Source organism: Hymenobacter duratus (assembly GCF_014698995.1).
Lineage (GTDB): Bacteria > Bacteroidota > Bacteroidia > Cytophagales > Hymenobacteraceae > Hymenobacter > Hymenobacter duratus.
The window spans coordinates 1,740,589-1,798,259 of the sequence record NZ_JACWZZ010000001.1 but is presented as its reverse complement, the minus strand read 5'-3'; the positions used below and the strand labels follow the sequence as shown (position 1 = coordinate 1,798,259).

At 59.7% G+C, this 57,671-nt stretch carries 48 protein-coding genes and 1 tRNA gene (2 of these 49 only partly in view); 28 read left to right on the top strand and 21 right to left on the bottom strand.

What is annotated here, in order from left to right:
* The 3 genes from IC231_RS07490 to lepB all read left to right on the top strand — a co-directional run.
* Window positions 1-164 carry the end of a DUF5683 domain-containing protein gene (locus tag IC231_RS07490; protein WP_190783858.1) on the top strand. It extends 496 nt beyond the left edge of the window, so the window shows 164 of its 660 coding nt (coding positions 497-660); the start codon falls outside the window, past its left edge; it ends in the stop codon at window positions 162-164.
* Between the two features lie 81 nt (window positions 165-245).
* A complete protein-coding gene (gene dapB, locus IC231_RS07485; protein WP_190783857.1) occupies window positions 246-965 on the top strand; it encodes a 4-hydroxy-tetrahydrodipicolinate reductase in 720 nt (239 codons plus the stop codon).
* Between the two features lie 136 nt (window positions 966-1,101).
* Window positions 1,102-2,283 (top strand): signal peptidase I, encoded by a 1,182-nt coding sequence (gene lepB, locus IC231_RS07480; RefSeq protein WP_190783856.1) that lies wholly within the window; start codon window positions 1,102-1,104, stop codon window positions 2,281-2,283.
* Between the two features lie 193 nt (window positions 2,284-2,476).
* Here lepB and IC231_RS07475 read toward each other — a convergent pair whose 3' ends face one another.
* Window positions 2,477-3,142 carry a uracil-DNA glycosylase gene (locus IC231_RS07475; protein ID WP_190783855.1) on the bottom strand — a complete coding sequence of 222 codons (666 nt, stop codon included), beginning with the start codon at window positions 3,140-3,142 and terminating at the stop codon, window positions 2,477-2,479.
* 110 nt (window positions 3,143-3,252) lie between these two features.
* On the opposite strand from IC231_RS07475, the gene apaG reads away from it, so the two are divergent.
* Both apaG and IC231_RS07465 read left to right on the top strand, forming a co-directional pair.
* Entirely contained in the window at window positions 3,253-3,639 is a 387-nt protein-coding gene (apaG, locus tag IC231_RS07470; protein WP_190783854.1) for a Co2+/Mg2+ efflux protein ApaG, read from the top strand.
* Window positions 3,640-3,770: 131 nt separating this feature from the next.
* Entirely contained in the window at window positions 3,771-4,568 is a 798-nt protein-coding gene (locus IC231_RS07465; RefSeq protein WP_211538929.1) for an O-methyltransferase, read from the top strand.
* Between the two features lie 50 nt (window positions 4,569-4,618).
* On the opposite strand, the gene kdsA is transcribed toward IC231_RS07465, so the two are convergent.
* Both kdsA and IC231_RS07455 read right to left on the bottom strand, forming a co-directional pair.
* The gene (gene kdsA / locus IC231_RS07460; RefSeq protein ID WP_190783852.1) at window positions 4,619-5,443 is read right to left on the bottom strand and encodes a 3-deoxy-8-phosphooctulonate synthase; all 825 of its coding nucleotides are present in this window, start codon (window positions 5,441-5,443) and stop codon (window positions 4,619-4,621) included.
* Between the two features lie 110 nt (window positions 5,444-5,553).
* Window positions 5,554-6,162: a methyltransferase domain-containing protein gene (locus IC231_RS07455; RefSeq protein WP_190783851.1), complete on the bottom strand. Its 609-nt coding sequence runs from the start codon at window positions 6,160-6,162 to the stop codon at window positions 5,554-5,556.
* 129 nt (window positions 6,163-6,291) lie between these two features.
* Between IC231_RS07455 and IC231_RS07450 the strand changes: the two genes are divergently transcribed.
* Window positions 6,292-7,239: a hypothetical protein gene (locus tag IC231_RS07450; protein WP_190783850.1), complete on the top strand. Its 948-nt coding sequence runs from the start codon at window positions 6,292-6,294 to the stop codon at window positions 7,237-7,239.
* Window positions 7,240-7,352: 113 nt separating this feature from the next.
* Here IC231_RS07450 and cphA read toward each other — a convergent pair whose 3' ends face one another.
* The 6 genes from cphA to rpsA all read right to left on the bottom strand — a co-directional run bounded on the left by cphA (window position 7,353) and on the right by rpsA (window position 14,741).
* Complete coding sequence (gene cphA / locus IC231_RS07445) at window positions 7,353-9,983, bottom strand: cyanophycin synthetase (RefSeq protein ID WP_190783849.1); 2,631 nt, start codon at window positions 9,981-9,983, stop codon at window positions 7,353-7,355.
* A 280-nt stretch (window positions 9,984-10,263) separates the two neighbouring features.
* Window positions 10,264-10,680: an EamA family transporter gene (locus IC231_RS07440; protein ID WP_190783848.1), complete on the bottom strand. Its 417-nt coding sequence runs from the start codon at window positions 10,678-10,680 to the stop codon at window positions 10,264-10,266.
* 45 nt (window positions 10,681-10,725) lie between these two features.
* The gene (locus IC231_RS07435; protein WP_190783847.1) at window positions 10,726-11,541 is read right to left on the bottom strand and encodes a phosphatase PAP2 family protein; all 816 of its coding nucleotides are present in this window, start codon (window positions 11,539-11,541) and stop codon (window positions 10,726-10,728) included.
* A gap of 173 nt (window positions 11,542-11,714) precedes the next feature.
* Window positions 11,715-12,176: a hypothetical protein gene (locus tag IC231_RS07430; protein ID WP_190783846.1), complete on the bottom strand. Its 462-nt coding sequence runs from the start codon at window positions 12,174-12,176 to the stop codon at window positions 11,715-11,717.
* A gap of 192 nt (window positions 12,177-12,368) precedes the next feature.
* A tRNA-Cys gene (locus IC231_RS07425) sits at window positions 12,369-12,439 on the bottom strand.
* 211 nt (window positions 12,440-12,650) lie between these two features.
* Window positions 12,651-14,741 carry a 30S ribosomal protein S1 gene (gene rpsA / locus IC231_RS07420; RefSeq protein WP_211538928.1) on the bottom strand — a complete coding sequence of 697 codons (2,091 nt, stop codon included), beginning with the start codon at window positions 14,739-14,741 and terminating at the stop codon, window positions 12,651-12,653.
* Window positions 14,742-14,922: 181 nt separating this feature from the next.
* Between rpsA and IC231_RS07415 the strand changes: the two genes are divergently transcribed.
* A complete protein-coding gene (locus tag IC231_RS07415; protein ID WP_190783845.1) occupies window positions 14,923-15,597 on the top strand; it encodes a hypothetical protein in 675 nt (224 codons plus the stop codon).
* Between the two features lie 55 nt (window positions 15,598-15,652).
* On the opposite strand, the gene IC231_RS07410 is transcribed toward IC231_RS07415, so the two are convergent.
* Both IC231_RS07410 and IC231_RS07405 read right to left on the bottom strand, forming a co-directional pair.
* The gene (locus IC231_RS07410) at window positions 15,653-16,717 is read right to left on the bottom strand and encodes a fatty acid desaturase family protein (protein ID WP_190783844.1); all 1,065 of its coding nucleotides are present in this window, start codon (window positions 16,715-16,717) and stop codon (window positions 15,653-15,655) included.
* Window positions 16,718-16,850: 133 nt separating this feature from the next.
* Window positions 16,851-18,122, bottom strand: a complete 1,272-nt coding sequence (locus IC231_RS07405; protein WP_190783843.1) for a DUF3298 and DUF4163 domain-containing protein — start codon at window positions 18,120-18,122, stop codon at window positions 16,851-16,853.
* Window positions 18,123-18,242: 120 nt separating this feature from the next.
* Between IC231_RS07405 and IC231_RS07400 the strand changes: the two genes are divergently transcribed.
* Window positions 18,243-19,106 (top strand): alpha/beta fold hydrolase, encoded by an 864-nt coding sequence (locus tag IC231_RS07400; protein ID WP_190783842.1) that lies wholly within the window; start codon window positions 18,243-18,245, stop codon window positions 19,104-19,106.
* 142 nt (window positions 19,107-19,248) lie between these two features.
* Here the strand turns inward: IC231_RS07400 and IC231_RS07395 are convergent, their stop codons facing one another.
* From IC231_RS07395 to tsaD, 5 genes are all read right to left on the bottom strand, one after another.
* Window positions 19,249-19,638 carry a hypothetical protein gene (locus tag IC231_RS07395; RefSeq protein ID WP_190783841.1) on the bottom strand — a complete coding sequence of 130 codons (390 nt, stop codon included), beginning with the start codon at window positions 19,636-19,638 and terminating at the stop codon, window positions 19,249-19,251.
* 127 nt (window positions 19,639-19,765) lie between these two features.
* Window positions 19,766-20,263 (bottom strand): HNH endonuclease, encoded by a 498-nt coding sequence (locus IC231_RS07390; RefSeq protein WP_073283537.1) that lies wholly within the window; start codon window positions 20,261-20,263, stop codon window positions 19,766-19,768.
* Window positions 20,264-20,386: 123 nt separating this feature from the next.
* Window positions 20,387-21,193 carry a C40 family peptidase gene (locus IC231_RS07385; RefSeq protein ID WP_211538927.1) on the bottom strand — a complete coding sequence of 269 codons (807 nt, stop codon included), beginning with the start codon at window positions 21,191-21,193 and terminating at the stop codon, window positions 20,387-20,389.
* A gap of 99 nt (window positions 21,194-21,292) precedes the next feature.
* Complete coding sequence (gene smpB, locus IC231_RS07380; protein WP_185889181.1) at window positions 21,293-21,766, bottom strand: SsrA-binding protein SmpB; 474 nt, start codon at window positions 21,764-21,766, stop codon at window positions 21,293-21,295.
* A gap of 109 nt (window positions 21,767-21,875) precedes the next feature.
* Window positions 21,876-22,886: a tRNA (adenosine(37)-N6)-threonylcarbamoyltransferase complex transferase subunit TsaD gene (gene tsaD, locus IC231_RS07375; protein WP_190783840.1), complete on the bottom strand. Its 1,011-nt coding sequence runs from the start codon at window positions 22,884-22,886 to the stop codon at window positions 21,876-21,878.
* A 211-nt stretch (window positions 22,887-23,097) separates the two neighbouring features.
* On the opposite strand from tsaD, the gene IC231_RS20325 reads away from it, so the two are divergent.
* The 10 genes from IC231_RS20325 to IC231_RS07325 all read left to right on the top strand — a co-directional run bounded on the left by IC231_RS20325 (window position 23,098) and on the right by IC231_RS07325 (window position 34,039).
* Complete coding sequence (locus IC231_RS20325) at window positions 23,098-27,675, top strand: translocation/assembly module TamB domain-containing protein (RefSeq protein WP_190783839.1); 4,578 nt, start codon at window positions 23,098-23,100, stop codon at window positions 27,673-27,675.
* A gap of 91 nt (window positions 27,676-27,766) precedes the next feature.
* Window positions 27,767-28,660: a cell division protein FtsX gene (locus tag IC231_RS07365; protein ID WP_190783838.1), complete on the top strand. Its 894-nt coding sequence runs from the start codon at window positions 27,767-27,769 to the stop codon at window positions 28,658-28,660.
* A 137-nt stretch (window positions 28,661-28,797) separates the two neighbouring features.
* Window positions 28,798-29,118, top strand: a complete 321-nt coding sequence (locus IC231_RS07360) for a DUF3098 domain-containing protein (RefSeq protein ID WP_190783837.1) — start codon at window positions 28,798-28,800, stop codon at window positions 29,116-29,118.
* 108 nt (window positions 29,119-29,226) lie between these two features.
* The gene (locus IC231_RS07355; protein ID WP_190783836.1) at window positions 29,227-30,015 is read left to right on the top strand and encodes an undecaprenyl-diphosphate phosphatase; all 789 of its coding nucleotides are present in this window, start codon (window positions 29,227-29,229) and stop codon (window positions 30,013-30,015) included.
* A 4-nt stretch (window positions 30,016-30,019) separates the two neighbouring features.
* A complete protein-coding gene (gene truB / locus IC231_RS07350) occupies window positions 30,020-30,826 on the top strand; it encodes a tRNA pseudouridine(55) synthase TruB (RefSeq protein ID WP_190783835.1) in 807 nt (268 codons plus the stop codon).
* A 51-nt stretch (window positions 30,827-30,877) separates the two neighbouring features.
* Window positions 30,878-31,831: a bifunctional riboflavin kinase/FAD synthetase gene (locus IC231_RS07345; protein WP_190783834.1), complete on the top strand. Its 954-nt coding sequence runs from the start codon at window positions 30,878-30,880 to the stop codon at window positions 31,829-31,831.
* Between the two features lie 174 nt (window positions 31,832-32,005).
* Window positions 32,006-32,704 carry a CoA transferase subunit A gene (locus IC231_RS07340; protein WP_190783833.1) on the top strand — a complete coding sequence of 233 codons (699 nt, stop codon included), beginning with the start codon at window positions 32,006-32,008 and terminating at the stop codon, window positions 32,702-32,704.
* A gap of 58 nt (window positions 32,705-32,762) precedes the next feature.
* Window positions 32,763-33,143 carry a hypothetical protein gene (locus IC231_RS07335; protein ID WP_190783832.1) on the top strand — a complete coding sequence of 127 codons (381 nt, stop codon included), beginning with the start codon at window positions 32,763-32,765 and terminating at the stop codon, window positions 33,141-33,143.
* On the top strand, window positions 33,136-33,366 hold the full coding sequence (locus IC231_RS07330) for a hypothetical protein (RefSeq protein ID WP_190783831.1): 231 nt from the start codon (window positions 33,136-33,138) through the stop codon (window positions 33,364-33,366). Before IC231_RS07335 ends, IC231_RS07330 begins: the two co-directional genes overlap by 8 nt.
* Before the next feature lie 16 nt (window positions 33,367-33,382).
* Window positions 33,383-34,039 (top strand): CoA transferase subunit B, encoded by a 657-nt coding sequence (locus IC231_RS07325; RefSeq protein ID WP_190783830.1) that lies wholly within the window; start codon window positions 33,383-33,385, stop codon window positions 34,037-34,039.
* A gap of 119 nt (window positions 34,040-34,158) precedes the next feature.
* Here IC231_RS07325 and IC231_RS07320 read toward each other — a convergent pair whose 3' ends face one another.
* Window positions 34,159-34,635, bottom strand: coding sequence for a hypothetical protein (locus IC231_RS07320; protein WP_190783829.1), 477 nt, complete (start codon window positions 34,633-34,635; stop codon window positions 34,159-34,161).
* A 95-nt stretch (window positions 34,636-34,730) separates the two neighbouring features.
* Between IC231_RS07320 and IC231_RS07315 the strand changes: the two genes are divergently transcribed.
* From IC231_RS07315 to IC231_RS07305, 3 genes are all read left to right on the top strand, one after another.
* Complete coding sequence (locus IC231_RS07315) at window positions 34,731-35,852, top strand: hypothetical protein (RefSeq protein WP_190783828.1); 1,122 nt, start codon at window positions 34,731-34,733, stop codon at window positions 35,850-35,852.
* A gap of 245 nt (window positions 35,853-36,097) precedes the next feature.
* The gene (locus tag IC231_RS07310) at window positions 36,098-37,741 is read left to right on the top strand and encodes a bifunctional GNAT family N-acetyltransferase/carbon-nitrogen hydrolase family protein (RefSeq protein WP_223831388.1); all 1,644 of its coding nucleotides are present in this window, start codon (window positions 36,098-36,100) and stop codon (window positions 37,739-37,741) included.
* A 299-nt stretch (window positions 37,742-38,040) separates the two neighbouring features.
* Complete coding sequence (locus IC231_RS07305; protein WP_190783826.1) at window positions 38,041-38,760, top strand: SDR family oxidoreductase; 720 nt, start codon at window positions 38,041-38,043, stop codon at window positions 38,758-38,760.
* Window positions 38,761-38,888: 128 nt separating this feature from the next.
* On the opposite strand, the gene IC231_RS07300 is transcribed toward IC231_RS07305, so the two are convergent.
* On the bottom strand, window positions 38,889-39,617 hold the full coding sequence (locus IC231_RS07300; RefSeq protein ID WP_190783825.1) for an RDD family protein: 729 nt from the start codon (window positions 39,615-39,617) through the stop codon (window positions 38,889-38,891).
* Window positions 39,618-39,807: 190 nt separating this feature from the next.
* Between IC231_RS07300 and IC231_RS07295 the strand changes: the two genes are divergently transcribed.
* From IC231_RS07295 to IC231_RS07265, 7 genes are all read left to right on the top strand, one after another.
* Window positions 39,808-40,785 carry a stage II sporulation protein M gene (locus IC231_RS07295; RefSeq protein WP_190783824.1) on the top strand — a complete coding sequence of 326 codons (978 nt, stop codon included), beginning with the start codon at window positions 39,808-39,810 and terminating at the stop codon, window positions 40,783-40,785.
* A gap of 41 nt (window positions 40,786-40,826) precedes the next feature.
* A complete protein-coding gene (locus tag IC231_RS07290; RefSeq protein ID WP_190783823.1) occupies window positions 40,827-41,759 on the top strand; it encodes a hypothetical protein in 933 nt (310 codons plus the stop codon).
* 61 nt (window positions 41,760-41,820) lie between these two features.
* The gene (locus IC231_RS20320) at window positions 41,821-42,585 is read left to right on the top strand and encodes a DUF4129 domain-containing protein (RefSeq protein WP_190783822.1); all 765 of its coding nucleotides are present in this window, start codon (window positions 41,821-41,823) and stop codon (window positions 42,583-42,585) included.
* Window positions 42,586-42,599: 14 nt separating this feature from the next.
* A complete protein-coding gene (locus IC231_RS07280; protein WP_190783821.1) occupies window positions 42,600-43,985 on the top strand; it encodes a DUF4350 domain-containing protein in 1,386 nt (461 codons plus the stop codon).
* 168 nt (window positions 43,986-44,153) lie between these two features.
* A complete protein-coding gene (locus IC231_RS07275; protein ID WP_223831328.1) occupies window positions 44,154-45,212 on the top strand; it encodes an AAA family ATPase in 1,059 nt (352 codons plus the stop codon).
* Between the two features lie 137 nt (window positions 45,213-45,349).
* A complete protein-coding gene (locus tag IC231_RS07270; protein WP_190784012.1) occupies window positions 45,350-46,711 on the top strand; it encodes a DUF58 domain-containing protein in 1,362 nt (453 codons plus the stop codon).
* Between the two features lie 325 nt (window positions 46,712-47,036).
* Window positions 47,037-49,097 (top strand): beta-N-acetylhexosaminidase, encoded by a 2,061-nt coding sequence (locus IC231_RS07265; RefSeq protein ID WP_190783820.1) that lies wholly within the window; start codon window positions 47,037-47,039, stop codon window positions 49,095-49,097.
* 49 nt (window positions 49,098-49,146) lie between these two features.
* Here IC231_RS07265 and IC231_RS07260 read toward each other — a convergent pair whose 3' ends face one another.
* The 3 genes from IC231_RS07260 to IC231_RS07250 form a co-directional block, all read right to left on the bottom strand.
* Window positions 49,147-49,959, bottom strand: coding sequence for an alpha/beta fold hydrolase (locus tag IC231_RS07260; protein WP_190783819.1), 813 nt, complete (start codon window positions 49,957-49,959; stop codon window positions 49,147-49,149).
* Between the two features lie 267 nt (window positions 49,960-50,226).
* Entirely contained in the window at window positions 50,227-54,015 is a 3,789-nt protein-coding gene (locus IC231_RS07255; RefSeq protein WP_190783818.1) for a hypothetical protein, read from the bottom strand.
* A 102-nt stretch (window positions 54,016-54,117) separates the two neighbouring features.
* Window positions 54,118-57,671, bottom strand: the 3' portion of a protein-coding gene (locus tag IC231_RS07250; RefSeq protein WP_190783817.1) for a sensor histidine kinase. Its footprint extends 139 nt past the window's final position; only the last 3,554 of its 3,693 coding nucleotides appear in the window; its start codon lies off the right edge, out of view; it ends in the stop codon at window positions 54,118-54,120.

The window sequence follows — 57,671 nt, the reverse complement described above, 5'->3', positions numbered from 1 at the left end:
CGGCGCTGGCCTACACCATGCAGATCCTCGATGCCGTGGTGGACGCTCATCTGCGCGACTTCGACATCAGCGACGACCTGAGCCTGCACTGGGACCCGACCCTGCTTCGCATGCCCACTGCCGCCGCTACCCCAGGCGTGGGCCTGACTCTCACTCTGAAATGAGTTGTGGGCTGTTAACTGCCGGACTACACGCTGTGTACGCCGGGCAGCCGACAGCTGACGACCCTTACTAAACAACCTAACATGAAGCTTTTGCTGATTGGATACGGCAAAATGGGCCGTGCTATTGAGGCCCGTGCCATAGCACGTGGCCACCAGATTGCCGGCATCATCGACCCTGCGCACCCCGAACTCACTATTGCGGACTTTAGCCCGACCACGGTAGACTGCGCCATCGAGTTTACACATCCTGATGCGGCTTTCGCCAACGTACAGGCCTGCCTGCGCCAGCGGCTGCCGGTGATATGTGGCTCTACGGGCTGGCTGCACCACTTCCCGGAAGCCGTGGAGCTGTGCCAGCAAACCGACGGGTCGTTGTTCTACGCCTCCAACTATAGTGTAGGCGTGAACCTGTTTTTCCACTTCAACGAGTACATAGCCGCTAAAATGCATCAGTTTGGCGGCTACGATGTGCAGGTGCGCGAAATCCACCACACCCAGAAGGTGGACCAGCCCAGCGGCACAGCCCTGACAGCGGCCGAGGCTATTCTGCGTCATTTCCCCGCCAAGACTATTTGGCGCAACGAAGCGGCCCAGCAACCCAACGAACTGGCCGTACTAAGTGAGCGAACTGGTCAGGTTATCGGCACTCATATCGTGACGTACTCCTCGGATGCCGATTCGCTGGAGCTGAAGCACGAAGCGCACACCCGCGACGGATTTGTGGACGGGGCCCTACTGGCGGCGGAGTGGCTGCCCGGCCACCAGGGTGTGTTCGGGATGAAAGACCTGCTGGGTATCTAGCGCCGGGGTTCCAGCCCTGCTTTACTCAGATTCTTCTGCTCAGGAAATACGTGCTGACTGCGCAGCAGCGTTAAGCCGCTATATTTACACTCCGGCACGAGCAGACGCTTCTGCTACATTTTTTGCCTCCATCGTTATGGCCGTACAACAGTCCTGGGAAGAACGCATGAAAGCGGCTTCCGCCTCTAATAAGCCCCTTGAAAAGAAGAAAGGCTTCTTCCGGGAGTGGGGCGATGCTATTCTGTTTGCGGTGGTAGCGGCCACGCTGATCCGCTGGGCCACTTTCGAGGCCTACACCATCCCAACGCCCAGCATGGAGGACTCCCTGCTGGTAGGCGACTATCTGTTTGTGAGCAAGCTGCACTACGGGCCGCGCACGCCCCAGACGCCGCTGCAGGTACCGCTCACGCACCAGACGATGTGGGGCACCGGCCTCAAGAGCTATTCCGACCTGATTCAGCTGCCCAGCTACCGCCTGCCGGGCTTTTCGGAAGTAAAGCGTGGCGACGTAGTGGTGTTCAATGTGCCCTTCGAGAGCCAGCACCCCGCCGACCTGCGCACCAACTACATCAAGCGGTGCGTGGCTATAGCCGGCGACGTGCTGGAAATCAAGGACACGCAGGTGTTTATCAATGGCAAGCCCATGACGAACCCGCCGCAGAGCCAGAACCGCTACTTCCTGCAGGTACCCCAGCCGAACGACGACTTGTACAAGGCTTTCCAGGAACAGCATGTCACCAACTTCAACCGGCCCGATGGCAAGCCGGAGCCGCTCTTTGGCACCCAGGAGCCTACGTTTATGATTGATGCCACGGAGGCCACCGCCGACTTCTTCCGCAAGCAGCCTTACGTGAAGGCCGTGCTGCAGGACAAGGCAGTACCCGGCCAGGCAGAGCCCGACGTTTTCCCGAACAACGCCGACTACCCGCAGAGCACCCCGGCCCCCGTCAACAACTGGAACAAGGACAACTTCGGGCCGCTGCAGCTGCCCAGGAAGGGCCAGACCGTGCAGCTTACGCCCCAGAACACGCCCATCTACCAGAAAATCATCATGCGCTACGAGCATAATGAGGGCGTAACGATGCAGAACGGCGTACTGCTGCAGAACGGCCAGCCGCTGAAGAGCTATACGTTCAAGCAGGACTACTACTTCATGATGGGCGACAACCGCCACGACTCGCTCGACTCCCGCTACTGGGGTTTTGTACCCGAAGACCACATCGTGGGCAAAGCCGTGATGATCTGGATGTCGGTGGACCCGTATGCCGATGCCTTCCACAAAATCCGCTGGAACCGCATCTTCAACACCATCGACTAGGACCACGGATTGGACGGATTCATCGGATTCTGTAGGCGATTCTGTCCAAGGGCTTTCGATTAACTCTGTAAGCAAAAAGGTCTGCTACTACAGCAGGCCTTTTTGTTTAGCAAAGGTGAAGATCAATCATCTACGGTGAACGTCAATCGTCTGCAAAATCCGATGAATCCGTCCAATCCGACAAATCCGTGGTCTACCATTGGACGGGCTGCAGCCCTTTCTGCTGAAGATATGCGTTGGTTTTGCTGAAAGGTCTGGAGCCGAAGAAGCCCCGGTCGGCGGCGTAGGGGGACGGATGGGCCGCTTTTAGAATGAGGTGCTTTTTGGCATCTATCAACTCCGACTTTTTCTGGGCATATGCTCCCCACAGGATAAAGACAACGTGGTCCTTCTCTTCCGAAATCTTCTGAATAACGGCATCCGTGAACTGCTCCCAGCCTTTTTTCTGATGGCTGGCCGGCTCAGCGGCGCGCACCGTAAGGGTAGCATTCAGCAGCAGAACGCCCTGCTGGGCCCATCGGTCGAGGTTGCCGTTGGGAGCGGGCGGCATTTCAGGAATATCGGCCTGTAGCTCCTTGAAAATATTCTGGAGCGAAGGCGGCGTACGGATACCTTCCGCTACCGAAAAGCTCAGGCCATGTGCCTGCCCCTTGCCGTGGTAGGGGTCCTGGCCCAGTATCACCACTTTTACCTGATCAAACGGGCAGGCCTCGAAAGCATGGAAGATATTCGGGCCGGGCGGATAAACGGTGGTGGTAGCGTATTCACCTTTTACAAAAGCAATAAGGTGCTGAAAGTATGATTTCTCAAATTCGGGCTGCAAAACCTTGCGCCAGCTTTCTTCTATCTTTACATTCATCCTGCGGGAAAATTATTTTGCGGATTTGGCAGGCCACAAGTGGTGCCGGCTGCGTAAATAAACCAATTTCTGCCCTCGTCTGTTAGTCCCACCCACACCGCACAGCAGCCATGAATACGACCACTACGCAGGGCGTCACCGTGAGTGTCACCACGAACTATCTGCCCGACTATTCCAGCCCCGGCCAGGAGCATTACGTTTTCGCGTACAAAATTGATATCCGCAACAACGGCGAATACACCGTGAAACTGCTGCGCCGCCACTGGTACATCTACGATGCCAACGGCGTGGTGCGCGAAGTAGAGGGCGAAGGGGTAGTAGGCCAGCAGCCCGTGCTGGAGCCCGGCGAGTCGCACCAGTACGTATCGGGCTGTAACTTGAAGTCGGGCATGGGCAAAATGCGCGGCACCTATGAGATGGAGCGTGTTGTTGATGGCACTATCTTCACGGTCGAAATTCCTGAGTTTACGCTGGTGGTTCCCTACCGCCTCAACTAGATTCCCGCCTTTCCTGTCCAGAACGTCATCCTGTGGGTCCTGCACTGCGTGTAGAATCGGCAGGATGACGTTCTTTGTGGCTACCTAATTCTGTCCCCTTGCTTTTTCAGGCTCTCAGCTACGTTCGGTTTTTGCTTCGCTCAGGAAATGCCCATGGCCTACACTCCCCGTTTGTTTTTGGGCTGTATGCGCACGTCATCAACCACGATGGCCCGTTTGCGGCCTTTACCGGCATTGAGCAGCGGCGGCGGCAACTGCAGCGCAGCACCCAAACCATTCAGGTGCGCGACTTTGGGGCCGGCTCCCACACCGGCGCAGGCCGGCAGCGCCGCATCCAGGATATAGCCCGCACGGCGGCCAAGCCGCCAAAGCTGGCGCAGCTGCTGTTCCGGCTTGTCAATCATTTCCGCCCGCGCACCATACTGGAGCTGGGCACCTCGCTGGGCCTTACCACCTCCTATCTGGCCGCCGCCGACTCACGCACCCGCGTGCTCACCTTTGAGGGCTGCCCGGCCACGGCGGCCGTAGCCCGCGAAACGTTTGCGCAGCTGGATCTGCACAATGTGGAGCTGGTTGAGGGCAACCTCGATACTACCCTCGCCCCTACCCTGGCTGCTCTCAGCGCGCCACTCGACTTTGCCTTCTTCGACGGCAACCACCGCTATGAGCCCACGCTGCGCTATTTCGAGCTCTGCCTCGCCCACCGCACCGAACGCAGCGTGTTTGTGCTCGACGACATTCACTGGTCGCAGGATATGGAGCGCGCCTGGAACGTTATCCGGCAGCACCCGGAAGTGCGCCTGACGGTGGACTTGTTTTTTGTGGGCCTCGTCTTTTTCCGCCGCAACCAGCCGAAGCAGCACTTCCGCCTGCGTTTCAACAACGTCGTTGACAGGATGCTGGAGCGCACCCGCCGCTTATCGGCGTAGTGCCGCCGGTAGTAGTAGGTAGGGAAGCCCGTTCGGCCCTGTCGAAGTGCTTAGCGCACCGCTTCCCGCACCCGCGTAAGTTTCACGAGAAGGTCCTCCAGCTTGTCGAGGGAGAGCATATTGGCGCCGTCCGACTTGGCTGTGGCGGGCGTCGGGTGCGTTTCGATGAACAGGCCATCGGCGCCCACAGCAATGGCTGCTTTGGCAATGGTTTCGATGAGGGCCGGCTGACCACCCGTAACGCCGCTGCTCTGGTTGGGGCGCTGCAGCGAGTGAGTCACGTCCATTACCACAGGCACGCCGAAGTCGCGCATGGCGGGCAGGTTGCGGAAGTCGACCACCAGATCAGAATAGCCGAAGGAGTTGCCGCGGTCCGTCAGAATCACGTTGTTGTTGCCGGACTGGCGCACTTTATCCACGGCAAACTGCATGGCTTCGCCGTTGAGGAACTGGCCTTTCTTCACGTTCACCACCTTACCGGTTTGGGCCGCTGCAATCAGCAAATCAGTCTGGCGGCATAGGAAAGCCGGAATCTGCAGCACATCCACGTATTCCGCTGCCAGGGCCGCCTCACCCGATTCGTGAATGTCGGTTACGGTGGGCACCCCTATTTCGCGGCCTACTTTCTGCAGGATGCGCAGCGCCTTCTCGTCGCCGATGCCGGTGAACGAATCGAGGCGGCTGCGGTTGGCTTTGCGGTAAGAGCCCTTGAAGATGTAGGGAATCTGGAGCTTATCGGTCATGTGGCGCACCTTTTCGGCGATGCGCAGCGCCATGTCTTCGCCCTCAATCACGCAGGGCCCCGCCATCAGGAAAAACTGGCCGGAGTTGGTGTTGCGGAAGTGAGGCAGGGTGTTGGCGAGGAGTTCGAGCATGGAAGTAGTGCTGAAAGGAGTAGCGGACGCCGGAAAAGCACGCCCTAACGAATGCTGCAAAGGTAACGGATACCGCCGCTTAGCCTGGTTGCGCTGCCAGCGGCAGAGAATCAGGCTTTCCGCTTCAGGCAGATAAACAACTCTCGGTCCTGACGAGGCCGGAGCGAGTTATAAGCCGTATCAAAATGCTTGAAATCAAAATACGGCTCGAAATAGGCGCGGTATTCCTCGCGCGTTCCACCAAATGGCGGCTCCGTCACGGGCCCGAAATCCGTTTCAAATAGGAGCCCCATTAAGGTTCCGCCGGGCCGCAACAGAGTAGCACACTGCCGGGCGTAAGCAGCACGAAGCTGGGGGTCGAGGGCGCAGAAAAATGTCTGTTCCACCAGCAGGTCGTAAGGTGGCAGGGCGGGCAGCGTAAAGAAATCCTGGTGGAGCAGGTGGGCTGCCGGAAACCCGGGCACCCGCTGCTGCAGCGCAGCCAGCGCCTCAGGAGCCAAATCGGCCACGTATACCTGAGAAAAACCCAATTCGTGCAGGTACTCAGCTTCGTAGGCCCGCCCGGCTCCGGGAATCAGAATGCGCCGCAGATCGGCTGGCCCCAGCTGATCGAAATAATCGCGCAGAGGAGGCGTTATACTGCCAGTATCCCAACCGGTCCGGCCAGTGCTGTAGCGGCTGCGCCAGTAGTTTTCGTCAAACAAAACATCGGGTTTCATACGCTTCTCGTACATTTCTTTCAGTTAGCTGGCAGCCGCCAAAACCAGTTTTGTTTTAAATTTTCGTTTGTTTGTGCGCAAAGGTAACGCACGCACCGGCCCGCCGGTCTTCATTTAACCCCGCTCGTAATGGAACAAAATCCTAGCCCAGAACCCCGGAACAACAGCCGTATCCTTCTCATTGTCGCACTTTTTCTGGTGCTGCTCGGTATCAATGGCGTACTGTACTGGATGAACCGGCAGAAGAACGCGGAAAATCAACAGCTCACGACGCAGGTACAGGAAAAGGACGACCAGCTGAAAACCCAAATCACCGAATTCGAAAAATTGAAAGCCGATTTTGAGCGGCAGAGCCAGGAAGTGCAGGCTATGGGCCTGTCCAATGACTCGCTGGAGGCCAAAATTGCTTCTATCAATGCCGATTTGCTGAAACTCCGCTCGTTTAAGGCGGGTAGCTTCTCTATTAAAGAGCAGCAGCGGTTCAAGCAGCGGGCACAGAACTTCGAAGCCCAATTGCGCAAGAAAGACGATGAAATTGCGCAGCTCAAAGCCGATAATGAGGCCCTGTACACCGAAACGACTACGCTGAAAGAGCGTCAGAATAAGTTATCGGACACCATCACAACCATTGCCCGCACCAACCAGGAACTGAGCGAAAAAGTGGCGGTAGCTTCGCGCCTGCAGGCCGAAAATATCCGGGTGGGCGTAGTGAATTCGCGTAACAAGGAGAAGGACGACGACGACAACGAGTTTAAGGCCAAGCGGGTTGAAAAGATAAAAATCACCTTCAACCTGGCCCGTAACGATGTGTCGCCGAAGGAAACCAAGCAGATTATGCTGCGCCTGATTGAGCCCGATGGGTCCGCGCTGTACAACCTGAGCACCGGCGGCGGCACGTTCATGATTGACGGCTCGGAGGCCTTCTACACCGCCAAGCAGGACATCGTGTATGACAACAGCCGCCAGCCGGTGCAGTTTCTCTACGCCAAAGGGGCCCCCTATAAAACCGGCCTGCACACCGTGGAGCTCTACGAAGGTGGCGTGATGATCGGCAAAACGACGTTTACGCTGAAATAAAAAGCTTTCTGCACCGTAGCAGTGCTGCTGCAGCTACTGCCAAACAACAAGGCCCGGCTCTATAGCCGGGCCTTGTTGTTTTTATAAGAATTACGGGCCGGAAGCCCGCCTCACTAGGCGCCCAGCGAGGCTTCAAACTCATCGAGCTTCCGGATGGTGTTTTTGATGTCTTCCGTGAACAGCACTATCACGGAACCGGGCTTGGCCGTAGTCAGTACATGGTCGATGGCCTCCATCTCGTTTTCGATGTACGTGATGGGAAGATCCGGCACATCAAGCCGCAGGCCTTTCTCCATGATTTCCTTGAGCTGCTCCTTGGTTTTGCCGCGCAGGTCGCGGTCCTGGCGCAGCACTACCTCATCAAAAATCTGGCCGGCAATGCGGGCGAAGCTCAGCGTATCCTCGTCCCGACGGTCGCCGAGGCCTGACACGACGCCAATCTTGTGCGTCGCCTCGGTAGCATTCAGGAACTCAGCAAATTTGCTGATTCCGTGCGTGTTGTGCGCATAATCTACGATTACCTCAAACTGTGGAAACTTGTAGAGGTTCATGCGGCCGGGCGTTTTGGCGGCCGAAGGCACAAACGTGCGCAGCGCCTGCTTGATATCGTCCTTATCGAAGCCGTAGCAGTAGCAGGCCAGCGCGGCCGCCAGGGAGTTTTCGATGTTGAAGGTGGCACGCCCGCCAAACGTAATCGGGAATTCGGCGGCCCGGTCTACGCGCAGCTTGTAGCTGTTTTTGTAGATGGAAATGTAGCCTTCCTCATACACAGCCGCCAGCCCGCCATTTTCGGCGTGTTCCCGGATTCTAGGACTGTGCTCGTTCATGCTGAACAGCGCCACGCGGCAGTCCAGCTTCTCGCGCATGGCGTATACCAGGTCATCATCGGCGTTGAGCACCGCCCAGCCATTCTTGCGCACCGTGCGGGGCAGTACGCCTTTCACAGCGGCCATTTCCTCTACGGTATAGATGTCGCGCATGCCAAGGTGGTCGGCGGCTACATTCGTTACGATAGCCACGTCGCAGGTGTGGAAGCCCAGCCCTGAGCGAAGCATGCCGCCTCGGGCCGTTTCCAGCACCGCAAAGTTCACCGTGGGGTCCTTCAGCACAAACTCGGCGCTTTGCCCGCCGGTACAGTCGCCGCTTTGCAGCTGTACGCCCTGAATATAGATGCCGTTGGTTGTCGTGAAGCCCACTTTGTAGCCCTTGGAAGCCACAATATGCGCCAGGAGCTGCGAGGTAGTGGTTTTGCCGTTGGTGCCCGTCACGGCAAAAATGGGGATACGGGCCGTGGCGCCGGGCGGAAACAGCATATCGACCACCGGGGCCGCCACGTTGCGGGGCAGACCTTCCGTGGGGGAAATGTGCATCCGGAAACCGGGCGCTGCATTCACCTCGATAACGGCGCCCCGCGTTTCGTTCAGCGGAATAGCAATGTCCGAAGTCAGCAGATCAATACCGCAGATATCGAGGCCTACAATACCGGCCACCCGCTCTGCCAGCAGCACATTGTAGGGATGCACCAGGTCCGTGACGTCGGTGGCGGTGCCGCCGGTGCTGATGTTGGCCGTGCTTTTCAGATACAGCTCCTGACCGGCTGGCAGCACACTTTCCAGCGTCAGGCCTTGGTTCTTGAGCAAATCCTGGGTGTGCTGGTCGGCCTTGATGCTGGTGAGCACCTTCTCGTGGCCGAAGCCGCGGCGCGGATCCTCGTTTACCTTGTCGATCAGCTGCTGAATGGTGCTGCTGCCGTTGCCGATAACGGCAGCCGGCGTACGCTTGGCGGCGGCAATGAGTTTGCCGTTCACTACCAGTATCCGGTAGTCGTGTCCCTCGATGAACTGCTCCACAATTACGGCGCGGGAGTATTTCTGGGCCGCTTTCAGCCCTTCCACCGCATCGTCCCAGTTCATGATGCGAATAGTAGCGCCCTTGCCGTGGTTGCCGTCGAGCGGCTTGGTCACGATGGGAAAGCCCAGCTCTTCCACGGCGTCCCGCAGGCCGTCCTCCGAATACACCGTCGTGCCATTGGGCACCGGCACCCCAGCATCCTTGAGCATGGCTTTGGTGCGGTTCTTATTGCCGGCTACTTCTACCCCGGCGTGCGAAGTGTAGCTGGTAGTGGTGGCCCAGATGCGCTTCTGGTTGACGCCGTAGCCCAGCTGTATGATGTTACTGTTCTTGAGCTGGATATAGGGAATATTACGCGAGGCAGCCTCCGAAACAATGCTCCAGGTGCTTGGTCCGAAAAACTCGTCTTCCCGGATTTCGTGCAGCTCGTCTACAATCGGCTTCACATTCACGGACCGTCCATGGCACAGGTCGTCTACGAGCTGCACGGCGGCTTCTGCGGCCATGCGGCCGGCGCGCTCTTCCTGGTAGCTGAACACTACAAACTCCACGCCTTCCTGGTGGGCAGGATACGATTTGCCCCAGTACACGGGCATGCCGGCCATGCGCTGCAGTGCCAGCGCTACGTGCTGAATAACATGACCCAGCGGCTCTCCATCGGCTAGCTGCTCCTGGGTGAGGGGCGGGTTCTTCAGCACCGACTTTTCAGATTCGGCAGGTGCCGGGCGCCCTAGTTCCGGCAGTAGCTGCGGCAGTTGTTCGGCTAGTGTTGACACCCCATTTGACCACGTTTCGGCCATATCCTGCATATCCACTTTCAGTACAATCAGCTTGTAGTGTTTAACGGACCAGTAGCTGGGCCCGCGCATTGTGCGGAGGTCAATAATCTTCATATGGAGGAGGAAGTGGAAACTAAGTCGAGCGGATTGTACGCCGGAGTTAAATGTAGGGATTTGAGCCTGTAAAGCCAGCATGCCGCCTGTTTTGCGTTTTGGCGGCCCAGCTCTGCCCTTTGCTCACAAGCTCAAGCATTTATATTTTGAAGAAGATGATAGCTCTCCAGATAAAAAATGTGGCGAACGGCTTACTCAAGCAGTTTTCCGGCTTCTATTCGGTTTGGGTGGCCATAGCGGCAGCACCCCAGCAGCAGAAGAACCCTGCATACTGTGCGCGTCATGCCCTGACCAGCACCAGCGACCCTGCTATGATGAGCCCGGCTCCCAGCGCGGTCTGCCACGTGAGCTTCTCGCCTAGAAATACGACGGACAGTATAATGGCCAGCGCCACACTCAGCTTATCAACCGGGGCCACCTGCGAAACCTGCCCGAGCTGCAGCGCCCGGAAATAGAAAACCCACGACAGCCCCGTAGCCAGCCCCGACAGAACTAGAAAAAGCAGGTTATTGTGCGTGAGCGTATGGATTTCTGCTAGGCCGCCCCGGAAATACACGATGCTCCAGGCTAGCAGCAGAATCACAACGGCGCGGACAGCCGTGGCCAGGTTAGAGTCGACACCCTTGATGCCGACCTTAGCTAATACGGCCGTCAGGGCGGCGAAGAAGGCGGAGAGCAATGCGTACAGCCACCACATAGCGTCGCGGAAAGACAAAAGGCCAGAACTTCTAGTATTACCGGGCTAACGCAGCTGCCAGACCATGCCCATGGCCATACCGCCGCCGGGACCCGGCACCCAGGTAGGGTTGAAGCTCATGCCTTCCGGCAGCCGTGGCTTGCGGCCCCAGCGGTTGCGGTGCGTGAGGTAGCCCACGTGCGCCGACAGAATGCCCATTCCGGCCCCAGCTACCACGTCGCTCTGCCAGTGCTTGTTGTTGATCATGCGCAGGGCCGCCACGCTGGTCGCAATAGTGTATGCTCCTACCCCGTACCACTGGCTTTTGTCGCGGAACTCGTTGTGCACGATGCTGGCCGCCAGGAATGCCTGAGCTGTATGGCCCGATGGAAACGACAGGTTATCGGAGCCATCGGGGCGAGTTTCGCGCGTGAGGTTCTTCACCGCAAACACAGTGGTAAGCATGAATATCTCGCTTTTCAGCACCACCAGACCTACGTTGATTCGGTCGTTGCGCGTTTCTACTCCGGCCAGCGCCACCGCCCCCAACTCCAGATACGGCGCAATAATCAGGATGTCGTCCAGCCGGGTCCGGTAGGTCGGGAACAGCTTGTGTATGTCGCGGTTGGCCTGCTGGTTGGTATAGAATCCGCCCCCGTTGAAAGTATATGCCCCGTAGCCAATAAGCACTGCCGGCACTATGGTAGCTTTCACCACTTTGCTCTTATACCACGGCTGTTTCACGGGCGCCGAAACACCCGCTGGATTCTCAAACTTCCGGAGAGTGTCGGTCGGCGTGGGGGTGTCCTGTGCCTGGCAATGCGTTAGTGGAGTAACCGCCATAGTCAGCGCCACCAGGTACCCGTACAGTATTGATTTCATGCGTTTCTGATTCGGTAGTATGACAGTATCGGGTACACGCGTTTTGCCCGGTTTTGGCGGGCGGAACGAGGTATACGCAGAAACTAGGCAACCGCATATCCCCAGCTAAGGACTTCTGGTCGCTCTTGGCCAGCCACTACAAAAAAATCCCCGGTTAGTGCCGGGGATTTTTATCAGAGCTTGTGCAACGCGGAAACCTCGCGGAGTCCACTGGAAGTAACCGGAGTATCCTTGTTTATGGTGATAGTGTGCTTTACGGCACCGTCCACCACAATATCGGCCTTCACGGTAGTAGCTGGCACGATTGCCGATGAGCCACTGACCGGCGAAAGACTAATATATGCCTCAATCGACTCATTAGTGCTGGTAGCCAGTTCGGCCGTATGTGTTTCGGCCATCGTCCCATTGGATGGGGTTTCGGCCACCAAGAAAGTGGTGGTAGCCCCTTTGCCCTCATCTTCCTCCACATAGAAGTTGACCAGGAAATTGCTGGGCACAGCGGAAGCCTGAAATTTCACTTCCACAACGTGCTCTTTGGGTTTGGCGTCTTTATCCTTGTCCCCGCAGCCAGTCAGCAACAGGCTGCTGAAGGAAGTGAGATAAACGAACTGGCAGAAGCGTAGCTTTTTTAACATGAAAAGAATAAGGAGAAAAGGTTGAATGGCGAAGGTAGTACCCTGCTACGTCTTGCCTGCTACCCAAGCCACGACCGGTTCGGCATTTTTTTTCGATCCTCATAACCCTCCTTTGTACCGGCTCGCGAAAATGGCCCTAAAGCAAACGCCCCGCTGCAAGTCTTCACTTGCAGCGGGGCGTTTCATTCGAAGAGGTGACGAGCGGATTCGAACCGCTGTAGGAGGTTTTGCAGACCTCTACCTAGCCACTCGGTCACGTCACCAGTGGTTTTGAGGATGCAAACATACAGCTTAATCTGACTTCTGCCAATGCCACAGGCCTGCTTTTCACGCCACAGCTGGTAAGTAGCTGGCCTAGTGCGAAAAAATTTCCGGACCTGTGCCCCTGGCTCACTTGGCGCGGCCGGCCACAGAAGCACAAAAAAGGCCCCGACTTGCGCCGGGGCCTTCCTGTACTCTAACGAATGCTAAAGCTTAGGCTTTCTCTTCGTCTTTTTTGTCGGCTTCGTCGCTCGACAGGGCGTTTTTCACGCTGTCAACCACGTCGCCGGCAACTTCTTTGGCTTTCTCCACGATGCCGGAGTGCGAAGCAGCTTCTACAGCGTCGCCAGCAACCTCCTTGACCTTGTCGATGGCAGCCGAAGCAGCGCTGGTTACAGCAGCTACGATGCCACCTTCGGCCGGAGCTTCTTCCGTGGCCGAGGCCTCAGCAGCCGGAGCGGCCTTCGACGACAGCTTCTGCTCGCCAGCCTGGCGCTCATTGCCCATCATCTTGTCGCGCAGCGCCGACAGAGCGTCCAGGTCACCGAGGGTCGACTTCTCAGCCGTTGCGGGCTTCTTCAGGTCGCTCAGTTTGCCTTCGCCTTGTGCAGCAGCGGCACCACCGGCCGGCTTCTTCTTCGTGAACTTCGAAGCGCGGCTATCTTCTTCTGCCTGCTGGTTGTACACGGCGCTGTGCGACAGCACGATGCGACGGTCATCCTTGGAGAATTCGATAACGCGGAAGTCCAGCGATTCGCCGTTCTCAGCCTGCGAGCCATCTTCTTTGGCCAGCGACTTAGGATACGCGAAGCCTTCGATGCCGTACGGCAGTTCGAGCACCGCGCCACGGTCGGTTTTCTCCGTGATGGAAGCCTTATGCACCGAGCCGGGAGTGAATACCGTCTGGAACGTATCCCATGGGTTTTCTTCCAGCTGCTTGTGGCCCAGGGCCAGACGGCGGTTAGCTACATCCAGTTCGAGAACTACCACGTCCAGACGGTCGCCAACTTTCACGACTTCCGAAGGATGCTTCACTTTCTTGGTCCACGACAGGTCCGACACGTGCACGAGGCCGTCAACACCCTCTTCCAGTTCTACGAACAGGCCAAAGTTGGTCAGGTTGCGCACCAAACCGTTGTGCTGGGTACCTACAGCGTACTTCGTGCCGAAGTCGCCGCGGGTCCATGGATCTTCGCTCAGCTGCTTGATGCCGAGGCTCATCTTGCGGTCTTCGCGGTCGAGAGTCAGGATCTGAGCCTCCACTACGTCGCCCTGCTTGATGAAGTCCTGCGGGTTGCGCAGGTGCTGGCTCCAGCTCATTTCTGAAACGTGGATCAGGCCTTCTACGCCGGGGATGATTTCCATGAACGCGCCGTAGTCGGCAACATTCACGATACGGCCTTTCACTTTCGAGCCTACGCCCATGTCGGCGCCCAGCGAATCCCATGGGTGAGGAGTCAGCTGCTTCAGGCCGAGGCTGATACGCTTCTTGGCTTCGTCGAAGTCCAGAACTACGATGTTCAGCTTCTGGTCGAGCTGCAGTACTTCGCTCGGGTGAGCGATGCGGCCCCACGAAATGTCCGTGATGTGCAGCAAACCGTCTACACCACCGAGGTCGATGAACACGCCGAAGTTGGTCATGTTCTTGATAACGCCCTCCAGGATCTGGCCTTTCTCCAGGTTGTTGAGGATGGCTTCGCGCTGCTTCTCGAGGTCTTTCTCGATCAGGACTTTGTGCGAAACTACTACGTTGTCGAAAGCGGCGTTGATTTTCACCACTTTCACTTCCATGCGACGACCAACATAGATGTCGAAGTCACGGATAGGCTTCACGTCGATCTGCGAGCCGGGCAGGAAGGCTTCTACGCCGTCCAGGTCCATGATCAGACCGCCTTTGGTGCGGCGCTTTACTACACCTTCCAGAACGGTATCGTTCTCCAGAGCATCGTAAATAGCTTTCCAGGCCTGCTTGATTTTTGCCTTCTTACGGCTCAGGATGAGCTGGCCGTTGGCATCTTCCTGGTCCTCGATGAACACCTCTACCTCGTCACCAACTTTGAGGTCGGTCAGGTCGCGGAATTCGGAGAGGGGCACCAGACCATCGGATTTGAAGCCGATATTCAGGATTACATCACGGTCGGTGATACCAACCACGGTGCCTTTGATTACTTCTTCCTCCTGGACAGTGGTCAGCGTTTCGCTGTACATCTGCTCCATTTCGGCGCGCTGCTCAGCGGTATAGTTACCACCGAAGCTGTTGGCTCCGACATTGTCCCAGTCGAAGTTGTCTACTACTTCTGCCATGTTGTATTGCAGTGGCCCTCATGTACACGTCCGGCGCAGGGCCCGCCTCCGGAACGCGTTTTTGTTTGATACACAGCCCCGAAGCGCCGGCCTCGCCACCCTGGCGGGGGCGCAAAGATACGGAGTTTGAAGGAGGAATGCGAGGGTATTAACCAGCTACTTATCTACCTTCACAAATACTATGAAAATCACGGTATGGATAGCCTTTCTGCTTCTTGTCAACTCGTGCAGGCATGCCGAGGTCAAAGAGGCTTCCAAGCTCGACTTTTATCAGCAGCAAGAATTGCAGGCCTTATTGGATATATCTGATGCAGTTTTTGGTAAGCCTACATTTGAGATTCGCCTGCCGTTTAAGTCGCTGATGATCTATCGCAAAATAGGTAAAACTAAACATGAATGGCTGGCAGATTCGGCTGCTTACGCTAATGACACATATACTGCTAGCATAGTATACATTGCTGATTCATTACTGCCATTTTTCCCGTCATCCCGATTTGAGAACCACAAGTGCTATAGTGGAATAAAAAATGCTATTTCGATTGCGTCGGATAGCAGGCAATATGATGGGGACTTACAGTTACAGAGCTCTATAGTTCACCCGGCTTTAGTTGAAAAATTAAGGCTTAGGAAACGCAGCTTCATTCATAAAGACGGGAATGCAATTCGAGCAACCATCAAAAAGAACGGGCATGTTCTAATGGTATCCAGAGTGATATTTAATAGAACATTCTCTTCCGGTTACATCTATACAGCTGTTCATTGCCCAGGAGAATGCGGCGGTGGAATGGTTTATAGGATAGAAAAACAGAATGGTAAATGGCAGGTCATTTCCAGTGACGCCACTTGGATCAGTTAAAAAAAGAAGCCTCACAGAAATGTGAGGCTTCTTTTTTTAAGGAAGAATACTGACTCTACGCCCGTCCTAACTCGCGCAAATGCGCAACGTGGGAGGCTACGGCGTAGCGCATCTTGGGGTACTCATTGTACTCAACGCCGAACTCCTGGCAGGCCTGACGGATGATCTTGTTCAGGGCCGGATAGTGCACGTGTGAAATGGTGGGGAACAGATGGTGCTCGACCTGGAAGTTGAGGCCGCCTACCAGCCAGCTAATGACTTTGCTGTCAGTGGCGAAGTTGGCCGTCGTCTTGATCTGGTGGATGGCCCACTCGTCTTCCAACTTGTTGGTGATTTCATCGGGCATCGGGAAGGCGGTGTGCTCAACGGTGTGCGCCAGCTGGAACACGATGCTCATCGTGAGGCCTACTACCGTCGTGAACACCATAAAGCCAATCAGCCAAGCCACGAAGCCGGTAGTATAGATGGGCAGCGCCACAAACAGGAACAGGTGCAGCACCTTGAAGCCCCAGAATACGCCCTGGTCGGTAGCCGTCATTTTCTTGATGGGCATCTCGCCTACTTTGCCTTTGAAATACTTCTGGTAATCCATGAAGAACACCCAGGCAATGAACAGCAGGGCATAGAAGAACCAGAAGTACAGGTGCTGGAACCGGTGGAAACGGTGGCGCGGCTGCGTGGAGCTCAGGCGCAGCCAGGGCTGCGCATCCAGGTCGTCGTCGATGCCGTCCACGTTGGTGTACATGTGGTGAATCAGGTTGTGCTTCACGTTCCACATGAAGCTGCTGCCGCCCAGCACGTTCAGCGTGAACGAAGCGAACTGATTGACCCAGCGCTTTTTGCTGAAAGAGCCGTGGGCGCCGTCGTGCATGACGTTAAAGCCGATAGCCGAACCACACAAGCCAAGCAGCGCGCATTCGGCCAGCGCCAGCCACGTGGGCGGCGTCAGGAACACGAGGTGCAGATACACCGCCACGAAGGCCACCGTCAGGATAATGGCTTTGGCAAACAGGCGCGAGTCGCCGGTGGTTTCTTTACCGACTTCCTGAAAGTAAGCATTGGTCCGGCGCTTCAGCTCTTGGTGGAAAGAGCGGGAGGCCGCGAATTTGGGTGCGTGCATGAAAAACAGTAAATGGAAACTTCGGGTAAATATACCGCTTTCTAAAGCCAGCTCGCCCGCAATTAGTGCCATACGCCTTGATTATGTACAACCGTAGCGCATACACGCCGGTACATTCGCGCACTATAGCAGCCTAAGGGCGTGTCACCTCGCCTCCAACCGGCACCGGCAGCCCTGGCTTCAACAGAGGCCGCAATTCTGACAGCGGCACAAACAAACGGATTTCGCCCTGCGCATAGGAGGCTATTTCGTAGGGAGTGTAGACGAACGTGGCGCCGCCGCTGGTCAGGAACACATTGCGGGTGACGGGCAGTTGCTTCACGAACAGCGTTTTGTCCAGTGGGGCATTGGGGGCCAGCCGGAAAGCGCGGCGGGCTGCATTGTCGAGCAACGCCATGAGCTGTGCCCTGGTGCCGGCCCGGAAGATGTCGTCGTAGCGGAGGCGGCGGCCCGTGCGGGTATCGAAGGTGGCAACCGTAGTGCCGTACAGGCCGTGTGCCCCGCCGGTGTAGCTGTAGTTGTAGTAGCCGAGGCTGAGAAGCGGCGCCTGGTTCCAGAGCACGTGCATGAGTTGCTGCTCATCGTAGCGCAGGCCAATCCCAAACTCCGGCGAAGTCGTGTCGCCGGGTGCGGGTTTGCTGGCGTCGGCATCTTGGCGATAATCGGCGGTGTAGCGCTGCTTCTGCTGGCGCCATAGCGCGCCCAGTTGCGGTACTGCCTTGGTGTCTACGGTATCGTCGCGGAGGCCACGCAACAGGTTGTCGCGCAACGTAGCCTGAGCCGTGGCCGAAGCGCCACCGGTAGGCAGCACGGCCAGCATGCGCTGGTGAGCATAGGGCGTGCCGACTAGCTTGGGGAAGGCCGCTACCGAATCCAGGAAATAGTGCGAAACCAGCCGGACGCTGCCTGTGGGCTGCACCTGGCGCAGCCGAACAGGCCGGACGCCTACCGTTCCCAGCAGCTCGGTACCCTGACGCTTGAGCCGCCAGGCAATGCTACGGGAGTAGTCGGCGCCGGCGTGCTCGGGCGTGCTGTCGGTCAGCCGGATACTGTCGGAAGAGGCACTGGTTTCGCCGTAGAGCTCGAACGTCTGGCCATCGGAGCCGGCGTAGCTGGCAGCCAGCCCTGTCGATTCTGAGTCTCCGCTGCTGGTCCGGGGCCACGCCTGCAGCTGCAGCGTGATGCTGTCGGGGCTGCCGGGCAACACTCCCCGATACTGCCGGTACCACGCGCCCGGCGAGTCACGGGCAGCAGTGGTTTCAGGCGCGTGGCCCGGCTTTTCCGCTGTGCTGGTGGCAGCACCGGACTGGGAATCGGAGTTGGACTGGCAGGCGACCAGCCAGCCGCTCAGCAACAGCACTGCAACTCGGGCCGAAGCCCGGGGGGAGACAGAAATAAAACTCATCCGCTCAAAGAAAAGGTATTTGGACGTTGCGTACAAAATATTGTGCATTGCTTATCGGCTGGCAACATGTGGCGTATGTACAGACATCTAAACAGAACCCTAGGCAAACTTCACTTACTCATGAGCTACATCAAAGCCGGCCAAGACGCCAATGGCCAGGAAATAAAACTGCATTACACCGACCAGGGACAAGGCGCACCAGTGGTCCTGATTCATGGCTGGCCCCAGAGCCACGAAGCCTGGACCTATCAGCTCGGTGAGCTACCGAAGCATGGCCTGCGCGTGGTAGCCTACACGCGGCGCGGCTTCGGCAACTCGTCCAAGCCATTCGAGGGCTACGACTACGACACGCTGGCCGACGATCTGAAAGCGGTTCTCGACACGCTGGATCTGCAAAACGTGACGCTGGTAGGCTTCTCGATGGGCGGCGGCGAAGTAGCCCGCTACATGAGCCGCCACGGCGGAGCCCGCGTGGCCAAAGTGGTATTTGTATCGGCCGTGACGCCTTATCTACTCAAAACCGACAACAACCCCGACGGTGTAGATGAGTCGGTTTTCGATGACATCCAGAAAAACATAGCCAAAGACCGGTTCGATTTCCTGCAAACCTTCGGCAAGCAGTTTTATGGCGAAGGCCCCCTGAGCAACCCCGTCAGCAAGGGCGTCCTGGATTGGTCGTTTGGTATGGCTTCTCTCGGCTCGCACCAAGCAACAGTAGCCTGCGGCCATGCGTTTGCCGAAACTGACTTCCGCCGCGACCTAGAAGGTATCAGCGTGCCCGCCCTCGTTATTCATGGGGAAGACGACAAAACCGTGCCCATCAAGAACAGTGGCGACCGAATGAACCAGCATCTGAAGCACGCTACTTACATCACCTACGATGGGGCGCCCCACGGTCTGTTCATCACGGAGAAAGACAAGCTGAACCGTGACCTGATTGACTTTGCGACCAGCGGCACCGTCAGAAACGGCGAGAACAGCTAAACGAAGAGCCACTTGCAAGCGGTGACACCAGCAAAGCCGGCTTCCAACCGCTAGACCCAAGGCCCAAAGCCCAAAAACAACCCCGTCTGCTGGCAGACGGGGTTGTTTTTGGGCTTTGGGCTGAAAGAGCAAAGTAGAAGTGCTATGGCTGCGTAAACTGCAGGCTCAACTCCTTCCGCCCCAAATCCGTCACACCAATTACGTAGGTGCAGCTGCCCTTTTTTATCGGCGTTTCGCCTACATAGTCAATGGGCTGCAGCACCAGCTCCTCTCCGTTGATTACCACTTTTATATAGGCATAATCGTACGCCAGCTTGTAGCCACCCAGATACGGGGTGCTTTGGCCACTTGCCAACGCGCCGTAGTTGTTTTCGCCGCCCGAGGTATTGACGTACACACTTTCAAACTGATACGGGCTGACGTTTTTCACTCGAATGGTTACGCCTTGCGGCTCCGAATCGGAGTTCTTCTTGCAGGAGAAGCAGCAAAGGCAGCTGATGCAGACGAGGAGAAAAAACAGGGTGTTTTTCATGGCTTTGGTACAGGATATAGCAGCAGGAGCCAAACCCGGCCATGACGGTTGCATTCCGGCCGCTTCGCACGGGCCGGAAATACTGCTGAAAAACCACAAAAAAGCCGGTAAGCAGTTGCTCCCGGCGTCAGTGGTTAAGATAGGCGTGCCAGTTCTGGTCGATGGTGCCGGCACTAAGCTTCAGAAAGCCCGATAAGGTAGGCTTTTTAGGGTGTTGCCTTATCGTGAGGCCGGCTTCCTGCGGCGTCCGGTGCCCTTTGGCGTGGTTGCAGCGGGCACAGGCCGTCAGCAGGTTGCCCCAGCTACTGTCGCCGCCGCGGGAGCGGGGCAGTACGTGGTCTAGGGTCAGGTTTTTGGTGGACCCGCAGTACTGGCACTCAAAATGGTCCCGCTTCATGATGTTGTGGCGGCTCAGGGCAATGCCTTTGTAGGGCACACGCACGTAGCGCTGCAGCCGGATGATGCTGGGCTTAGGATACGTGGTGCTGACGGTGCGCAAAACACCGTTTTCCGAGCGGGCTATCATCTCGGCTTTATCGAGAAACAGCAGCACGAAAGCTTTCTGCACGCTGCACAGCGTTATGGCGGTATAATCGCCGTTGAGGACTAAGACTTTTTGATCCATACGCGCTTGGGAAGGAATCATCGGGTTCAGCGAAAGCTAGATGATTCTAAGCGCATTAACAACAGCTCAGGAGTTTAGTTTCTGGCGGTTAGCTGTTGGATCCGGCCCATGCTGGCGGCCGGCTTAGTCCTCGGTCAGAATCCGCTTGATGAGGCGCAGCTTGTGGGTGTACTTCTGCCGGTCGCGGTTGAAAATACCGTTGTGGTCGAGCGGATCAATCCGGACTTCGCCGCTGGCGTGCAGAATCTGCTGGTCTTCGAGCAGCAGCCCTACGTGCACGATGTTGCCGTCCGCATTGTCGAAGAAAGCCAGGTCGCCGGGCAGGGTCTGGGCCACGAAATGCACGGGCTGGCCCAAGTCAATCTGCTGGCGGGCATCGCGCGGCAGCTGCACCCCAATCAGGCCGTAGAGCTGCTGCATCAGCCCCGAGCAATCAATACCGAACAAACTTTTGCCGCCCCACAGGTAGGGCGCTTTCAGGTACGTGAGGGCCATTTTCTGCAACAGCCGCAGCCGCTGGTCTACGGGGCCGTGCGGGCCGTGGCCGTTCTGCGGGTTGGTGGCGGCGCCGTTGTAGAAAAGCTGCTGCTCGCCCAGGCGCAGCGTCATGCCATCAAAAAACGGTAGCCGGGAGCCCAACTGCACCGGAATGCGGGTGTTGGGGCAGCTCACTATCTGCACCACATCGAGGGTGCGCGGGTGGTCTTGCGCCTGCCACGCCGCCATGTACTCGCTGCTCACAGGCGTGTGCTGCTTCACATCCATCCAGCCCACGTACTGGTCGGCAGCGGTTTTTACCTGAATCCACTGGCCCTGCACAAGCAAAATGGAGTAGCACTCACCAAAAATGAGCTGCGTAATAATTTCAGCCTTATCAGTAGGCTCAGCGCGCACCGGCACAACACTCAGGGCGCAGATTCCGTGTTCCAAAGGAATACTTAATGATAGTGAGACGACAAAGGTGGCAATTCGGGGGCAGGAACGAAACTACCGCTTCTGGCAACAGCGGTAGCCGGCCGAGAATGGTGCCTAATAGTCGCGGGCACGGTCCATTTCGCGCTTCTGGTCTTTGGCTTTCAGATCGTCGCGCTTGTCGAATAGCTTTTTGCCTTTGCCCAGCGCAATTTCCACTTTGGCGAAACCCCGGTCACTAACGAACATGCGGATCGGGATGATGGTGAGGCCCTGCTCCTGGTTTTTGTTGGCCAATTGCTTTAGTTCCCGCTTGTTGAGCAGCAGCTTGCGGGCCCGCATGGGTTCGTGGTTGTTGTAGGTGCCTTCGGTGTATTTGGCAATGGTTACCTGATTGAGCCACAGGCTGCCGTCGGAATGGAAGGTGCAGAAGCCATCCTGCAGCTGCACGCTGCCTTCTCGGATGCTCTTGATTTCGGTGCCCTGCAGCATGATGCCCGCGTCATACTTGGCCAAAAACACATATTCGTGGCTGGCGCGGCGGTTCTGAATATTGATGCGCTTGGGCGCGTCGTCTTTTTTGGAAGCCATAAGAAAAGGAGCCGCCTGACCGGCGGCGTGAGCAGGATTCGCAAATGCGGCCGGCAAGGTTGCGAATTAATCTACGTAAGAATAGCGCCACGTGTCATCAGCCCTCCGTCTACACCAGTTTCAGGCGCGGGTCGGAGCTGACGAGTTGGGTGGCGAAGTCGCCGGCTTGGTACTGAAACTCGGCGGTTTTGGCCACCATGCCGGCATTGTCGGTGCAGTATTGGAAAGCCGGGATAAATACCTGCCAGCGCTGCGCGGCGGCTTCTTCCTGCAGGGCCTGGCGCAGCCCGGAGTTGGCCGCCACCCCGCCCGCCAGCGCAATCTGGCTGAGGCCGTTGTCAGCGGCGGCGCGACGCAGCTGGCGCAGCAGCGTCTGGATAATGGTGTGCTGGATGCTGGCGCAGAGGTCCGGCAGGTTTTCCTGGATGAAGTCGGGGTTCTGGGCGGTTTCCTTTTTCAGGAAGTAGAGCACCGCCGTTTTCAGGCCGCTGAAGCTGAAATCGTAGCCGGGCATGGCGCCCACCGGAAACGGGAAGCGGGTGGGGTTGCCCTGCCGGGCCAGCTTGTCGAGGTGCGGGCCGCCAGGGTACGGCAGGCCGAGCAGCTTGGCAGTTTTGTCGAAGGCCTCGCCGGCGGCATCGTCGATGGTCTGGCCGATGATTTCCATTTCCAACGCTGACTTCACCACCACCAGCTGCGTGTGGCCGCCACTGACCGTGAGGCACAGGAACGGAAATACGGGCCGGGGTGCCTCAATAAAATGCGCCAGAATGTGGGCCCGCATGTGGTTGACGGCAATCAGGGGCTTGCCCAGGGCCAGGGCCAGCGTTTTGGCAAACATGCCGCCCACCAGCAACGAGCCCAGCAGACCAGGCCCTTGTGTGAAGGCTATGGCATCAAGGTCGTGACGGGCCACGCCGGCTTTTTGCAGCGCGGCATTCACCACCGGAATCAGGTGCTGCTGGTGGGCGCGCGAGGCCAGCTCGGGCACCACACCGCCGTATTGCTCGTGCACCTGCTGCGTGGCCACCACGTTGGCCCGGATTTCGCCGTTCACGAGTACGGCGGCCGACGTGTCGTCGCAGGAGGATTCGATGGCTAGAATGGTAGGGTGATGCATGGTACTTAGTTGGAAAGCGGCAGCAGAAACAGCTGCAAAGTTCGTTTAAAACCAACAACCTGGGTAGGTTGGTTTGCGAAAGACGCTGTGTTGTAGTCAACCCGCAGGCCCATGGCTTCGTTCTTGCGGCAACCGCAGCCCGGTCGTTTGCATCTGTGCAGGCAACTGCCAACCCGTATCTTCGTTCCCATATCTTCTTTTTTCTGCTGCCGTGCCACGTTTCGTTTCCATTCTGCTGAAAGTGCTGCTGGCCCTGCTGCTGGTAGTGGCCCTGGCAGTGGTGGGCGCGTTGGTAGCTTTGCGCGTGCCTAGCGTGCAGACGCGCCTGGCGCAGGAAGCGGCCGAAATCCTGACCGATAAGCTGGGCCAGAAGGTAATAGTCGGCCGGGTAGATGTGCGGCCCTTTTCGCGGGTGTTGCTGGAAGGAATCCGGGTGCTGGACCGGCGCGGCGAGGAGCTGTTCAGCGTAGGCCGGGCCGATGCCGATATCAGCCTGTTCAGCATCTTCGACCCCAGCCACCTGCACGTAGGCAAGCTCACGCTGGAAGAGCCGCGCTTTGCGCTGGTGACCTATAAAGACCAGCCCGACTCTACCAACCTCTCCGAGTTTCTGAGTGCCATCCGCCGGCTGGTGGGCCCCTCGGATACCACGAAGGTCAGCAAGCCGTTCGACTTCAAAATCAACGCTATTGGCCTGCGCAACGGGCGTTTCATCCTCGACGACCGGCACAAGCCGCGCGAGCCGTACTACGGCCGCTCGATGGATTACGCCCACATGCGGATTGACAGCATCTACGCCGATTTTTCGCAGATCTGGCTGCGCGGCGACACCATTCACTCCCAAATTGACGGGCTGCGGGCCGTGGATACGCCCTCCAATACCCGCCTGCGCGAGCTGACGGCCAACATGACCTATGCGGGCAAGTTCTGGGAATTTGCGGGCCTGAACCTGCGCATCGGCAACAGCCAGCTGCGCAACTATCTGCGCTTCGAGTATCAGCACTTCCTCAATTTCGCTGACTTCAACGACTCGGTACGGGTAGTGGCGCGGCTGGATCCGTCGCGCATCTACTCCGACGATATTGCGCAGTTCGCGCCGCAGCCGTTTATGCGCGACCTGAAGGAGACGGTGCTGCTTTCGGGCGAGGCCAAAGGCTATGTGAAGAACTTCACGACCAAAAATCTCGACATTACCTACGGCAAAAACACGCGCGTCGTGGGCAACATCAACGTGGAAGGCTTGCCCAACCTGAAGGAAAGCTTCGTGGAAATGCGCCTGCAACCGTCCGTCATTGATGGGCTCGACATCCGAAAGTACATTCCGGCCTCGGGCTGGCCCTACGTGCAGCGGCTGGGCATCGTGAAGCTGAAAGGGCAGTTTCTGGGCTTCTACAACGACTTTGTGGCCAACGGCTCGTTCCAGACGGCGCTGGGCTCGGTGGTGTCCGACGTCAACCTGAAATTCAAAGACGACCCGCGCTTCTCGTCCTATGAAGGCGACGTACGCACAACCGGCTTCCAGCTGGGCAAGCTGCTGGGCCAGGAAAACGTGGTGCGCGACGTGACGTTCAGCGGCCGGGTAGAAGGCGTGGGCTTCACGCCGGAAGGCGCCCGCCTCACGGCCAACGCCACCATCCAGAGTATCTGGCTGAACGGCTACCGCTACCGCAACATCACGACCAACGGCCGATTCAGCCGGGAGTCATTTACGGGCAAAATTGCCGCTAACGACCCTAGCCTGCAGTTCGATGCGGATGGGACCATCGACCTGAACAAAAAGCGCCAGGCGTTTGACGTGCGGGCCCGCATCCGCCGCGCCGACCTGCGCGCGCTGGGCCTCACCAAGCAGAGCGTGGTAGTGGCCACCACCGCCGACGTGAAGTTTCAGGGCCTGACGTTGGACGCGCTGATTGGCCGCATCAAGCTGCGTAACTCGCGCGTAGGCTATGCCGGCCGCACCGTGCTGGTGGATACGCTGGACGTGGTGAGTGAGCGGACAGCGGCCCAGCGCCGGCTGGCCGTACGCTCGGAGGTACTCAACCTGACGGCCACCGGCAACTTCGATTTCACGGAGGTAATCCGGAGCACGCAGGTGCTGCTGACCGAGTACCAGCTCAACTTCGAGAGCAACGACGCGGCCATTGCCGACTACTACCGCCGCAAGCGTCAGCGGGCTATTCCGGAGTACGCCATCGACCTGGACCTGTATCTGAAAAAGCCTAATCCGATGCTGCAGCTCTTTATGCCGGGGCTGCGGATAGCGAATTACTCGCGCATCGATGGCTCGTTCCGCAATGGGCAAACGTCCATTCTGCAGCTCGGCGGCAGCTTCGATACGCTGGTAGTAGACAGTGTACGCACCTACCGCACGGCCTTCGAATTCAACACGTCCAAGCTGCCCTACCGGCCCGAAGTGCTGGCGCAGGCCAACATTACGTCGGAGCGGCAGGTGCTACCGGGGCTGGGCCGCACGGAGGGCTTCTATGTGGAAGGCGTGTGGGACCAGGAGCGCATCAACTTCTCGACGGCCCTGGCCCAGACCAATACCACTAATAAAGCCCAGATTAACGGCGCGCTTTCCTTCCTGCCCGACGCCGTGCAGGTGGTATTCCGGCAGTCGGGTGTGAACCTGCTGGGCAAGGACTGGACCATTGCGCAGGACAATTCCGTCATTATTTCGGGCAAAGGCAAGGAATTCGACATTCAGAACCTGAGCCTAAGCAATGGAGCGCAAAGTGTGAGTGCACAAGGATTTATCTCCCAAAATTCTGCCAAGCAACTAAAGCTGACGGTGAAAGACCTGGAGCTAGCGACCCTTACGTCGCTCACTACCCAGAACATGACGGGCCGCGTGAATGCCGAAGGCACCGTGAGTGGCGTGTACGGGCCGCTGGCTATCAACTCCACGCTCACCGTCGATTCGCTGCACTTTGATAATGTGTTGATTGGCAACGTGCAGGGCAAAAGCAGCTGGGACAACCGCGCCAGTCAGGCCCTGATAGACCTGGATGTGCTGCGCGACGGCAGCCGCGTGGTGCGGGTAGCAGGCACGCTGGCCCCCAACCGCAAGGACGACCAGCTCAACCTGACCGCCGTGCTCGATCAGGCGCCGGTGAAACTGGCGGAGCCGTTTCTCAAAACCCTGTTTCGCGACCTGGGCGGCACGGCCGTGGGCACGTTGCGGCTGGCCGGGCGCTTCAGCCAGCCCCACCTCACGGGCACCATTGATGTGAGCGACGGCCAGCTCACGTTCATCTACCTGGGCACCACCTACACCTTTGCCGACCGGATCCGGTTTACTGACGACCGGATTGCGCTGCGCGACATCAAGGTGAAGGACCCGCTGGGCAACTCTGGTACCGTCAACGGCGACATTTTCCACGACGGGTTCCAGAACATGCGGCTGGCGCTGGACGCTTCGTTCCGCAAGCTTCTGGTGCTTAATACCACCCGCAAAGACAACGAGCTGTACTTCGGTACGGCCTATGCCACCGGCACGGCCCGTGTGAATGGCCCTTCTGACAACTTAGTAGTGAACGTACAGGCCAAATCGGAGCCCGGCACACGCCTTTCGCTGCCACTTGATAATGCCGCCCGCGCCGAGAAGGCCAGCTACATCCGTTTCGTCAACCGCAACCTCACCGACACGGCGCGCACACCTATTCCGGTGGGGGTGCAGGAAAAAGTAGACCTCTCGGGCATCCGGCTGAATATGAACCTGGAAGTGACGCCCGATGCCTACGTGGAGATTCTGCTCGACGAAAGCACCGGCGACGTTATCCGGGGCACGGCGGCGGGCCGGCTCCGTCTCAACATCGACACGCGCGGCGACTTCAACATGTTCGGGCAGATTGAGATTGTGCGGGGCGCCTACAATTTCACGCTGCAGGGCCTCGTCAACAAGGAATTTGTGGTGCGACCGGGCGGTACTATTTCCTGGAACGGCGACCCGCTGGCCGGCGAAATGAACGTAACGGCAGCCTACACCCAGCGCACGTCCCTCTCCCCTATTCTGGCCAGCAACAGCGCCGTAGTGCCCGTGACGGCCGTGATGAACCTGACCGGCCCGCTGCTGCTGCCGGTTATCAAGCTGAATCTGGAGTTCAACGACATTCCATCGTCGCTGGAAGGCGACCTAGTACCGTTCCTGTCGTCGTTGCGGAACGATGAGCAGGAACTGAGCCGGCAGGTGTTCAGCCTTGTGGTGTTTAAGCAGCTGGCTCCTGCCGCTTCGTTGTCATCGATTACCTCGTTTCAGGGCCAGAACAACGCGTTTGGCAACAGCCTGGGCCAGATTATCAGCACCCAGCTCGGGGCTCTTACTTCGCAGCTCGACCCCAATCTGGAAATCAGCTTCAATTTCAACGGTATTTCGGCCGAGCAGCTGCAGGCGCTCCAGGTGCGGCTCAGCTACTCGTTCATGAACGGGCGGCTGCGCGTAACGCGGGATGGCGGCTTCAATAACGGGGTCGTGACGGATGCCACCACGGGCGTCACGACGTCTGTGAACAACAACGCGTCCATCATCGGCGACCTAAGCCTAGAGTACTACCTGCGAGCCGACGGCAAGTTCCGGGCAAAGCTGCGCTACGAAACGACCCCGCGCGACCTGATTGGGTTGAGCAACGGCCAAAACCAGGCTCGTGCCGGCGTTTCGCTGGTACACACGGAGCAGTTCGACTCGTTGGGCGAGCTATTCGCCCGCAAGCACCTGCGCCGCCGCGAGCTGAACGCCCGCAAAGCCCGCGAAGTCCTGAACGTAGATGATGACCCCCGGACAAATTTGTAGGAATTGAGCGGAGGGTATGGCGGGTAACGTCGCACAAAACGACCAACAATCAGCACCCGACAATCAATAATCAAATTACCTTTGCCCCTCTATGGCCCAACCCCGCCCGACCCGCAAGAAAAAGCTAGGCAGCTACCCCCACACAATGGTGGTGTTCAGCATCACGCTGGCGTTGCTGGTTATCGGGCTGTTTGGGCTGCTCCTGATTCATGCACACAAGCTCTCCAACCTGGTGAAGGAGAACATTGAAATGCAGGTTTATCTGGAACGTAACCTGCCAGCCACGGAGCTGCTGCGCCTGCAGCAGGACTTCGCCCGCAAGCCCTACATTGCCCAGCGCGACGGCAAGGCGCAGGTGCGGTTTCTGTCCAAGGAGGAAGGTGCGAAGCAGTTCATCGAGCAGACTGGCGAGGATTTTCAGCAGTTTCTCGGCGACAACCCGCTGCGCGACGCCTACATCCTGAAAATCAACGCCGAACATTCCGACTCGCTGCAGATGGGCCGTATTGAGCGGGAACTGAAAGCCGAGCCGGGCGTGCACGAAGTCCAGTACGTGCAGAGCCTCATCAGTTCCATCAACCAGAACGTGCGCAAGCTGAGTCTGGTGCTGCTGGGGTTTGCAGTAGTGCTGACATTTGTCGTGACGGTGCTTATCAACAATACGATTAAGCTGGCCCTGTTCTCGCAGCGTTTCCTCATCCGAAGCATGCAGTTGGTAGGAGCTACTCCGTTTTTCATTCAGCGCCCGTTCCTGAACCGCGCCACGTGGCAGGGCCTAGCGAGTGGCATTCTAGCGGGCCTGCTGTTGCTGGCGCTGCTTCAATATGCCTACCTGCAGGTAGCCGACCTGCGTGTGCTCCGCGACGACCGGCTCATTGGCGCACTGCTGTTGCTAATGGTGGTACTGGGGTGCGGAATCGGCTTCCTGAGCTCCTACCGTGCCGTGCGCAAATATCTGGGCATGTCCTTGGATGACCTGTATTAACCTGTTTAAACGTGCATAACAGAACGTCATGCTGAGCTTGCCGAAGCATCTCTACCGCTTGGTTGCCAAAGTAAATTGATTACTACTGCGGTAGAGATGCTTCGGCAAGCTCAGCATGACGTTCCCTTCCTAACCACATGGAACCTACTTCCCCCCAAACGCCTCGCTTCGCCTTCGGGCCGCGCAACTACCGCCTGATGTTTCTGGGCTTGGCCGTGCTGGCCGCCGGCTTCATCACCATGACCCTGGACTCGGCTGACTACGGCGAAGGATTTCTGGGCATCACGCTCGGTCCGATTCTGCTGATCGTCGGGTTTCTGCTAGAGTTCTGGGCTATTATGGCCAAGCCACAGGCCACCGCGCCGGTAGCGCAGGATGCTACTACCCGCGACACACTGGCCCAGCAGCCCGCGCCGGCTGCTCCCGTTGCTCCTACCGCTCCTACCTACAAGCGCTAAAAGCGCGAAGCCTCTGCTTCACGCTCCGCTGAACAGCCGCAACCAGGCTGGTTCTATCCACCGCGCGCAACTACGTGCGAAGCAGGCGCTTGGCGCCACTTTCTACCCATGAACTACTGGTACGCCCTGATTCTGGCTATCGTCGAAGGCCTGACGGAGTTTCTGCCCGTGAGCAGCACCGGCCACATGATTATCGTGGCCAACCTGCTCGGCATCGGGCAATTGCCCTTCACCGAAACCTTCATCACCTCTATTCAGCTGGGGGCCATCCTATCGGTAGTGGCGCTGTACTGGCGGCGCTTTCTGCAGAGCTTCGACTTCTATGTGAAGTTGTTTGTGGCGTTTCTGCCGTTCGGAGTGCTGGGTTTCCTGCTGAAAGACGTCATTGAGGAGCTGCTGAAAAGCGTGACCGTGGTAGCCGTTTCTCTGGTAGTGGGCGGCGTAGTGCTGCTGTTCGTAGATCGGTGGTTTTCGAGTCCGCGCAAGGAGGTAACCACGCCCAGCCTGCCGCAGGCGTTGCGCATCGGCCTGTTTCAGTGTCTGGCGCTGGTGCCGGGCGTGAGCCGCTCGGCGGCCACCATCATCGGCGGCCTGGCTCAGGGCTTCGACCGTCGTTCGGCCGCTGACTTCTCATTTCTGCTGGCTGTACCGACCATGTTTGTCATCACCGCTTACCAGCTTTACAAGACCTACAAAATAGCGGCTCCCGGCGCCGACGACATCAAGCTACTGCTGTTCGGCAACGTGGTGGCGTTCATCGTGGGCCTGCTGGCGGTCAAGTCGTTCGTGAATTTTGTGTCGCGCTTTGGTTTCCGCGCTTTTGGTTTCTATCGCATCATCGTGGGCGTGGTCATTCTGGTCATGATTGCGCTGGGAATTCCTATGCAGCTCATCTAATTCCATGGATACTCCCCGCTCATTTGATTTCGAAGCCGGCGAAGTGCTGCTGCTCGACAAGCCGCTTACCTGGACGTCGTTCGACGTGGTGCGCAAGGTGAAGAACACGCTGCGCATCAAGAAAATCGGCCATGCCGGCACCCTCGACCCGCTGGCTACCGGCCTGCTGATTCTGTGCACCGGCAAGAAAACCAAGGAAATCGACCAGATTCAGGCCCAGGAAAAGGAGTATACCGGCACGTTCCTCCTCGGCCAGACGACGCCCAGCTTCGACTTGGAAACGGCCGTCGACGCCGAGCTGCCCTACGCCCACCTCACCGAAGACGAAATCCGGGCGGCCACCGCACCATTCGTGGGCCTGATTGCGCAGACGCCACCGCTGTTTTCGGCCGTGAAAGTGAACGGCGAGCGAGCCTACGAGGTGGCCCGCCGCGGCGACGAGGCCGAAATCAAAAGCAAGCAGGTGACCATCCGGGAGTTTGAAATCACGCGCATTGCGCTGCCCGACGTGGATTTCCGTGTCACCTGCTCCAAAGGCACCTACATCCGCAGCCTCGCCCGCGACTTTGGGGCCGCGCTGGGCTGTGGCGCCCACCTCACCAAGCTGGTCCGCACCCGCATCGGCGAGTACCACGTAGAAGACGCCCTGACGATGGAAGCCGTGGAGGCCATGCGCCCGCCGCGCCCGGAAGGCGAAACGGAGCGGCCCCGCCGGCAGCGGCAGCCGCGCCCCGAGCGCCGGGCCGGCCTGGAGTTCTTCAACACCAACCAACCAAGCTCCGACCAAGCCCAAGACCCGAGCGAGGCGTAGCCGGCAGGCTTCTCTCCCACTCCTTTACTACCCGCCAGCCCTTTCTCACCCATGCACATCATCCACGACCCGGCCCAGTTTCCGCACCTTGGCAATGCCGTGGTGACCAGCGGCACATTCGATGGCGTGCACGTAGGCCACCAGCAGATTCTGCGGCGGCTGCGCGAAGTGGCCGAGCACAGTGGCGGTCCGGCCGTGGTGATTACCTACTGGCCGCACCCGCGGCTGGTGCTGGGGCCGCCACCCTCCCACCCCGAAATGCTGGCCCTGCGCCTTCTCAGCACTCTGGAAGAGCGTGCCGCCAAGCTAGCCGAGTTCGGCGTGGATTATCTGCTGGTGGTGCCCTTCACCCCCGAATTTGCGGCCTGGACCTCGGAAGAATACATCCAGAACATCCTGATGCGCACGGTGGGCACCAGCAAGCTGGTCATCGGCTACGACCACCGTTTCGGCAAAAACCGGGAGGGCGGCTTTGACTATCTGCGCCAGAACGCGGACCGCTACGGCATGAGCGTGGAAGAAATTCCGCGCGAAGACGTGGACGCCGTGGGCGTGAGCAGCACCCGCATCCGGCGCGCCATCGAGAGCGGCGACATTCTCACCGCCAACCGTTACCTCGGCTACTCCTACCCACTCACAGGCACTGTAGTGAAGGGCCGGCAGTTGGGCCGCACCATCGGGTGGCCCACGGCCAACATTGTGTGCGAGGAGCCGCTGAAGCTGACGCCGGCCCGCGGCGTGTATGCTGTGATGGCCACTACGGCCGCGGGCACGCACCACCCGGCCATGCTCAATATTGGCGTGCGCCCCACCATCGGCGGCGACCTGGCCCAGACCGTAGAGGCCCATCTGCTCGACTTCGACGGCGACCTGTACCACCAGACGCTGACCGTGGAGTTTGTAGCCCGCCTCCGCGACGAGCAGAAATTCAATGGCCTCGATGAACTGAAAGCCCAACTGGCGCTAGATGCCGCTGATGCCCGCCGCCACCTGATAGGCGGCTAAGCAGCCACTACACCTGCCATCCGGAGCGACGACGCAGGACTTTCTTCCATTGAAGCAACTCGTTCAGTTGTGGGATAAGGTAGCGCGTTGCCGGTTGTTTCGCGGAAGTATTCGGATGGCGGGCGGTTTTCGTAGTTCTCTCTACCTTGCCGCCCCAAACATCCCACCCTTCCTATGATCAACAAAGTAGTAGCCGGCCCGGAAGAAGCCCTGCGCGGCCTCACCGACGGCATGACCCTCATGCTGGGCGGTTTCGGCCTGTGCGGCATCCCCGAGAACAGCATCCGGGAAATTCTGCGCCTCGGCGTGAAGAACCTGACCTGCATCAGCAACAACGCCGGCGTCGATGATTTCGGCATCGGGCTGCTGCTGCAAACCAAGCAGGTGAAGAAGATGATTTCCAGCTACGTGGGCGAAAATGCCGAGTTTGAGCGGCAGTTGCTTTCGGGCGAGCTGGAAGTGGAACTGATTCCGCAGGGCACGCTGGCCGAGCGGTGCCGGGCCGGCGGCGCGGGTATTCCGGCGTTCTACACGCCGGCCGGCTACGGCACGGAGGTGGGCGAAGGCAAGGAAAGCCGCGAGTTCAACGGCAAGATGTACCTATTGGAAAACGCCCTGCACGCCGACTATGCTTTCGTGAAGGCCTGGAAAGGCGATACGGCCGGCAACCTGGTGTTCAAAGGAACAGCGCGCAACTTCAACCCCATGATGGCGACGGCCGGCAAAATCACGGTGGCGGAAGTGGAGGAACTGGTGCCTGCCGGCGAGCTGGACCCTAACCATATTCATACGCCTGGCATCTTCGTGCAGCGCATCTATCAGGGCCAGAACTACGAGAAGCGCATCGAGCAGCGTACGGTTCGGCAGGGGTAAGTAGTTGTCATGCTGCGCTGCTTGTTTCGGCAACCTGTAACCCGCTGCACTTCCTGCCATGCTGACTTATTCCACTCGGGCCGGCTTACTGCTGCTGACGCTTCTGCTGACCAGCCTTCCGGTGTTGTTTGGCGGCTACGTGAACGAGACGGCACCATACCGCCCTACAACCCGGTACGTGGCCGGCCGCTGCACCCGCTACTGCGAAGCGCACGGCTGCCCGCACGCTACTGCGGCCAACAGCCCGGCGTACCGGCAGTTGCGGCCCCTCTATCACGCTACTATTGCGGCTTTGGCAGCCGGAGGAGCAAGCTGGTACGCCGCCGCCAACATCGGAGTCTTCCTCGTGATTATTCCGCTGGTGCTGCTCTGGCTCACGTACGGCCTGTTGCGCAACGCCGTACTTATTAGGCGCCTTAAAAAGCAGCTACATGACTGACCTGCCCGCTCGTATCGACCACTTAATTCGTCTGGCGTACTGGTATTGCACCGACTTCATGGTGAATCTGGCGGCCCGGTGGCACATCTCCTACAACGAGGCCAACACCCGCATTTTGCTCCTGCTGATTCCAGGCGTGGTGGGGCTGCTGCTGGTCATGCGCCTCATCCAATGGGTGCAGCTCCGGAAGCTGCGCCGCTCCCTTCCCTCAACATCCTTCTGACTCCCACCTTACTCTCATGCTAGACAAACACGGCATTGCCCGGCGCATTGCGCAGGAAGTACAGAACAACTCTTATGTCAACCTGGGTATCGGCATTCCGACCCTGGTGGCCAACTATATTCCCGAAGGCATCAACGTAGAGCTGCAGAGCGAAAACGGGCTGCTGGGTATGGGCCCCTTCCCCACCGAAGACCAAGTAGACCCCGACCTCATCAACGCCGGCAAGCAGACCGTCACCACGCTGCCCGGCTCCAGCCTCTTCTCCTCCGCCGACTCGTTCGGGATGATTCGGGGTGAGCATGTGGACCTGACCATTCTGGGCGCCATGGAGGTTTCCGAAAACGGCGACATTGCCAACTGGAAGATTCCGGGCAAGATGGTGAAAGGCATGGGCGGCGCCATGGACTTGGTGGCGTCCGCCAAAAATATCATCGTGGCCATGCAGCACGTAGCCCGCGACGGGTCCAGCAAGCTGCTGCCGGCCTGCACGCTGCCCATCACTGGTCTGCGCTGCGTGAAAAAGATTGTCACGGAGCTGGCCGTCATCGACGTGACGCCCGACGGATTTGTACTGCGCGAGCGGGCGCCCGGTGTCACGGTAGAGCAGATTCAGGCCGCTACTGCCGGCAAGCTGGTCGTGCGCGGCGAAATTCCGGAAATGACGGGCGTATAGTTCAGTGAATGGTGATTCATCTGTCATCCTGAGCGGAGCGAAGGGCCTTATTACACCTGAACGATTCTGTTCAGCGTGATAACCTTCGCTCCGCTCAGGATGACAGGTTTTTACCGCCTTTACTTAAGCCGCCGGAATGCCTGGGCCAGAATACGCTCGGCGGCTTCGAGCGTGAAGTGAGAAAAATATTTGCGCAGGTGTGCTAGTGCGGCAGGCGCGCTGAGGCCGCCCGCCTGTACGGCCTCGGCCAAGTGGTCAGCCAGCGTGTCGGGGTGGCTAGTGAGTGCCGGAAACTCATGGCGGGTTTTGTAGCGGGCCAGAATATCGACGCGTAATGTGGCCGGAGCCCCCGGAATCTGGGCCAGTAACCGCTCCATCACCAGCTGCACTTCGTCCATGAACAGCGTGCGCACCAGACCGGGCGGCGTAGGCACGGCCTGTCCGGCAGCCGCAACAAGCAGCACGGCTGCCGGCATATCGGGGTGCCAGCGGCTAACATCGGGCGGGGCACAGAGCCAGGCCGTGGGCGGAAACCCCTCCGGCTGATTGAGCAGCCGGCCCAGGGTCTGAAGGCTGCGTTCTTCAGGAGGAAGCATACTGCAAGGTACGACGCAGAGGCCGGATGCGGCGACTAGCGGGCCCAGGTGCTATATTCGGGTTCCTGATATTTTCCGGCGCAATTCCTTCTGTTATGCTGCAACGCTACCCGCTTTTCCTGTCCCTGCTGCTAGCCGGTGCCGTCACGGCCCGGGCTCAGTCGCCGAGTATTACCCGCGCCGATATGCCGGTAGCTACCGATACGCTCCGTCAAAGCACGGCGGCGCTGGTGCTGCCGGCCGGTGCGCCGCCCCTGACTCAGCGCGGCGCCAACCAAACTTGGAACTACAGCACGTTGGTAGCTACCGCCCAAAATGTGGCTCGCTTCACTACTGTTCCCAGCCAACCGCTGTACACGCTTACCTTCAATTCGCTCTTCAGCGGCAGCAACCGCGCCACCGTAGCGGCGCCGCAGAGTGTGCCGCTGCCGCCGGGCTTCTCGCTGCCCATCACCGAACCCTACCAGTTTTTCAACGCCTCGAATGCGGACTTTCGCTCCGTGGGATATGGTGGCACGCTGGCGGGCACGGCGGTACCTGTCACGTATGCCAGCGCTGCTCAGCAGGACGTTATCTACCGGTTCCCTCTCAGCTTTGCCAGCACCCCCGACTCCAGCAACTCCTTTTTCAGCATCAACGTGCCGGGCACCGGCTACCTGAGCCAGGAGCGCAAGCGGGTGAATAAAGTGGATGCCTGGGGCCGCCTCACGACACCGTTCGGCACGTACCAGACGGTGCGGGTTGTGAGCCGCATTGAGGACCGCGACAGTATTTCGGCGGGCGGTATCAGCCAGGGTTTTGAGTTGCCTATCGTGCGCGAATACAAGTGGCTGGCAGTGGGCCAGCATGTGCCGCTGCTTACCATCACCACCACGCAGGTAGCGACACAGGAAGTTATTTCGGGCATAGAATACCGCGACTTTTACCGCCGCCTAGGGGTGCTGGGCACCAGCCGCCAACTGCCCGAATCGGTGCTTGGCTTCTACCCCAACCCGTGGGGCGGCACAGCGCCGCTACGCCTGCTACTGCCCGCAGCGGGCACCGCCACCATCACCGCCACCGACCTTGCCGGCCGCCTGTTGTTCTGCCACACGCTGCCACATGCTTCCCGTGAGGCGACGCTACCGGCTACGCTGTTCGGAGCGTTCCGGGGCGTGGCCCTGCTCCGCGTGCAGACCGAAACCGGTGTGGCCGTGCGGCGCGTGGTGCGCGAGTAACGCAGCCGGAGGTAAGCTACCGGAAGCCCGCTTCGTGCCACGTGCGAAGCGGGCTTTTTCTGTGCCAGGCTTTTCCACTGAGCCTTTTTAGCATCGAAGTTGTTGTGCAGCCGTAAAGCAGGCGGGCCCGCTAAGGGCTCTATCTTTGCGTTTCTCCCCACTACACTTCCTTTCTGATTCATATGGCAACGAGCTCCAACGGTAAGGCGGGCGGCGCCCATGGCAAGAAAAATACGCTGCCAGGCATGCCCCAGACACCCGAATTGCTGACCCCTACCGCTATTCCGGCGCATAAGCTGGTACTGCGCACCTTGAAAAGAGTTGATTTCAAGGCCGTGAAAGAAATCATGGACAAGGTGTACTCCAACATGGAGGGCGCCTGGGCCCAGGACGAATACAACGCGCTGCTGAAGAAATTTCCGGAAGGCCAGATTTGCATTGAAGACAACGGGCAGGTGGTAGCGGCCGCGCTGGCCATCATCGTGCAGTATTCCGACTTCGGCGACCGGCACACCTACTCCAAAATCACGGGGGGCGGCAAGTTCAACACGCACAACCCCGACGGCGACACGCTCTATGGCGTGGACGTGTTTGTAGACCCCGAGTACCGCAGCCTGCGCCTGGGCCGCCGCCTCTACGATGCCCGCAAAGAGCTGTGCGAGAACCTGAACCTGCGCGCTATGGTGGCCGGGGGCCGCATCCCCGGCTATGCGGCCTACGCCAACGAAATGACGCCGGCCAAGTACGTGGAAATGGTGCGCAACAAGGAGCTCACCGACCCCATCCTCACCTTCCAGCTCTCCAATGACTTCTACGTCCGCAAGCTCATTCGTGGGTATCTGCCTTACGATTCGGAGTCGAAGGCCTATGCCACGCTGCTGGAATGGATTAACGTGTACTACGATGAGGAAACCGATAAGCTGATTGGTAACCAGAAGAGCAACGTGCGCATTGGCATTGTGCAGTGGCAGATGCGGGCCACCAAAAACCTGGACGACTTTTTCCAGCAGATGGAGTTTTTCGTGGACACCGTTTCGGGCTACAAGGCCGACTGCGTGCTGTTTCCGGAGTTTTTCAATGCCCCCATGATGGCCCTCACCAACGAGGAGTCGCCGTCGGTGGCTATCCGCTCGATGGCAGCCTTCACGGAGCCCATCAAAACCAAGATGATGGAGCTGGCCGTGAGCTACAACATCAACGTTATTGCCGGCTCCATGCCGCTCTACGACGATGGCAAGCTCTACAACGTGAGCTACCTCTGCCGCCGCGACGGCACCGTGGACGAGCAGTACAAACTGCACGTTACGCCCGACGAGGCCAGCTACTGGGGCATGCGCGGCGGCGACAAGCTGCGCTGTTTCGACACGGATTTTGGCAAAATCGGTATCCTGATCTGCTACGACGTGGAGTTTCCGGAGCTGAGCCGCATGCTGAGTGACGAAGGCATGAAAATCCTGTTCGTGCCATTCTGGACCGATACCAAGAACTCGTATCAGCGCGTGCGGCTTTGCGCGCAGGCGCGGGCCATTGAAAACGAGTGCTACGTGGCCATTACCGGCTCAGTCGGCAACCTGCCGCGCGTCGAGAACATGGACATTCAGTATTCGCAGAGCGCCGTGTTCAGCCCGTCGGACTTCGCCTTCCCGCACGATGCTATTGTGGCCGAAGCCACACCCAACACCGAAATGACCCTGATTGCCGACCTGGACCTGGACCTACTCAAGGACCTGAACACCAGCGGGGCCGTGCGGAACCTGCGCGACCGGCGCAAGGACCTGTACTCGGTGAGCTGGGTGAAGAAAACCGAGCGCGACGACGAGTTGCTGGCGCAGGGCGAGGAGCGCGTTGTTAAAACCTCCAGCCGCCGCAAGGCCGTATCGGCGGGGTAGGGACTACCGCGTGTAGGGTGCGCTGCCGTTTTTAGTGAAATACCCTACACGGTGTGTAGGGTATTTTTATTAGCCCCGCGTTTTACCCTACACGCTCCGTACCCCGGCCGTTGGTGGTGGCCGCTCGTCGGCCGGAACAATAAAATTTTACGAAAGAGCCGTTCGGGAACGTTCCCGGGCGGCTCTTTCCAGTTTGCTGGGCGGAGGCCATCTGAAAGCCCCTTTTATTTAAGTAAACTTCCGGCCGCCAACCGGCTCAGCGCCGGCTGGAACCCGCCTTTCCCTTAAGCCCTTCCTGTATGAAACGCGTCCTTATTACCGGTGCCAACCGAGGCATGGGCCTCGAGCTCACCCGCCAGTCGCTGGAGCGTGGCGACACGGTATTTGCCACCAGCCGTCGTCCCGAAGCCGCCACCGACCTTCGGCACCTGGCCTCGCAGTACCCCGGCCACCTCACCCTCGTACAGCTCGATGTGACGGATGAAGCCAGCATCCGGGCCGCGCACGACGCCGTGAAAGCCGCAACTTCCAGTCTCGACCTGCTCATCAACAACGCCGGCATTTATCCGGGCATGGGGCCCGAGGACCCCGAAAACCAGCGGCTGGGCCAGTTCACCGCCGATGGGGCACTGCAGGTGCTGCGCGTGAATGCCGTGGGCCCGCTGTTGGTAGCCCAGGCTTTTCTGGATTTGCTGCGCGCCGGTACCAAAGCCCGCATCCTGAGCCTTTCCTCGGGGCAGGGCTCATTGGAGTGGAAAGCCTCCGGCGACCCATATCACTACAGCGCCAGCAAAGCCACCCTGAACATGTACATGCGCGCGCTGGCCGCTGAAATCGGGCAGTACGGCGTATTGTCTATCCTGGTAGATCCGGGCTGGGTACGCACGGGCATGGGTGGCAGCGCCGCCGCCCAGGATCCTGCCGTGGCCGCCAAAGGCATCCTGCGCCTCGCCGACCAGCTGCACGACGAGGAAAACGGCAGCTTCGTGACCTGGCAGAACCAGCACGTGCCGTGGTAGCCCTGCGCCCGGCGCTTTGCCTTTCACATCCATAGAAGAAAGGGCCTGCTACTGTGCTGTAGCGGGCCCTTTCTTCTTTATGGCTGCCCTTAAGCAATGTCGGCTTGGGTGTTGTGTACGGAAAACGTCTAGCCCTGTACCGCTGCCAGGTGGGCATGGTCGCGGATGACCGTGCGCAGAAAGGCCTCGTCGGGTAGCTGCGTCTGGATACCCGTGAGGGTCTTCACTTTTGTGGCCACTTCGTTCAGCAGCATGTAGTTTTCGCGCTCCAGCCCTTTGAACAGCAGCTGGCGAATAGTGGCCACGTCGTGGTCCTGGAGTTGGGCGGCCTGCGGAAATACCACCACATAGTCGGGGGAAGTGAAGGCGGGAGCCAGCGGGCCGCCGCTCTGCCGCTGGCGGGTACTGATGACTGTGGTGCCCGCGGCCAAATCGCCGAGACGCTGACCACGGCCATTCATCAGAATGACTACGATGGCGACCAGTGGCCCCAGCATGGGAATGCTCATGTCCACGATGCGCAGAATCCAGCGCAGCAGGTAGTCGCCGATACTGGGCTTGGTGCCGTCGAGGCGGATTACCTTAATGTCGCGAGCTTTTTTGCCCAGGCTCTGGCCATTGAAAAACACCTCACAGACCAGGTTGTAGAATACATACGGCAGGCCGGCCAGCAATCCGACCAGCACCACCATAGTATCGCCTTTGAGCTGGAGTACCGCAAACAACAGCAGCCACGCCACTGCCCAGGCAATGAGAATCAGATAGTCGATGATGGCGGCCAGCATTCGTTCCCCGATGCTGGCGACTTCGTATTCGAGCGTTACGTTTTGGGTAGTCTGAACGCGGATAGTACTCATGAGCAGGCGACGCGGCCCAGCCGTTGGCCGGAATTTAGGTAGCTGAAAATAGAGGCGGGCCCGGAAAAATTACCCATCTTCGCCCTGTCTGGCAAGGGTGCAAATTACGGGTTCTGCCCGCATTTCAGCCACTTTGCCCGCGTAGCCTCGCCACCAGTATCCGCCGCTATTTCTATCCAGTCAGTTCCGTATGCGCGAAGCGGTATTTCTGCGCCTCAACGAGGCCAAATGGAAGCTCTACGAAAGCCAGCCCCCTACCGGCCCCGATGAGCTGGCGGCCCGCTTCGTGGAGCTGACCGACGATCTGGCCTACGCGCAGACCTTCTACCCCGGCTCGCCCACCACCCGCTACCTCAACGACCTGGCCGCCCGCCAGCATCAGGCTATCTACAAGAACAAAACCGAAAGCACGAGCCGCTTCAGGCAGTTCTGGCAGACGGAGCTGCCGCTGCTCGTTGCGCGTCATCATGCGCCGCTGGTGGTGGCACTGGTGCTGTTTTCGGTGTTCACGCTGCTGGGGGCGCTGTCGGCGGCGTACGACGATACATTTGTGCGGGTGGTGCTGGGTGATGCGTATGTGAACAAGACGCTGGAAAACATTGAGCGCGGCGACCCGATGGCCGTGTACAAAGGCATGAGCGAAACGCCGATGTTTCTAGCCATCACCGTCAACAACATCTACGTGGCGCTGGCAACGTATGCGCTGGGCGCCACGCTGGGCCTGGGCACCGTATGGGCGTTGTTCCGGAACGGGGTGATGCTGGGCTCGTTTCAGTTCTTTTTCTACCAGAAAGGCGTGCTGCTGCCCTCCCTACTCACCATCTGGATACACGGCACGCTGGAAATTTCGGCCATTGTGCTGGCGGGCGGGGCAGGGTTTGTGATGGCCCGCGGCCTGCTGTTTCCGGGCACCTATTCCCGCTCCGAAGCCTTCCGCCAGGCCGCCCGCGACGGCCTCAAACTGGCTATTGGCCTGGTCCCTATCTTTATGGTGGCCGGCTTTCTGGAAGGCTTCGTGACGCGCCATACGGGCATGCCCGTGTGGCTGAGTCTGGCCATTATCGGCTCGTCGGCCGCGTTTATCATCTGGTATTTCATTCTGTACCCACGTCAGCTCGTGGCCCGGCGCGCGCAGTCGGCCGCCAGCACCTCCCCTTCCTCTTTATAAGCAGCCGGCCCGGCCGCGCATCACCCCTCAGGACAGTAGTTATGCAAGCAAAATTTACCCGCGAATCTGACTTTCGCCTGGAGCGGGACTTTGGCGCCAAAATCGGGGCTACGTTTGAGTTTTTGGGGGCACACTGGCGGCCCCTGGGCAAGTGCCTGCTCTACTTCGTGCTGCCGCTGACTCTGGTAATGGGCGTGGCCGTTGGCATATCCCAGAGCCAGATGTGGGGCCAGCTCGACCAGGCATCGGCTACCGCTTCTCCAGCAGATCGTTTTTCTCAACTAAGCCAGTTCAACGGCTTTGGCACGTCTTACTGGCTGGGCATGCTGGCCATGCTGCTGTCTTATGTGGTGCTGGGGGCTACCGTGTACAGCTATGTGCGCGTGCGAATGGCGCTGGAGCCAACCCAGGAAGTTACACCGCAGTTGGTATGGCAGGAAATACGGCGCCACTCGCCGCGCATGCTGCTGTCCACGGTGCTGGTCATCATCATTTCCCTGATAGGATTCGTTCTTCTGTTTATCCCGGGCATTTATCTGGGTGTTGCCCTGAGCCTCGTTTGGGCAATACAGGTATTTGAAGACCAGGGCTCCGATAGTTCTATCAGGCGCAGCCTGAACCTGATGAGTGGCAAATGGTGGTCGACGTTTGGCCTGACCTTCGTGATGTCGCTCATTATCGGTTTGCTGGGCGCCATCCTGCAGGTTCCGCAGTATGTCGCCATCATCGGGAAAGTGATGCACTGGTCCTGGCTGGGGTCTGATGCGCTGATGCTGGCGGCCAATATTGTGGCTTCGGTGGCCAGAATGCTGCTCTACACCCCGCTGCTGCTTGCTATTATGTTTCAGTATTTCAATCTGGTAGAGCGCAAAGAAGGCGTGGGCCTGCGCACGCTCGTGGATAGTCTGGGCACTGGCCCGGCACCGGTGGCCCACAACCACGCCTTCCGCCCCGATGAGGAAGGCGAATATTAGCCGGTTCGGCTTCCTGCCCCTGTTCTTCCGGCTTTTCGCCTGTCTGTAGCTGCTGCCTGTCGTGTCTGTTTCTCTGTTTTTTCGTCAAGGCTGCCTGCTGCTGGTTTTGCTGGCGTTGGCGGCCCCGCCGGTAGCGGCCCAACGCCCCCGCAATGCCGCCGCCACGTATACCCTGCCTCCCGACCAGACTACGCCGGTAAAGCTGCGGCAGCCAGCACCCGAGCGGCTGCGGGCCTTTCGGCAGCAGCGGGAGTTCCAGTATGTGGAGGTGAAGAGCGAGCAAAGCAGCTGGGAATTGCTCTGGCGGCACTTCTGGCAATGGGTTTCTGACCTGCTGGAAACGCGCCCCGGCAAGCTGGTGTGGGAATACGGCATCTACGCCGGGCTGGTAGCCGCCCTGGTGTTTGTGGTGCTGAAGCTGATGCAGGTAGATATTACACGCGCCTTTGGCCGCAGTCCGCGCCCGGGGGCGCTAGCCTACGATGTGCAGGCCGAGGACATTCACGGGCAGGACTTCGATGCCCTGCTGGCCGCAGCAGAAGCAGAAAGCAACTACCGGCTGGCCGTGCGTCTGGGGTATCTGCACGTGCTCAAGCAGCTCGCCGACCAGAACCTCATCCGCTGGCAGCCTGACAAAACCAACCACGACTATCTGTTCGAGCTGCCTGCCGGCCCGCTGCCCGAGGCTTTTCAGGAGCTGACCCGGCAGTTCGACTACGTGTGGTACGGGGAGCTGGACGACATCACGCCCACACACTACGCCCAGGCCCGCGCCACCCGCCTGGCTTTTCAGCAACTACTCCACTCGGGCCGCCGCGCCGCCTGATCTACTTCTGGACCATGACCACTTTCCGTTGGTATCTGCTGGGGTTGGCGCTGCTGTTTGGGGCGTATGTGGCCGTGGAATATTACCGTCCCAAGCCGCTCAACTGGACCCCAACTTTCCAGAACAAGGACAAGATTCCTTACGGCACCTACGTGCTCTACGACGTGCTGCCCGAGGTGCTGGGCGTAGCGAAGCGCGACGTAAAACAGGTGCGCGTACCCATTTATAGCCAGATTGAGGGGGAAGATGAGACAACGGTGTCCCTTGCCGATACTGCTGCCGCCGATACCATGGAGGCGCAGAGCAGCCAGCCCGATACCACCGCCACTGAGCCCGCTACTGCCAGCCCCGGAGAGGTGGCCACCGGCGAGGCCGACTACATGGCGGGTCTGGCCGAATCCGGCTTCCCCAAATCGACCTATCTTTTTGTGGATGATGCCTTTGAGTTAAGCGGGTCCGATTGCCGCTCGCTGCTGCGCCATGTGGCCCGCGGCAACGACGTATTCATTGCCGCTGAGCAGTTTGATGCCCATTTCGCCGATACGCTGGGCTTCCGCACCGCTCCTTTCGTGAGTCGCCCGCGCCTGAAGGGCGCTTCGGCAAATACGCTGCTGAAGGACTCTACCGTGTTTCGGCTTACCAACCCAGCCCTGGCCCGCCAGACCAGGCGCCGGAATTTTAGTCTGCCCGCGCTGGGCACCTCCTACCGCCTGCTGCCCGACAGTGCCATGCCCGCCACCCTGCTTGCCGCCGATACAGCCGGGCGGGCGGTGCTGGTGCGCATGCCGCATGGCCGCGGACATTTCTACCTCTGCACCGTGCCGCTGGCTTTCACCAACTACTTCGTGCTGCAGCCTGCTACCTCTCCCTTTGCTTTTGCGGCGCTTTCGTACCTGCCGGCCGGCCGCACAGTATGGTGGGACGAATATCAGAAACAGGGACGGCATGAAGAACAAACGCTGTTGCGGGTAGTGCTGGCCCACGATGCGCTGCGCTGGGCGTTGTATTTAGTGATGCTTGGGTCGTTGCTGTTCGTGGCGTTTGAGGCCCGGCGGCGGCAGCGTGTCATTCCGGTGCTACGGCCGCTTCCTAATACCACGCTTCTTTTCACGCGCACCATTGCCAGCCTCTACCGGCAGGGCACTAGCCACCTGCCAATTGCTGAGAAAAAGGTCGGGCTGTTTCTGGAGCATTTGCGGACTCGTTTTCATGAGCCCGGCCTCGACCTGAACGACGAATCTGCCCGGGAGCGGCTGGCCCAGAAAGCCGGTGTTCCCCGCCCTGAAGTGGATGCGTTGGTGCGGCGCATCAACTATCTGCTCACGGCTCCACAGGTAACGGACGCAGAACTCCTGGCGCTCAACAAAGCACTGAATGAGTTCCGCAAGATGGCATCTTAAAAAAATTGCACTGAGCACACTAATTGCCTTTTACCGTTTTATAACTATTCCATTTCGGCCCATATGACATTTGAATTTATATTATCGATAAATATTCCTCCGTTCATATGAAATTATTTCAATACATTTTTCCTCTACCTGACACTCACTCTGCTTTCGATTTTCAAGATGGAAAATAATCTGATTCCCGGTATGCCGGCCCCCAACGCCGAGGGCATACAACCTGCGGCGCAACCAAATCATGATGCCCCTGCCGCCGCGCCCTTCACTTCCCGCACTGACCTCAGCCACCTGGCCCGCCACGCCGATGCTATCCGGCAGGAGTTGGGCAAGGTGATAGTCGGCCAGCAGGCGCTGGCGGAGCTGCTGCTCACCGCCATTCTGGCCGATGGGCACGTGCTGCTGGAAGGCGTGCCGGGCGTTGCCAAAACGCTTACCGCCAAGCTGCTTTCCCGCACGCTGGAAGTGCCCTTCAGCCGCCTGCAGTTCACCCCCGACCTGATGCCTTCTGACGTACTGGGCACCTCGGTTTTCCGGCCGAACAAGGCGGAATTCGAGTTTCGGCCCGGTCCTATTTTTGCCAGCGTTGTCCTGATTGATGAAATCAACCGGGCCCCGGCCAAGACGCAGTCGGCGCTGTTTGAGGTGATGGAGGAGCGGCAGGTAACGCAGGATGGCACCCGCTACACCGTGCCGGAGCCGTTCATGGTGCTGGCCACCCAGAACCCGATTGAGCAGGAAGGCACCTACCGCCTCCCGGAGGCCCAACTCGACCGGTTTCTGTTCAAGCTGAACGTGGGCTACCCAACCGTAGAAGAGGAAATAGCCATTCTGCAGGGCCACCACACCGGCTTTGGCGGCACACCGCTGGAGGCAGTGCGCGCCGTACTCACGGCCACCGACCTGAAGGGCCTGCGCGAACAGGTGCGCCGCCAGCACGTGGAGCCCAAGCTGCTCGAATATATTGCCCGCGTGGTAGGCCAGACCCGTGCCCACAAAGGCCTGTATCTGGGCGCTTCACCGAGGGCCTCGCTGGCGCTGCTCAATGGGGCCAAAGCCCTGGCTGCCCTGCGCGGCCGCGACTTCGTGACGCCCGAAGACATTCAGTACCTGGCCGCGCCGGTGCTGCGCCACCGCATTCAGCTCACGCCGGAGCGCGAAATGGAAGGCCACACCGCCGACGACATTGTGAAGCAGATTCTGCAGCAGATTGAGGTTCCCCGGTAGCGTACATGCATGCAACTGACCGTCATGCTGAGCGAAGCCGAAGCATCTCTACCTCTGGCTAATCAATTACCATTACAACGAAGCGGTAGAGAAGCTTCGGCTTCGCTCAGCATGACGGTCTGTCAATTCTATTCCTCATCTTGAAATCCTTCTTCCTTACCCGCCGCTTCTTTCTGCTCCTCACCGTCCTGACTCTGGGACTGGTGGTGGCGTTCTTTCTGCCGGGCTGGCTGGCACCGGTGCAGGTGGCGCTGGGGCTGCTGGCGGCGCTGGCCGGGCTGGATGTGCTGCTACTGTATGCGCCGGCGCAAAATGGTGTGGCCGGGCACGTGTTCGGGCGGCGCGTACTCGGCGACAAGCTCGCCAACGGCTCCGACAACGACGTCAGCATCTACCTCGAAAACCACTACCGCTTTCCGGTCCATACCGAAACCATTGATGAGATACCGCACCAGTTTCAGCGACGCGACGTGCTGTTTCGGGCCTCCATTGCCGCTGGCGAGACGCATATAATCCGCTACCAGCTGCGGCCGGTGAAGCGGGGCGAGTATGAGTTTGGGGCCGTGAACGTATACGTTGCGTCGCCGCTGGGACTAGCGCGGCGGCGGTTTCGGTTTGATGCCGCTCGTACGGTGCCCGTATATCCGTCGTTTCTGCAGATGCGGCAGTATGAGCTGCTGGCTATCAGCAACCGCCTGACGGAAGTGGGCGTCAAACGTATCCGGCGGGTGGGCCACAGTCTGGAATTTGAGCAGATTCGGCCGTATGTGGCCGGCGACGACACGCGCGCCATCAACTGGAAAGCCACGGCCCGCCGCGCTACCACCGGCTATGCCGCCGATGCACTGGTCGTCAACCACTACCAGGACGAGCGCGCCCAGCAGGTATACTGCCTCATTGATAAAGGCCGGGTGATGCGGATGCCGTTTGAGGGCCTCAGCCTGCTCGATTACGCCATCAATGCCACGCTGGTAGTGAGCAACATTGCCATTCTGAAGCACGACAAGGCCGGCCTGATTACGTTTTCGCACCAACCCGGCACCGTGCTGCCTGCCGACCGACGCGGCGGCCACATGCGCAAGTTGCTGGAAGTGCTCTACCGCCAGCGCACCAAGTACCTTGAAACCGACTATGAGCGGCTCTATATCAGTGTCCGGAATAACATCCGGCAGCGCAGCCTGCTGATTCTATTTACCAATTTCGAGACACTTAGCGGTATGCAGCGCCAGCTGCCCTACCTACGGCGCATGGCCAAAGACCACCTGCTACTGGTGGTCTTCTTCGAAAATACGGAGCTGCGCGCGTTTCTGGACGCTCCCGCCGAAACCACGCAGGACGTCTACAACCAGACCATTGCCGAGAAATTCGCGCAGGAAAAGCGTCAGATTGTGCGGGAGCTGAACCGCTACGGCATTCACGCCCTGCTCACGGCGCCTCAGCACCTGACGGTGAATACCATCAACAAATACCTGGAATTCAAGTCCCGCGGCTTGATCTGAGCTCGCACAGAGCTTACTTCTCTGCCCGATATAGCACTTATCAATCGTCGAAAGCGTGCTGCTGAGCGTTGCTTGGGAGCAGGTTGGCTTGCTGTCGAGTAGCAGCGCGGTTTCGGGCGGCACCGGGTAGCGGCACCGTATGTGGCCGGGGTACTTGCGCGGGTTATGGCACTGGCTATCAGCAGGCAGTGGCCGCCGAGCATGGCCACCTGCGTCGGCCCGAAGCGGTTGGCGCAGCCTGCCCCCTGCCTCCGGCACGAATGCTGCTTGATGCCCCCCGATGCGCTGTGCCGTATCTTTCGCCTCCACCCCACCCTACCCGCGTATGCGTTTTCGCTTTTCTGCTGCCCTGTTTCTGCTGTGGCTTTGCACCACTGCGGCGGTTGCTCAATCGGCCCCGGCCACCCGCCACCTGATGCCGGTCCCGACTTCGGTGCGCTGGGGTACGGGCAGTCTGAGCTGGAAGCTGATGCTGAAACCGGAGCTGCAGGGCCCGCTCGATGCCGACCTGACAGCCGCCGTGCTGCGCACGCTCGTGCGGTTGCACCGCAACGTGGGCAGCGGTGTGGCACCAGCCGGCGCCGTGCCGCTGCAAATCCGGTACGGTAGCATCGGGAAGCCGGAAAACGGGGATGAGGAGCGGTACAGTCTGCGCGTCACGCCCACGGGCGTATTGATTGATGCGCCCACCAGCCTGGGCGTGCTGCACGCGCTGGCTACGCTGGAACAATTGCCGCAGCCTGAAGGCCGCCATTCAGTGCTCCCCGAAGTCGATATTCAGGACCAGCCGCGCTTCGCGTGGCGCGGGCTGCTGATTGACGCGTCCCGTCACTTTATGCCGGTATCCGTGATTAAGCGCAATCTGGACGCTATGGCCGCCGTGAAGCTGAACGTGTTTCACTGGCACCTCTCCGACGACCAGGGTTTTCGGGTGGAAAGCAAGGTGCTACCGCGCCTGCACGAAGTGAGCGGCCAGCACTACACACAGCAGCAGGTGCGCGACGTGCTGCGCTACGCCGCCGCCCGCGGCATCCGGGTGCTGCCCGAGTTCGATGTGCCCAGCCACACTATTGCCTGGATGGCTGCTTATCCGCAGCTGGCTTCCAACGACTCCATCTACGGCGTGTACCAGAGCTGGCGCACCGCCAACATGGCCATCGACCCCACCAAGGAAAGCACCTACGAGCTGCTGGACACGCTTTTTGCGGAAATGACGGCCCTGTTCCCCGACCCTTACTTCCACATCGGTGGCGACGAGAACGACGGGCGGCAGTGGCGCAAAAGCCCGCGCATCATGCAGTTTGCCCGCGAAAAAGGATACCTGAAAGCCGATGGCAAAACCCTCGACAAGCACGCGCTGCAGACCTACTTCAACCGCCGGGTGCTGACCATCGTCACGAAGTACAACAAGAAGATGGTGGGCTGGGACGAAATTCTGGGCCCCGGCCTGCCCCAAAACGCCGTGATTCAGAGCTGGCGGGGCAAAAAGGGCCTGTATGATGCCGCCAAGGCTGGCAACCCCGCCATTCTGTCCAGCGGCTACTACCTCGACCTGTACCTGACGGCCGCCAGCAGCTACACCACCGACCCGCTGCCCGCCGACGCGCCCCTTACTCCGGAGCAGCAGAAGCTGATTCTGGGCGGCGAGGCGACCATGTGGGCCGAGTTTGCCGACAGTGTCATCGTGGATTCGCGCATCTGGCCCCGCGCTGCGGCTGTGGCCGAGCGGCTGTGGTCGGCGCGCACGGTTACGGATGTGCCGGACATGTACCGCCGCCTCGCCGCCGTTGCCGGGCAGCTGGAAGGGCTGGGCCTGCAGCACCGCAAGGCCCCGGCACAGCTGCTGCGCCAGATGGCTGGCCCCGACCCGGCCGCACTAGCTCCCTTGCGCAACCTGGCCGACGTGCTGGAACCCGTGAAGGAATATAAGCGCCACTTCCAGGGTTTTACCTACACGCCCCAGACCCCGCTTACCCGCCTCGTGGATGCGGCCCCGGCCGAATCGGATGGGGCGCGGCAGTTTGGCTGGCACGTCGATTCGCTGCTGGCGGCCCGCCCGGCCAAAACCGCGGCGCTACCACGCACGGCTGCTACCCGCGCGCGCCTCAAAGTCCTGCGTGAGCAGCTCACGCTCTGGCAAACCAACGACACCCGCCTGCAGCCGCTGCTTACCACTTCGGCTCCACTTACAGAATACGCGCCGCTTTCCACGCAGCTGCGCCTGCTGGCTACGCTGGGCCTGGAGCGCCTCACGCAGCTGGAGCGCGGCACGGCTCCTTCGGCCGCATGGTTGGCTGCTGCCAAAAAGCAGCTGGAAGCCGCCAAAGCACCCGCCGGGCAGACGGAACTAGCCGTAGTAGCCGGGTTCGGGAAACTGCTGCAGTAGGCTGCCTCTGGTACCACAATAAGTGCGGCACGCATTACTGGCGGGCTGTTTATTGTGTAGCTAACTGCTCGGCTTGGAGGTAGCGCTCCAGTGCCGCAATGGTGGCTACCGGGGCATTTAGGTGAGGGTAGTGCCCGGTAGTGTCGAGGATGCTGAGGGTGCTGCCCGATAGATGTGCGTGCAGGTAGTGGCCCACCACCGACGGGGCCACCGAATCGTGGGCGCACTGCACAACCAGCGCGGGCACCTGCAGCTTGGCCAGCTCGCCCCGGTAGTCAGATAGGAAGGTGGCGCGGGCAAACTGGCGGGCCACGGCCGGATCTACCTGCGAGAAGCTGGCCAGCACCTCATCGAGCAGCTCCGGGCGCATATCGCTGCCCACAATGGACGGCACCATGGCGCTGGACCAGTTGAGGTAGTCGCGGTCCATAAAGCCGAGCAGCTCTTCCAGATCCTCGGGCTCAAACCCGCCGATGTAGTCGCCGTCGTTGAGGTAGCACGGTGAAGCGGCTAGCAGCACCAGCCGCTCGAACAGCTCCGGCTCCCGGATGGCGGCCAGCACCCCAATCATGCCGCTCACCGAATGCCCGACGTACACCACTTTGGGCAGTTGCAGTTCCCGCAATAGGTCCAGCAAATCTGTGACATAGCCATCAAGGGTGCGGTAGCGCGTGAAGTCGTAGGCGGCTTTGTCGGAGCGGCCGGCTCCTACCAGGTCGAAGAGCACCACCCGGTAGTCGGCGGCGAAGGCCGGCGCCACATAGTTCCACGCCAGTTGATCGGTGCCAAAACCATGAGCGAATACTAGTGGCTGTGTACCAGCACCGTAGGTAGATACATGATGACGAAGGATAACATCCATAGTGGTAGCGTGCTGAATAGTCCTTTTTCCTCCTTTGAGCTGCAGGCTTGACCAGTAGCAAGTCAGGCGGTTAAAAGCCCACGGTGTATACGGTTAGGCGGTAGGCAATCTAAAATTGACGAGTTTATGCACTACACCAAAATTTTTCCCAACACAGCACGGCTTTCCCATTTTGGGTCTACTTGGTTAGCCTGACTGGATTACAGCATACAGAGTGTACAAAACAGGCAGCCGGACTACCTGAGTTGCCAGGGCAACCACCTCGCCCTAAAACAGCACCGAAACCTGCATGCGGCCGGTGTGCACTACGTTCAGGCCGTTGGCTTTGCGGCCGTCGTAGCTGAGGGTGAGGTTGAGGCCGTTGCTGAGGCGCTGCTCGGCGTTCAGGTTCCAGGTGAAGTTGGAGCCGGGGCGTAGCGCATTCAGGATTTCCAGGCCCACCACCGAGTCTTGGTTGCCGTCGAAGGCGATGCGCACGTAGCGCGTGGTGGCCGTGATAGTGCGCTTGCTGACCTGGCTGATGCGCGTTTCCAGCCCCAGCTCGTCAAACACGCCGCGGGCCTCGTTTTCGGCGTTGATGGGCGTTAGGTTGTTTTTGTCGGTGCGCAGGTAGGTGCCCGTAAAGCGGAGCGTGCCGCTGGGCTGGTAGCTGATTTCGGGAGCCACCTCGTACACCAGCACTCGGTAGTTGCGGTTGGCGAGGTAGTCGGAGTTATTCTGCCGGATGCTGCGCGAGGTGGTGAGGCGCCCCGTAAACGACTGCGCCAGCGTGCGGCGCAGCAGCAGGCTCTGGGCCGCCAGGTTGCGGATATCGGAGCCCTGCGTGAGCAGCACCTTCTGCTGGCTCTGCTGCACAGTCAGTTCGGCTCCGAAAATGGGGTTGGAGCGGTTGAAGTACACCGTATTGCGCAGCAGCTTATTGAGGCTGAGCAGCAGCGAGTCTTCGGTCTGGAACGCAAACGGGTTCAGGCGGGCTGAAAGGCTGTTGTCGATGGTGCGGCTATCGAGCGTGATGCTGCTGATGGCCGAGAAGCGGGCCGCCGCCGCGCGCCAGCCACCGGCGTCGCGCCAGGTGCGCGGGGCGTTGGTAGTGAGGCGGTAGCTGAACCGGTTGCTATAGGCAATCAGGTAGTCGTCGGTGGGCAGATAGACTTTGATGTGGGTGCGGTACACGGCATCCGATGTAGGCGCCTCCAGGAACTCGTCCCGGTCCTGGATGCCGTTGAAGGGCGGCGCGTCGCCGCCGTAGTAGTGCGTGCCCTGCCCGTTGGCCACCGTGATAAACGAGTAGTCGCGCTTCAGCTCCCGGCCTGTCGCCACGGAGTAGCTCAGCTCCGACCGAATCTGGTTTTGCAGGAAGCTGGCGTTCCAGTCCAGCTTGGTCAGCACGGTGCGCTGGCGGGCACTGTCGCGGGCGGCCAGGTCGCGGTAGGTAGCCAGCACGGCCAGGTCCTGGTTTTTGCCGAGGCGCGTAGTCAGCGTGCCCTGCCAGGTCTGGGCCGTGCTGCGCCGCTGAATTTCAGTTTGTTCGGCGTTAGGCGTCTGGTCGCGGCGGTAGGTGTAGTCGGCCCGGAAACGGGTGCGCGCCGAGTCCTGGCTCTGGAAGAACACGTTGTGCTCGTCGAAGTAGTTGGCCGATGTAATGGAGTCGCCGGAAGGCAGCGCCACGCGGTTTTTGTCGAAGCGGTAGGCGTAGCCCGGCACCACAGACCCGGCCACGTAGCGCGCCGCCGCCTCGCCCCTCGCCCATCTGGATTCCTTGTTGCCGGCCTTCGAATCGAGCAGAAACAAACTGCCACGCAGCTGCACGTCCCCGATTTGCCGGGCCGCATCCAGCCAGTGCTGCAGCCCACTCACCTCCCCCGACCGGAAGCGGCGGCTGAGGCGGTAGTTTACGGCGTTGTTCTCGTCTTTGGCCGCGCCTACGGCAAAGTTGAGGATATTGTCGGCGTGGGCTTCGCGACGAGCGGCGTTGCCCTGCACGGTGCTGGTGGTGCTCCAGTTGCGGTCAAACTCAATGTCCCGGAATCGGTCGACGGGCGCGAAGGCGCGGCTGGTGTACTCGTAATCGAGGGCGCTGCGGAAGCGGTAGTCCTTCAGAAAACCCAGGCCCGGCAGACGGCGGTCCTGCACCACGTAACCCACGCGCATGGCCCGGCCCTTGTCGGAAGAAGGCGAAAACCGGTTCAGGTCCAGGTCCGACACGGCCAGGTCCACGAATACGGACGTGGTAGAGTCTACCTGAAAGCTGGCCCCGGCCGACACAATCTGCTTCTGCAGCGGCGCGGGCAGCAGCCGGATGGGCGCATACCGCCCCCGCTGCACCCCATTCAGCGGCTCGACGTACTCGTACACCCGGCCATTGGCGCTGGGATAGGTTGTGCTCAGGTTATAGTCGCCTTTGCCGGCTCCCACGTCCGTAAACCGCACGTTGAACACGTCCCGCGTGGAATCGGGCGGGTATGTGAATACGTCCACGGGCAGGCCGTTCACGGTGCGGGTTTCGCGGTTGTAGAGTACCTGATTGCGGGTGTACTGCACGCGCTGGCCGCCGGGCGTAGCGGCCTGGGCCACGTTGCCGGGCAAGTCGCGTAGGGCTATTCGGTCGAGGCTGTCGAGCAGCAGGTTGGGCGAGTTGTCGGGGTTGTCGGCTTCGCGGTAGAAGTTGCCGTGCACCGCCAGCCGGCCCACCTGCTGGTAGTGGCTCAGGTGGTAGAGCGAGCGGGCGTAGTTGAAGTCGGAATACTCGAAATCAATCTTGATGCGCGAGTTGCGGGTGATGAGGTGCTGCGGCGAAAACGTCACCTCGGCCTGGTTGTAGTCGATGACGTAGTCGTTATCGAAGCCGCGCGTCATCAGCCGCCCATCCAAATACACCCGCTCGGAGTTGGCCAGCACGATGATGAACTGCTCGCCGTTGGGCCCGCGCAGCCGGTACGGCCCCTGCACGTTCTCAATGGGCGCCACATCAATACTGGCAAACTTGCCCTTGGCCACGCCGCCCGCCACCGTCGTAGACGAGCGAATCGGCCCGAACCGCCCCTTTTCCTCCGCGGAAATAGTGCCAGAAGTGCCCGGCGGAAACGGGGAACCCGACGCCGCGGGCGGCGCCACGCTGCCCGGCGCGGTAGACTGTGTGGGCGGCTGGCCGCCGTTGGTGATGGTAGTGGTGGTGTACGTGCCCGGATTGACGCCAGGGTAGCTGGGCAGCGGCGTGAGCTGGGGCGTGCTGAAGCCGCTGAGGCCACCCGGCGTCTGGCCCAGGTTCACTTCCAGCGCCGCGCCCTGCACGTTTTTGTAGAAGCGCAGGAAGTAGTCGGGCTTGTTGCGCAGCACCACGTCGCCGGCCGTCAGGTTCCAGCGCGGGCTGGTCAGCGTGATGTAAATCCGGTCGAATTCCTGCAGCTGCTGGGTGTTGCCCTCGGGCTGAAACGGCACGCTCTGGTCGCTGATGGCGGCCGTAAGGTTGATGTTGTCGGTGAGGCGGCCTTCGAGCTGTAGGTTGAGCGAGGAGTTGACAAACACGTTCTGGGCGTTGCCGAAACTGATGCCGCGGGCCAGATTACCGGTTTTGTTGATGCCCGGCGTGCTCAGAATCTGCTCCTTCACCGCAAAATCCTCCTGCCCGAAGCGGCGCTGCGGAAAGTCGGTACTATCGAGCAGGCGACGCGGGCGCCGAAACACCGGCGCGGCCAGCCGTAGCGGCAGCACCCGGTAGCACACTAATACTGAGTCAAGGCCGGGCACTACGATGTCGGGCTGACCAGGCTCGGGGCTGGGCAGGCGGCGGCCCGGCTGCACCAGCCGGTACCGGTCGGTGCGGCTGTCGTAGCTAATGGAGCGGCCCTGCGTGCTGACCGAGGAAGGCACTACGGTCAGCGTATCGTTCAGCGCAAAATCGGTGGTGTCGCGGCCCGGCGTAAGACGCACCCATACGCAGCGGCGCGTCTTGGGCGGGGTTTCTGCACGTTGCTGCGCCCACGCTCCGGCCCACGCCAGCACACACACCAGCAGCAAGCCAAAGCGCAGAAAGCGGTGCGGAAAGCTGCTGATCATTGAAAGTCTTTATACCCGGAAGGTTGCCCGGCTCCACAACGTAAGAAGCGGCGCAATTCGTGCCGCCAAAAGTACCGCTCTGCTTCGGCTTGACCCCGCAGCTTAGCCAGCCAGCGGCAGCTCGATGTAGAAAGTGGTGCCGGTGCCTTCCTCAGTTTCAAACCAGATGCTGCCGCCGGCGCTTTCGATGCCGCGCTTAGCCACGGCTAGCCCAATACCAGAGCCGGTAGCTTTGGTGGTGAAGTTGGGCACAAACACCTTCTCCCGCACTTCCTCCGCAATGCCGGCCCCGTTGTCCTGGATGCTGATACGCACCCGCCCTTCGGGCCGGATTTCCAGCTGCGCCTCAATCTCCGCCCCCCGCCCTTCCGGCACCGACTGCAGCGCATTGATGAGCAGGTTGTTGAAGGTGCGCACCAGTAGACTTTCGTCGGCAAAGACGGTGGCGGGCGTTTCTTCCGCCGGCAGCTGCAGCCGGATACGGGCGTCCTGGCGGCTGCCCTGGTGCAGCTCCACGCAGCGGCGCAGTACCTGGGCCACATCCAGCCGCTCGGGGCGCATGGCGGGCAGGTTGGTGAAGTTACTGAATGAGGTGGCAATGTCGGTCAGCACGTCAATCTGGGTGATAAGTGTCTGCGACACTTTGCCAATCAGCTCCTGAATGTTGGGCCGGTTGTCCTGGATGGCGCGCTGCAGAAACTGCAGGCTCAGCTTCATGGGCGTCAGCGGGTTCTTGATTTCGTGGGCCACCTGCCGGGCCATTTCGCGCCAGGCGGCTTCTTTTTCCTGCGCCGCCAGTTCCTGTTTGCTTTCCTCCAGCTTCAGCAGCATGGCATTGTACTCGCGCACCAGCAGCCCGATTTCGTCATTCGACTGATAGTCGAGCATTTCATTCTGGCCCGTGAGAGTGGTCTGCTTGAGCTTTTCGGTGAGCAGCTTCAGCGGATCGGTCAGCACCCGGGAGGCCACGAAGGTGAGAATCAGGAAGAAGATGAACATCACCGTGAAGATGTTCACCAAGGTCGAAATCAGCTCAATCAGCTTGTTATCCAGCTCTTTCTCTGAATCGAAGAACGGAATACCGACGTAGCCCAGCACCCGGCCCGCCTGTCCGGCCTCTGCCTCCGGGGCGCGCAACGGCAGATACAGCGCATTGAACGAGAGCGAGCCGGCCCGCTCAGTTAGCAGCACGCGCGGCTGCGTATGCTCCTTCAGCGCCGCCACGGCCTGCGGGTTCATCAGGGTACCCAGCAACCCCGACTCGAAGATGATGGGCTGGCTGCTGACCAGCAATTCGCCGCTGGCATCGTAGAGGTTAAGGTCGGTTTCGGTGAGCGAGGATACGTTATCGGCTAGCTCGAACAGCGCGGCGCGCCCCATGGAGTCGGCGAGCAGGGCGCGGTTTTGCAGCAGATTTTCCTGCACGGCCCGCCCGCGCCGCTCATAGGTGCGGCGCAGGTCGCGCTTGTACGACGACGTCACCTGGCTGGCCGTGGCAATGCTTACAATCACCAGCGGCACCAGAATGCCAAAGTTGAGGAAGAGCTGGATTTTGGTGCTGAAGTTGGTGCGGAATATCTCCAGATACTCGCCGCGCACCAGCAGGTACAGCCCGATGCTGAGCAGCCAGAAAAACGTGTGCAGCAGAAACAGGAACGAGAAATTGGCCAGCCAGTCGGTGAAGCTGTAGTTGTCCGTCGTCACCACCACGGTGCGGTGCTGGGCTTCGTCGCGCACGGCCAGGTGGTGGTAGCGCCCCGCCACCAACCCGGTACGGTAGAGGCGCGGGTCGTTGTACTGGTGCGGCAACAGGCGGTTCACGTAGTCGAAGTCGCCCTCATTGTACACCAGCCGGTCTTTTTCGAAACCCGCGTAACTCAGTTCGGCCCCCAGGCCCGGCTGGAAGAACTTCTGGTCGATGAGCAGTTCGGGCACTACGCTGTAGTTGGTCAGCTTCTTGAGTGTGAGCTCCAGCAGCACGGTGCTGGAGCCGCTGACTGGCGCCGGCACGGCCACAAAATCGACGTAACGCCGGGTGCTGAACGAGTTGCTGCCGCGTACCAGAAACAGATTGAGCTGGTCGGTACGGGTCGCATTCTTCAGCAACCGGCTGCGCGCATCCGACAACGATTCGGCCCCCGGTCCGGCGCCCAAGGGGCGGCCGGCCGGGTCGAAAAGCGAAACCGCTATTTCGTATTTGTCGAAGTAGTCGCGCAGGTAGTGCTTGACTATCTTCTGGCGTACCACTTCCGAACTGGCGAACGGGCTGGCCAGCAGCGTCCGGATGAGCGGGTCGGCGGCCATTTCGCGGGTGCGTTCCGTTAGCAGAAATTCCCCCTGCAGGTCGTTGTCCACGAGTAGGTTTCCGGCAAGAGTCTGCTTATTGATGACCAGCTGCCGGTCGAAGTGCTCGAACAAGGCCAGGGCCCCAACCGCCGAACTGATACCCAGCATCAGAAAAATGAACAGGTATACCTGATACGGCACCACCGCCGCCACGCGCCGCAGCCCCATCAGGCGCAGCAGTAGCAGAAACCACAGCGTGATGCCCACCAGCAGCACGTGCACCTGGCCCAGCGCAATACCAATCGGCAGGAAAAGCAGAGCGCTCAGGCCCAGTCCGAAGATGCTGCCCCGCTTGGTTTCGGGCAGCACCGCCGCGCTAAACAGTTGCGCCAGCATGTAAAACCCTACCAGGTAGGAGCCCGTGTGCAGCACAATAGCGAGGCACAACAGCAGCTTAAACCCCGACACTGAGATATCCTGAGTGATATCGAGGATGATCTGGGAGTTATTGAAACTATTGGAATAGAACTGAAACAACAGTTCCAGCAGCAGAAAAAACAACACGCCCGCTACTGTTGCTACCGCTGTGCGCTGCCCCGAACTCCGGAGCCGCTCCACCCACCGCATGGGATTGTAGCGCCGGAACAGCAGCTGGGCATAATACGCCCCTACAGCCAGCAGCAGGGCGTTGATGAATAAGTCGCCGAGAGAAGGTGAAAGCCACGAGGCCGCATATACCCGCGGATCGAACAACGGCAGTTCTATAAAGGAAAATGGCAGCCCGAAGTGCAGCAGCACTGCCCGCAGCAGCACCAGCGGCAGCAACAGCACTGCCGCGCCAGCCAGCACGCTGTTGGCGCGGGCCAATTGCCACGCCCAGAGCAGCCAGCACCCCAGATAAAATCCGAACCCGAGCATCATCAGGGCCATGGGCAGGCGCTTGCCGGTAGCGGGGTTAAGCTGCAGGCTTTCCAGCGAAAACAGGTAGCTCCCCTCGTCAGAGTAGAACTTCGGGCGGTCGGGCCGTTGTCTGCCGGTCACCAGCCGCACATTCAGCCCCCGGAACAGCGCCTTTTCTGAGCCGTCGCGCAGGTAGCGGTTGCTGATACCATAGCCTTTTTCCAGAGGCACATAAGTCAGCACTACGTAAGGCCCGGCAGCGTGCCGCAGGGCAATGTAGTGCCCGAACTGCATGGTCACCAGCTTTTCCGTGAAGGACTGCCCTACGTGCTCCGGCTCGGGACGGGTAGTGTGGTCTGACCAGTAGAGCAGCTGCTCGTTTCGGTACACGAAGCAGGGATACGTCGTCTGGCTAACCAGCCTGCCGAAATTCAGTTCGCCGCGCTGCGCCTCCGCCGTTATTTCAGCGG

Excerpts from the sequence above, each read along its gene's own strand:
- dapB (WP_190783857.1), top strand. The coding sequence starts at position 246 with ATGAAGCTTTTGCTGATTGGATACGGCAAAATGGGCCGTGCTATTGAG.
- lepB (WP_190783856.1), top strand. The coding sequence starts at position 1,102 with ATGGCCGTACAACAGTCCTGGGAAGAACGCATGAAAGCGGCTTCCGCC.
- IC231_RS07475 (WP_190783855.1), bottom strand. The coding sequence starts at position 3,142 with ATGAATGTAAAGATAGAAGAAAGCTGGCGCAAGGTTTTGCAGCCCGAA.
- apaG (WP_190783854.1), top strand. The coding sequence starts at position 3,253 with ATGAATACGACCACTACGCAGGGCGTCACCGTGAGTGTCACCACGAAC.
- kdsA (WP_190783852.1), bottom strand. The coding sequence starts at position 5,443 with ATGCTCGAACTCCTCGCCAACACCCTGCCTCACTTCCGCAACACCAAC.
- IC231_RS07455 (WP_190783851.1), bottom strand. The coding sequence starts at position 6,162 with ATGAAACCCGATGTTTTGTTTGACGAAAACTACTGGCGCAGCCGCTAC.
- IC231_RS07450 (WP_190783850.1), top strand. The coding sequence starts at position 6,292 with ATGGAACAAAATCCTAGCCCAGAACCCCGGAACAACAGCCGTATCCTT.
- cphA (WP_190783849.1), bottom strand. The coding sequence starts at position 9,983 with ATGAAGATTATTGACCTCCGCACAATGCGCGGGCCCAGCTACTGGTCC.
- IC231_RS07440 (WP_190783848.1), bottom strand. The coding sequence starts at position 10,680 with ATGTGGTGGCTGTACGCATTGCTCTCCGCCTTCTTCGCCGCCCTGACG.
- IC231_RS07435 (WP_190783847.1), bottom strand. The coding sequence starts at position 11,541 with ATGAAATCAATACTGTACGGGTACCTGGTGGCGCTGACTATGGCGGTT.
- IC231_RS07430 (WP_190783846.1), bottom strand. The coding sequence starts at position 12,176 with ATGTTAAAAAAGCTACGCTTCTGCCAGTTCGTTTATCTCACTTCCTTC.
- rpsA (WP_211538928.1), bottom strand. The coding sequence starts at position 14,741 with ATGGCAGAAGTAGTAGACAACTTCGACTGGGACAATGTCGGAGCCAAC.
- IC231_RS07415 (WP_190783845.1), top strand. The coding sequence starts at position 14,923 with ATGAAAATCACGGTATGGATAGCCTTTCTGCTTCTTGTCAACTCGTGC.
- IC231_RS07410 (WP_190783844.1), bottom strand. The coding sequence starts at position 16,717 with ATGCACGCACCCAAATTCGCGGCCTCCCGCTCTTTCCACCAAGAGCTG.
- IC231_RS07405 (WP_190783843.1), bottom strand. The coding sequence starts at position 18,122 with ATGAGTTTTATTTCTGTCTCCCCCCGGGCTTCGGCCCGAGTTGCAGTG.
- IC231_RS07400 (WP_190783842.1), top strand. The coding sequence starts at position 18,243 with ATGAGCTACATCAAAGCCGGCCAAGACGCCAATGGCCAGGAAATAAAA.
- IC231_RS07395 (WP_190783841.1), bottom strand. The coding sequence starts at position 19,638 with ATGAAAAACACCCTGTTTTTTCTCCTCGTCTGCATCAGCTGCCTTTGC.
- IC231_RS07390 (WP_073283537.1), bottom strand. The coding sequence starts at position 20,263 with ATGGATCAAAAAGTCTTAGTCCTCAACGGCGATTATACCGCCATAACG.
- smpB (WP_185889181.1), bottom strand. The coding sequence starts at position 21,766 with ATGGCTTCCAAAAAAGACGACGCGCCCAAGCGCATCAATATTCAGAAC.
- tsaD (WP_190783840.1), bottom strand. The coding sequence starts at position 22,886 with ATGCATCACCCTACCATTCTAGCCATCGAATCCTCCTGCGACGACACG.
- IC231_RS07365 (WP_190783838.1), top strand. The coding sequence starts at position 27,767 with ATGGCCCAACCCCGCCCGACCCGCAAGAAAAAGCTAGGCAGCTACCCC.
- IC231_RS07360 (WP_190783837.1), top strand. The coding sequence starts at position 28,798 with ATGGAACCTACTTCCCCCCAAACGCCTCGCTTCGCCTTCGGGCCGCGC.
- IC231_RS07355 (WP_190783836.1), top strand. The coding sequence starts at position 29,227 with ATGAACTACTGGTACGCCCTGATTCTGGCTATCGTCGAAGGCCTGACG.
- truB (WP_190783835.1), top strand. The coding sequence starts at position 30,020 with ATGGATACTCCCCGCTCATTTGATTTCGAAGCCGGCGAAGTGCTGCTG.
- IC231_RS07345 (WP_190783834.1), top strand. The coding sequence starts at position 30,878 with ATGCACATCATCCACGACCCGGCCCAGTTTCCGCACCTTGGCAATGCC.
- IC231_RS07340 (WP_190783833.1), top strand. The coding sequence starts at position 32,006 with ATGATCAACAAAGTAGTAGCCGGCCCGGAAGAAGCCCTGCGCGGCCTC.
- IC231_RS07335 (WP_190783832.1), top strand. The coding sequence starts at position 32,763 with ATGCTGACTTATTCCACTCGGGCCGGCTTACTGCTGCTGACGCTTCTG.
- IC231_RS07330 (WP_190783831.1), top strand. The coding sequence starts at position 33,136 with ATGACTGACCTGCCCGCTCGTATCGACCACTTAATTCGTCTGGCGTAC.
- IC231_RS07325 (WP_190783830.1), top strand. The coding sequence starts at position 33,383 with ATGCTAGACAAACACGGCATTGCCCGGCGCATTGCGCAGGAAGTACAG.
- IC231_RS07320 (WP_190783829.1), bottom strand. The coding sequence starts at position 34,635 with ATGCTTCCTCCTGAAGAACGCAGCCTTCAGACCCTGGGCCGGCTGCTC.
- IC231_RS07315 (WP_190783828.1), top strand. The coding sequence starts at position 34,731 with ATGCTGCAACGCTACCCGCTTTTCCTGTCCCTGCTGCTAGCCGGTGCC.
- IC231_RS07310 (WP_223831388.1), top strand. The coding sequence starts at position 36,098 with ATGCCCCAGACACCCGAATTGCTGACCCCTACCGCTATTCCGGCGCAT.
- IC231_RS07305 (WP_190783826.1), top strand. The coding sequence starts at position 38,041 with ATGAAACGCGTCCTTATTACCGGTGCCAACCGAGGCATGGGCCTCGAG.
- IC231_RS07300 (WP_190783825.1), bottom strand. The coding sequence starts at position 39,617 with ATGAGTACTATCCGCGTTCAGACTACCCAAAACGTAACGCTCGAATAC.
- IC231_RS07295 (WP_190783824.1), top strand. The coding sequence starts at position 39,808 with ATGCGCGAAGCGGTATTTCTGCGCCTCAACGAGGCCAAATGGAAGCTC.
- IC231_RS07290 (WP_190783823.1), top strand. The coding sequence starts at position 40,827 with ATGCAAGCAAAATTTACCCGCGAATCTGACTTTCGCCTGGAGCGGGAC.
- IC231_RS07280 (WP_190783821.1), top strand. The coding sequence starts at position 42,600 with ATGACCACTTTCCGTTGGTATCTGCTGGGGTTGGCGCTGCTGTTTGGG.
- IC231_RS07275 (WP_223831328.1), top strand. The coding sequence starts at position 44,154 with ATGGAAAATAATCTGATTCCCGGTATGCCGGCCCCCAACGCCGAGGGC.
- IC231_RS07265 (WP_190783820.1), top strand. The coding sequence starts at position 47,037 with ATGCGTTTTCGCTTTTCTGCTGCCCTGTTTCTGCTGTGGCTTTGCACC.
- IC231_RS07260 (WP_190783819.1), bottom strand. The coding sequence starts at position 49,959 with ATGGATGTTATCCTTCGTCATCATGTATCTACCTACGGTGCTGGTACA.
- IC231_RS07255 (WP_190783818.1), bottom strand. The coding sequence starts at position 54,015 with ATGATCAGCAGCTTTCCGCACCGCTTTCTGCGCTTTGGCTTGCTGCTG.